The organism is Streptomyces flavotricini (assembly GCF_020639365.1).
GTDB lineage: Bacteria > Actinomycetota > Actinomycetes > Streptomycetales > Streptomycetaceae > Streptomyces > Streptomyces flavotricini.
Genome location: NZ_JAINUL010000001.1, coordinates 6057924 through 6112894 on the forward strand (window position 1 = coordinate 6057924; position 54971 = coordinate 6112894).

General features: G+C 73.2%; 56 protein-coding genes, 1 other RNA gene and 1 pseudogene (1 of these 58 only partly in view). 31 read left to right on the forward strand and 27 right to left on the reverse strand.

Annotation, left to right across the window (positions count from 1 at the left end):
• Positions 1–89 precede the first annotated feature (89 nt).
• Genes K7B10_RS27610 through K7B10_RS27620 form a run of 3 tightly spaced genes read left to right on the forward strand, consistent with a single transcriptional unit; the run spans position 90 to position 3275 of the window.
• A complete protein-coding gene (locus K7B10_RS27610) occupies positions 90–1403 on the forward strand; it encodes a glycosyltransferase family 4 protein (RefSeq protein ID WP_229340082.1) in 1314 nt (437 codons plus the stop codon).
• Between the two features lie 58 nt (positions 1404–1461).
• Positions 1462–2196, forward strand: a complete 735-nt coding sequence (locus tag K7B10_RS27615) for a class I SAM-dependent methyltransferase (protein ID WP_099892734.1) — start codon at positions 1462–1464, stop codon at positions 2194–2196.
• Entirely contained in the window at positions 2193–3275 is a 1083-nt protein-coding gene (locus K7B10_RS27620) for a prenyltransferase/squalene oxidase repeat-containing protein (RefSeq protein ID WP_229340084.1), read from the forward strand. The genes K7B10_RS27615 and K7B10_RS27620 overlap by 4 nt, the downstream gene beginning before the upstream one ends.
• A gap of 63 nt (positions 3276–3338) precedes the next feature.
• Here K7B10_RS27620 and K7B10_RS27625 read toward each other — a convergent pair whose 3' ends face one another.
• On the reverse strand, positions 3339–3641 hold the full coding sequence (locus K7B10_RS27625; RefSeq protein ID WP_063755638.1) for a hypothetical protein: 303 nt from the start codon (positions 3639–3641) through the stop codon (positions 3339–3341).
• Between the two features lie 112 nt (positions 3642–3753).
• Here K7B10_RS27625 and K7B10_RS27630 point away from each other — a divergent pair, with 112 nt between their 5' ends.
• Positions 3754–4461 carry a hypothetical protein gene (locus K7B10_RS27630; RefSeq protein ID WP_372481471.1) on the forward strand — a complete coding sequence of 236 codons (708 nt, stop codon included), beginning with the start codon at positions 3754–3756 and terminating at the stop codon, positions 4459–4461.
• 76 nt (positions 4462–4537) lie between these two features.
• Positions 4538–4948, forward strand: a complete 411-nt coding sequence (locus tag K7B10_RS27635) for a hypothetical protein (protein ID WP_229340086.1) — start codon at positions 4538–4540, stop codon at positions 4946–4948.
• A 70-nt stretch (positions 4949–5018) separates the two neighbouring features.
• Here the strand turns inward: K7B10_RS27635 and K7B10_RS27640 are convergent, their stop codons facing one another.
• The 5 genes from K7B10_RS27640 to K7B10_RS27660 all read right to left on the reverse strand — a co-directional run bounded on the left by K7B10_RS27640 (position 5019) and on the right by K7B10_RS27660 (position 11615).
• A complete protein-coding gene (locus K7B10_RS27640) occupies positions 5019–7751 on the reverse strand; it encodes a PKD domain-containing protein (RefSeq protein WP_229340088.1) in 2733 nt (910 codons plus the stop codon).
• 74 nt (positions 7752–7825) lie between these two features.
• Entirely contained in the window at positions 7826–8836 is a 1011-nt protein-coding gene (locus tag K7B10_RS27645; protein ID WP_229340090.1) for an LLM class F420-dependent oxidoreductase, read from the reverse strand.
• A 104-nt stretch (positions 8837–8940) separates the two neighbouring features.
• Positions 8941–9756, reverse strand: a complete 816-nt coding sequence (locus K7B10_RS27650) for a DUF5336 domain-containing protein (RefSeq protein WP_229340092.1) — start codon at positions 9754–9756, stop codon at positions 8941–8943.
• A gap of 136 nt (positions 9757–9892) precedes the next feature.
• The gene (locus tag K7B10_RS27655) at positions 9893–10855 is read right to left on the reverse strand and encodes an N-acetylmuramoyl-L-alanine amidase (protein ID WP_229340094.1); all 963 of its coding nucleotides are present in this window, start codon (positions 10853–10855) and stop codon (positions 9893–9895) included.
• A 112-nt stretch (positions 10856–10967) separates the two neighbouring features.
• Positions 10968–11615 carry a class I SAM-dependent methyltransferase gene (locus K7B10_RS27660; protein WP_229340096.1) on the reverse strand — a complete coding sequence of 216 codons (648 nt, stop codon included), beginning with the start codon at positions 11613–11615 and terminating at the stop codon, positions 10968–10970.
• 209 nt (positions 11616–11824) lie between these two features.
• Here K7B10_RS27660 and K7B10_RS27665 point away from each other — a divergent pair, with 209 nt between their 5' ends.
• Positions 11825–12880, forward strand: a complete 1056-nt coding sequence (locus K7B10_RS27665; RefSeq protein WP_229340097.1) for a right-handed parallel beta-helix repeat-containing protein — start codon at positions 11825–11827, stop codon at positions 12878–12880.
• Between the two features lie 6 nt (positions 12881–12886).
• On the opposite strand, the gene K7B10_RS27670 is transcribed toward K7B10_RS27665, so the two are convergent.
• On the reverse strand, positions 12887–13897 hold the full coding sequence (locus tag K7B10_RS27670; RefSeq protein ID WP_229340099.1) for a polyprenyl synthetase family protein: 1011 nt from the start codon (positions 13895–13897) through the stop codon (positions 12887–12889).
• 278 nt (positions 13898–14175) lie between these two features.
• On the opposite strand from K7B10_RS27670, the gene K7B10_RS27675 reads away from it, so the two are divergent.
• The 3 genes from K7B10_RS27675 (at position 14176) to K7B10_RS27685 (ending at position 19539) form a co-directional block, all read left to right on the forward strand.
• The gene (locus K7B10_RS27675) at positions 14176–16089 is read left to right on the forward strand and encodes a serine/threonine-protein kinase (protein WP_229340101.1); all 1914 of its coding nucleotides are present in this window, start codon (positions 14176–14178) and stop codon (positions 16087–16089) included.
• 81 nt (positions 16090–16170) lie between these two features.
• Positions 16171–18336: an acyl-CoA dehydrogenase family protein gene (locus tag K7B10_RS27680; RefSeq protein ID WP_229340103.1), complete on the forward strand. Its 2166-nt coding sequence runs from the start codon at positions 16171–16173 to the stop codon at positions 18334–18336.
• Between the two features lie 12 nt (positions 18337–18348).
• Complete coding sequence (locus K7B10_RS27685) at positions 18349–19539, forward strand: lipid-transfer protein (RefSeq protein ID WP_229340105.1); 1191 nt, start codon at positions 18349–18351, stop codon at positions 19537–19539.
• 40 nt (positions 19540–19579) lie between these two features.
• Here the strand turns inward: K7B10_RS27685 and K7B10_RS27690 are convergent, their stop codons facing one another.
• The gene (locus tag K7B10_RS27690) at positions 19580–19996 is read right to left on the reverse strand and encodes a response regulator (protein WP_229345453.1); all 417 of its coding nucleotides are present in this window, start codon (positions 19994–19996) and stop codon (positions 19580–19582) included.
• Positions 19997–20251: 255 nt separating this feature from the next.
• Here K7B10_RS27690 and chsH3 point away from each other — a divergent pair, with 255 nt between their 5' ends.
• From chsH3 to K7B10_RS27705, 3 genes are read left to right on the forward strand one after another with little or no spacing between them, the layout of a single operon-like run.
• Entirely contained in the window at positions 20252–21106 is an 855-nt protein-coding gene (gene chsH3, locus K7B10_RS27695; RefSeq protein ID WP_229340106.1) for an enoyl-CoA hydratase ChsH3, read from the forward strand.
• Between the two features lie 34 nt (positions 21107–21140).
• Complete coding sequence (locus K7B10_RS27700; RefSeq protein WP_229340108.1) at positions 21141–22220, forward strand: Zn-dependent alcohol dehydrogenase; 1080 nt, start codon at positions 21141–21143, stop codon at positions 22218–22220.
• Positions 22221–22234: 14 nt separating this feature from the next.
• Positions 22235–23176, forward strand: a complete 942-nt coding sequence (locus K7B10_RS27705) for a 3-oxoacyl-ACP reductase (RefSeq protein WP_229340110.1) — start codon at positions 22235–22237, stop codon at positions 23174–23176.
• Positions 23177–23272: 96 nt separating this feature from the next.
• Here K7B10_RS27705 and K7B10_RS27710 read toward each other — a convergent pair whose 3' ends face one another.
• From K7B10_RS27710 to K7B10_RS27720, 3 genes are all read right to left on the reverse strand, one after another.
• Positions 23273–23857: a hypothetical protein gene (locus K7B10_RS27710; RefSeq protein WP_229340112.1), complete on the reverse strand. Its 585-nt coding sequence runs from the start codon at positions 23855–23857 to the stop codon at positions 23273–23275.
• Positions 23854–24135 (reverse strand): hypothetical protein, encoded by a 282-nt coding sequence (locus tag K7B10_RS27715; RefSeq protein ID WP_229340114.1) that lies wholly within the window; start codon positions 24133–24135, stop codon positions 23854–23856. The genes K7B10_RS27710 and K7B10_RS27715 overlap by 4 nt, the downstream gene beginning before the upstream one ends.
• A 112-nt stretch (positions 24136–24247) precedes the next feature.
• Positions 24248–25309, reverse strand: a complete 1062-nt coding sequence (locus K7B10_RS27720; protein WP_229340116.1) for a hypothetical protein — start codon at positions 25307–25309, stop codon at positions 24248–24250.
• 180 nt (positions 25310–25489) lie between these two features.
• Between K7B10_RS27720 and K7B10_RS27725 the strand changes: the two genes are divergently transcribed.
• From K7B10_RS27725 to K7B10_RS27740, 4 genes are all read left to right on the forward strand, one after another.
• The gene (locus K7B10_RS27725) at positions 25490–25669 is read left to right on the forward strand and encodes a hypothetical protein (RefSeq protein WP_229340118.1); all 180 of its coding nucleotides are present in this window, start codon (positions 25490–25492) and stop codon (positions 25667–25669) included.
• An 82-nt stretch (positions 25670–25751) separates the two neighbouring features.
• On the forward strand, positions 25752–26618 hold the full coding sequence (locus K7B10_RS27730; RefSeq protein WP_229340120.1) for a Nif3-like dinuclear metal center hexameric protein: 867 nt from the start codon (positions 25752–25754) through the stop codon (positions 26616–26618).
• The gene (locus K7B10_RS27735) at positions 26615–27358 is read left to right on the forward strand and encodes a zinc ribbon domain-containing protein (protein WP_229345455.1); all 744 of its coding nucleotides are present in this window, start codon (positions 26615–26617) and stop codon (positions 27356–27358) included. Before K7B10_RS27730 ends, K7B10_RS27735 begins: the two co-directional genes overlap by 4 nt.
• Entirely contained in the window at positions 27358–28689 is a 1332-nt protein-coding gene (locus K7B10_RS27740; RefSeq protein WP_229340122.1) for a bifunctional RNase H/acid phosphatase, read from the forward strand. The genes K7B10_RS27735 and K7B10_RS27740 overlap by 1 nt, the downstream gene beginning before the upstream one ends.
• Positions 28690–28778: 89 nt before the next feature.
• Here K7B10_RS27740 and rnpB read toward each other — a convergent pair.
• Positions 28779–29180, reverse strand: an RNA gene (rnpB, locus tag K7B10_RS27745) — RNase P RNA component class A.
• A gap of 77 nt (positions 29181–29257) precedes the next feature.
• On the opposite strand from rnpB, the gene K7B10_RS27750 reads away from it, so the two are divergent.
• On the forward strand, positions 29258–29995 hold the full coding sequence (locus tag K7B10_RS27750; protein ID WP_229340124.1) for a MerR family transcriptional regulator: 738 nt from the start codon (positions 29258–29260) through the stop codon (positions 29993–29995).
• Positions 29992–30633 carry a hypothetical protein gene (locus K7B10_RS27755; RefSeq protein WP_229340126.1) on the forward strand — a complete coding sequence of 214 codons (642 nt, stop codon included), beginning with the start codon at positions 29992–29994 and terminating at the stop codon, positions 30631–30633. Before K7B10_RS27750 ends, K7B10_RS27755 begins: the two co-directional genes overlap by 4 nt.
• Before the next feature lie 147 nt (positions 30634–30780).
• On the opposite strand, the gene K7B10_RS27760 is transcribed toward K7B10_RS27755, so the two are convergent.
• Positions 30781–31716, reverse strand: coding sequence for an AraC family transcriptional regulator (locus K7B10_RS27760; RefSeq protein ID WP_229340128.1), 936 nt, complete (start codon positions 31714–31716; stop codon positions 30781–30783).
• A gap of 79 nt (positions 31717–31795) precedes the next feature.
• A complete protein-coding gene (locus K7B10_RS27765) occupies positions 31796–33241 on the reverse strand; it encodes an RNB domain-containing ribonuclease (protein WP_229340130.1) in 1446 nt (481 codons plus the stop codon).
• 102 nt (positions 33242–33343) lie between these two features.
• Between K7B10_RS27765 and yaaA the strand changes: the two genes are divergently transcribed.
• Positions 33344–34144, forward strand: a complete 801-nt coding sequence (yaaA, locus tag K7B10_RS27770; protein WP_229340132.1) for a peroxide stress protein YaaA — start codon at positions 33344–33346, stop codon at positions 34142–34144.
• Positions 34145–34226: 82 nt separating this feature from the next.
• On the opposite strand, the gene K7B10_RS27775 is transcribed toward yaaA, so the two are convergent.
• Positions 34227–34973: a bifunctional DNA primase/polymerase gene (locus K7B10_RS27775; RefSeq protein ID WP_229340134.1), complete on the reverse strand. Its 747-nt coding sequence runs from the start codon at positions 34971–34973 to the stop codon at positions 34227–34229.
• Between the two features lie 185 nt (positions 34974–35158).
• On the reverse strand, positions 35159–35788 hold the full coding sequence (locus K7B10_RS27780; RefSeq protein WP_229340136.1) for a TetR/AcrR family transcriptional regulator: 630 nt from the start codon (positions 35786–35788) through the stop codon (positions 35159–35161).
• 111 nt (positions 35789–35899) lie between these two features.
• On the opposite strand from K7B10_RS27780, the gene ddaH reads away from it, so the two are divergent.
• Positions 35900–36730: a dimethylargininase gene (ddaH, locus tag K7B10_RS27785; RefSeq protein WP_363123857.1), complete on the forward strand. Its 831-nt coding sequence runs from the start codon at positions 35900–35902 to the stop codon at positions 36728–36730.
• Positions 36731–36745: 15 nt separating this feature from the next.
• Here the strand turns inward: ddaH and K7B10_RS27790 are convergent, their stop codons facing one another.
• A complete protein-coding gene (locus K7B10_RS27790; RefSeq protein ID WP_229340139.1) occupies positions 36746–37753 on the reverse strand; it encodes a small ribosomal subunit Rsm22 family protein in 1008 nt (335 codons plus the stop codon).
• 72 nt (positions 37754–37825) lie between these two features.
• Positions 37826–39166, reverse strand: coding sequence for a multidrug effflux MFS transporter (locus K7B10_RS27795; RefSeq protein WP_229340141.1), 1341 nt, complete (start codon positions 39164–39166; stop codon positions 37826–37828).
• 108 nt (positions 39167–39274) lie between these two features.
• Here K7B10_RS27795 and K7B10_RS27800 point away from each other — a divergent pair, with 108 nt between their 5' ends.
• The 3 genes from K7B10_RS27800 (at position 39275) to K7B10_RS27810 (ending at position 41552) form a co-directional block, all read left to right on the forward strand.
• On the forward strand, positions 39275–40036 hold the full coding sequence (locus tag K7B10_RS27800) for an SDR family oxidoreductase (protein WP_229340143.1): 762 nt from the start codon (positions 39275–39277) through the stop codon (positions 40034–40036).
• A 104-nt stretch (positions 40037–40140) separates the two neighbouring features.
• Positions 40141–40998, forward strand: a complete 858-nt coding sequence (locus K7B10_RS27805; RefSeq protein ID WP_229340144.1) for a PhzF family phenazine biosynthesis protein — start codon at positions 40141–40143, stop codon at positions 40996–40998.
• Positions 40995–41552, forward strand: a complete 558-nt coding sequence (locus tag K7B10_RS27810; RefSeq protein ID WP_229340146.1) for a GNAT family N-acetyltransferase — start codon at positions 40995–40997, stop codon at positions 41550–41552. The genes K7B10_RS27805 and K7B10_RS27810 overlap by 4 nt, the downstream gene beginning before the upstream one ends.
• Positions 41553–41628: 76 nt before the next feature.
• On the opposite strand, the gene efeU is transcribed toward K7B10_RS27810, so the two are convergent.
• From efeU to K7B10_RS27830, 4 genes are all read right to left on the reverse strand, one after another.
• Complete coding sequence (efeU, locus tag K7B10_RS27815) at positions 41629–42477, reverse strand: iron uptake transporter permease EfeU (protein WP_229340148.1); 849 nt, start codon at positions 42475–42477, stop codon at positions 41629–41631.
• Positions 42478–42502: 25 nt separating this feature from the next.
• The gene (gene efeB / locus K7B10_RS27820) at positions 42503–43810 is read right to left on the reverse strand and encodes an iron uptake transporter deferrochelatase/peroxidase subunit (RefSeq protein WP_229340150.1); all 1308 of its coding nucleotides are present in this window, start codon (positions 43808–43810) and stop codon (positions 42503–42505) included.
• Between the two features lie 22 nt (positions 43811–43832).
• Positions 43833–44978, reverse strand: a complete 1146-nt coding sequence (gene efeO, locus K7B10_RS27825) for an iron uptake system protein EfeO (protein WP_229340152.1) — start codon at positions 44976–44978, stop codon at positions 43833–43835.
• A 184-nt stretch (positions 44979–45162) separates the two neighbouring features.
• The gene (locus tag K7B10_RS27830; RefSeq protein ID WP_229345457.1) at positions 45163–46053 is read right to left on the reverse strand and encodes a heme ABC transporter ATP-binding protein; all 891 of its coding nucleotides are present in this window, start codon (positions 46051–46053) and stop codon (positions 45163–45165) included.
• Between the two features lie 55 nt (positions 46054–46108).
• On the opposite strand from K7B10_RS27830, the pseudogene K7B10_RS41670 reads away from it, so the two are divergent.
• The 4 genes and pseudogenes from K7B10_RS41670 to K7B10_RS27845 all read left to right on the forward strand — a co-directional run.
• Positions 46109–46261: pseudogene (locus K7B10_RS41670) on the forward strand (HtaA domain-containing protein); the annotation flags it as partial.
• A gap of 208 nt (positions 46262–46469) precedes the next feature.
• Positions 46470–46691, forward strand: coding sequence for a hypothetical protein (locus K7B10_RS27835; protein WP_229340154.1), 222 nt, complete (start codon positions 46470–46472; stop codon positions 46689–46691).
• A 20-nt stretch (positions 46692–46711) separates the two neighbouring features.
• Positions 46712–47413, forward strand: coding sequence for a PhzF family phenazine biosynthesis protein (locus K7B10_RS27840; protein WP_229340155.1), 702 nt, complete (start codon positions 46712–46714; stop codon positions 47411–47413).
• Positions 47414–47479: 66 nt separating this feature from the next.
• Entirely contained in the window at positions 47480–47857 is a 378-nt protein-coding gene (locus K7B10_RS27845) for a hypothetical protein (RefSeq protein WP_229340157.1), read from the forward strand.
• 78 nt (positions 47858–47935) lie between these two features.
• Here K7B10_RS27845 and K7B10_RS27850 read toward each other — a convergent pair whose 3' ends face one another.
• Both K7B10_RS27850 and map read right to left on the reverse strand, forming a co-directional pair.
• Complete coding sequence (locus K7B10_RS27850; RefSeq protein ID WP_229340158.1) at positions 47936–48583, reverse strand: biliverdin-producing heme oxygenase; 648 nt, start codon at positions 48581–48583, stop codon at positions 47936–47938.
• Between the two features lie 168 nt (positions 48584–48751).
• The gene (gene map / locus K7B10_RS27855) at positions 48752–49609 is read right to left on the reverse strand and encodes a type I methionyl aminopeptidase (RefSeq protein ID WP_030156294.1); all 858 of its coding nucleotides are present in this window, start codon (positions 49607–49609) and stop codon (positions 48752–48754) included.
• Positions 49610–49681: 72 nt separating this feature from the next.
• Here map and K7B10_RS27860 point away from each other — a divergent pair, with 72 nt between their 5' ends.
• The gene (locus K7B10_RS27860) at positions 49682–49921 is read left to right on the forward strand and encodes a hypothetical protein (RefSeq protein ID WP_229345459.1); all 240 of its coding nucleotides are present in this window, start codon (positions 49682–49684) and stop codon (positions 49919–49921) included.
• A gap of 49 nt (positions 49922–49970) precedes the next feature.
• On the opposite strand, the gene K7B10_RS27865 is transcribed toward K7B10_RS27860, so the two are convergent.
• Entirely contained in the window at positions 49971–50576 is a 606-nt protein-coding gene (locus K7B10_RS27865; RefSeq protein ID WP_229340160.1) for a hypothetical protein, read from the reverse strand.
• 113 nt (positions 50577–50689) lie between these two features.
• Between K7B10_RS27865 and npdG the strand changes: the two genes are divergently transcribed.
• Positions 50690–51418: an NADPH-dependent F420 reductase gene (npdG, locus tag K7B10_RS27870; RefSeq protein ID WP_229340162.1), complete on the forward strand. Its 729-nt coding sequence runs from the start codon at positions 50690–50692 to the stop codon at positions 51416–51418.
• Between the two features lie 60 nt (positions 51419–51478).
• On the opposite strand, the gene K7B10_RS27875 is transcribed toward npdG, so the two are convergent.
• Positions 51479–53566: a TerD family protein gene (locus tag K7B10_RS27875; protein WP_229340164.1), complete on the reverse strand. Its 2088-nt coding sequence runs from the start codon at positions 53564–53566 to the stop codon at positions 51479–51481.
• Positions 53567–53796: 230 nt separating this feature from the next.
• Here K7B10_RS27875 and K7B10_RS27880 point away from each other — a divergent pair, with 230 nt between their 5' ends.
• On the forward strand, positions 53797–53991 hold the full coding sequence (locus K7B10_RS27880) for a hypothetical protein (RefSeq protein WP_229340166.1): 195 nt from the start codon (positions 53797–53799) through the stop codon (positions 53989–53991).
• A gap of 30 nt (positions 53992–54021) precedes the next feature.
• On the opposite strand, the gene K7B10_RS27885 is transcribed toward K7B10_RS27880, so the two are convergent.
• Complete coding sequence (locus K7B10_RS27885; protein ID WP_229340168.1) at positions 54022–54822, reverse strand: site-2 protease family protein; 801 nt, start codon at positions 54820–54822, stop codon at positions 54022–54024.
• On the opposite strand from K7B10_RS27885, the gene K7B10_RS27890 reads away from it, so the two are divergent.
• The coding region annotated (locus tag K7B10_RS27890) for an AfsR/SARP family transcriptional regulator (protein ID WP_229340170.1) crosses the window boundary (this coding region is incomplete at its 3' end): on the forward strand, positions 54821–54971 show 151 of its 906 nt. 755 nt of the annotated region lie beyond the right edge of the window. The genes K7B10_RS27885 and K7B10_RS27890 overlap by 2 nt on opposite strands.

Genomic DNA, 54971 nt, shown 5'->3' on the forward strand with positions numbered 1-54971 from the left:
ATGGTCTTCGACGGATCAAGTCTGAAACTTGTTCTACATTATGCGAGCGGTTACGCTCCGGCGAAAGTGCAGGGAGAAGGGGGCCGAGAGTGACCGCTGAGGCCATGGTGACAAGCCCTTTCGCGGGTTCCGCCACCGACGGCGACCGCCCGTTGCGCATCGCACTCCTCACCTATAAGGGGAACCCGTTCTGCGGCGGTCAGGGCGTCTACGTCCGGCACCTCTCGCGGGAGCTCGTGAAGCTCGGCCACAGCGTCGAGGTCATCGGCGCGCAGCCGTACCCGGTCCTCGACACCGGCGCCACGCTCACCGAGCTGCCGAGCCTGGACCTGTACCGGCACCCCGACCCGTTCCGTACGCCGAAGCGCGACGAGTACCGGGACTGGATCGACGCGCTCGAGGTCGCCACCATGTGGACCGGCGGATTCCCCGAGCCGCTGACCTTCTCGCTGCGGGCCCGGCGCCATCTCGCCGCCCGCGCCGGCGAGTTCGACGTCATCCACGACAACCAGACGCTCGGCTACGGCCTGCTCGCCGACCTCGGCGCCCCGCTCGTCACCACCATCCACCACCCCATCACCGTGGACCGGCAGCTGGACCTGGACGCCGCGCAGGACCGCAAGAAGCGGCTCTCCGTCCGCCGCTGGTACGGCTTCACGCGCATGCAGGGGCGCGTCGCCCGCCGACTGCCCTCCGTGCTCACCGTCTCCGGCTCCTCCAAGCAGGAGATCGCCGAGCACCTGGGCGTGCGCGACGAGCGCATCCACGTCGTCCACATCGGCGCCGACACCGACCTGTGGTCGCCCGACGCGTCCGTCGCCGAGGTGCCCGGACGGATCGTCACCACCTCCAGCGCCGACGTCCCGCTCAAGGGCCTCGTCCACCTCGTCGAGGCACTCGCGAAGCTGCGCACCGAGCAGCCCGACGCCCACCTCGTCGTCGTCGGCAAGCGGGCCGAGAAGGGCCCCGTCGCCCGTGCCATCGAGACGTACGGGCTCCAGGACGCGGTCCGCTTCGTCAAGGGCATCACCGACGCCGAGCTCGTCGACCTGGTGCGCAGCGCGCAGATCGCCTGCGTGCCCTCGCTGTACGAGGGCTTCTCGCTGCCCGCCGCCGAGGCCATGGCCACCGGTACCCCGCTGGTCGCCACCACCGGCGGTGCGATCCCCGAGGTCTCGGGCCCGGACGGAGAGACCTGTCTCGCGGTGCCGCCCGGAGACGCGGGTGCGCTGGCCGCCGCCCTGGGCCGGCTGCTGGGCGACGCCCAGCTGCGGGCCCGCCTCGGCGCGGCCGGACGCGAGCGGGTGCTGTCCCGGTTCACGTGGGCCAGAGCCGCCGAGGGAACCGCCGCGCTCTACCGCGCCGCCGTCGAGCAGGCAGCCCGCAGCCGCCGCGCGCGGTGACCTTCCGCCTTTTCCACACCACCCCCGTACACCCCCGCGACCGCGAAGGCAGGACCCCGTGCTGACCGTCGATTTCTCCCGGTTCCCGCTCGCCGCAGGCGACCGTGTGCTCGATCTGGGCTGCGGCGCCGGCCGGCACGCCTTCGAGTGCTACCGGCGCGGCGCCCAGGTGGTCGCAGTCGACCGCAACGGCGAGGAGATCCGCGAGGTCGCCAAGTGGTTCGCCGCCATGAAGGAGGCCGGTGAGGCCCCGGCAGGCGCCACCGCCACGGCGATGGAGGGCGACGCGCTGGCCCTGCCCTTCCCGGACGAGTCCTTCGACGTCGTCATCATCTCCGAGGTGATGGAGCACATCCCCGACGACAAGGGCGTGCTCGCCGAGATGGTCCGCGTCCTGAAGCCCGGCGGCCGCATCGCCGTCACCGTCCCGCGCTACGGTCCGGAGAAGATCTGCTGGGCGCTGAGCGACGCGTACCACGAGGTCGAGGGCGGCCACATCCGCATCTACAAGGCCGACGAGCTGCTCGGGAAGATGGAGGCCGCCGGCCTCAAGCCGTACGGCACCCACCACGCCCACGGGCTGCACTCCCCGTACTGGTGGCTCAAGTGCGCGTTCGGCGTCGACAACGACAAGGCGCTGCCGGTGAAGGCGTACCACAAGCTCCTGGTCTGGGACATCATGAAGAAGCCGCTGGCCACGCGGCTCGCGGAGCAGGCGCTCAACCCGGTCATCGGCAAGAGCTTCGTGGCGTACGCGACGAAGCCGCACCTTCCCGTCGGCGCAGCGAAGTGAGCTCGCCCGGGCGCACCGAACGCCTGGTCCTGGACGGCGTACTGACGGCCGAGGAGGCCGCCGGGACGGTGGCCGGCATCCTGGCCGCGCAGCGCTCCGACGGGGCGATACCGTGGTTCCGCGGCCACCACCTGGACCCGTGGGACCACACCGAGGCCGCGATGGCCCTGGACGTGGCGGGCGAGCACGAGGCCGCGGAGCGGGCGTACGACTGGCTGGCACGGCACCAGAACGCCGACGGCTCCTGGTACGCGGCCTACGCGGACCGGCCGGACGGGGTGGACACCGCCGCGCCGCAGGACGCGAGCCGGGAGTCCAACTTCGTCGCGTACATAGCCGTCGGCGTCTGGCACCACTACCTGGCCACCGGCGACGACCCGTTCCTGGACCGCATGTGGCCCGTCGTCCACGCGGCGACCGAGTTCGTGCTGGCGCTGCAGCAGCCGGGCGGGGAGATCGGCTGGAAGCGGGAGGCCGACGGCACGCCCGTCACGGACGCGCTGCTCACCGGCTCCTCCTCGATCCACCAGGCGCTGCGCTGCGCGCTGGCGATCGCCGAGCACCGCGAGGAGCCGCAGCCGGACTGGGAGCTGGCGGCGGGGGCCCTCGGGCACGCCATCCGGCGTCACCCCGAGCGGTTCCTGGACAAGTCCCGGTACTCGATGGACTGGTACTACCCGGTGCTGGGCGGCGCCCTCTGCGGCGCGCAGGCGAAGGCGCGGATCGAGGAGCGGTGGGACGAGTTCGTGGTCCCCGGGCTCGGTGTGCGCTGCGTCCTGCCGAACCCGTGGGTGACGGGCGGGGAGTCCTGCGAGCTCGCGCTGGCCCTGTGGGCGATGGGCGAGTCGGACCGGGCACTGGAGATACTGCGCTCGATCACGCACCTGCGCGCGGACAACGGCATGTACTGGACGGGCTACGTCTTCGAGGACAAGGCGGTGTGGCCGGTCGAGCAGACGACCTGGACGGCCGGGTCGCTGCTGCTCGCCGTGGCCGCGCTGGGCGGGGACGAGGCCACCGGGGCGGTGTTCGGGGGCCTGGGGCTGCCGTCCGGACTAGAGCCCGATTGCTGCCGGTAGGGCGGCGGGCAGGCCGCGGGCAGGCCGCCGCGGACGGGGGCCTGCCCGTGGGGGAACGGGCGGTCAGCGGCGGTAGAGGCGGCCCGCGACGAGGTGGCCGATGACGAGGTAGGCCACGGCCGCGACGCCGTAGCCGACCACCACCTGGACCCACTCCCGGTCGAAGGTGAACAGGTCGTAGGACCAGCCGGCCAGCCAGGTGGCGGCGTCGTGGACGAACTCCACGAGACCGTTGCCCCGGTTGGCGTCGAGGAAGTAGAGAAGGACCCACAAGCCGATCGTGAAGGCCATGACGTCCGCCACCGCGGCGACGACCCGGCCGGCTTGAACGCCTCCACGGGCGTGTACTCCGGTGTGTGTGCGCATGCAGCGCGTCTTGCCCCGTCCGGGTGAAGCAAACCCGAACGGGTCAGCCAAGTGGCGCAGCACGGGGGCCCGGGTGACGCTGCGGGAGACACCCACTCCCCGGAGGTCCACCGTGTCGAAACCCAGCGAGTCCATACCCACCAGCACCCGGTTCCGCCGCGCCGTCACGGCCCTGCTCGTGTCCGGCGCGCTGCTCGCGGGCGCCACCGCCTGCGGCAGCGGCTCCGCCAGTGGATCCGGCGGCGGTGAGCCCGCGCGCACGGACATCGCGATGTCCGTGGCCGCGCAACAGGAGGCGGTCGACGAGGCGCTCGCCGCGCAGGCGCTGACCGCGCAGGCGGCCGCCTGGCAGGAGACCGCCGACGAGGCGGCGGCCGCCGCCACGCCCGCGCCCACCACCTCCGCGGAGAAGCAGAAGTTCGCGAAGACGCGGTTCGTCGCCAACGCGGGGCTCGCGGCCGGGGCCACGTACCAGTGGATCATCAAGCCGTACCGTGCGGGTAAATTCAAGAAGGGTGCCAAGGGCCGTACGTTCGCCCTCGTGAAGGCGGGCCTGGCGGGCGCCTTCGCGTACAACCGGCTGAAGGCGGCCGCGGACAACGCCAAGGGCGACCCGCTGCTGTCGAAGGCGGTGGCCCCGCTGACGGCGGGCATCGAGTCCCTCAAGGGGCTGGGTTCCAAGCTGCGCAAGGGCGACGCGGGCGACGCCGACCTGAGCTCGCTCCAGGACGTCATCACCGGGGTCAAGGATGCGGGTGCGGGCGCCGGCGCCACGGTGACCGACAGGGTCCCGAGCCTGTCCCAGCTGAGCGGCGGATAGGCCTGCGGCCCCTCGTGCTCCGCGGGCCGGCCGGGCAGCGTCGCCCGGTCGGCCCGCGGGCTGTTTCAATGGGCGGATGATCGAGTTCCTGGCGCTTGCGGCCGCCGCCTGCGGTGTGGGGTGGCTCGTACGGCGCAAACACCTTCAGCGGCTCGCGGCCGGAAGCCCCGACGGGATCCCGTGCATGGCCCGGCATCCGGCCGGTACGGGCCGATGGAGGATGGGCCGGGTGTTCACCGGCCCGGACGCGGTCCGCTGGGTGCCCCGGCGCGGTGAGCCCGTACCGCTGCAGGGCGGGCGCGCGACCGGCGTACGGCCGCCGTCCGTGAAGGAGGCCGTCTCCATCAACCCCGGCTCGCGGATCGTGTCCTGCACGTACGGGAGCGCCGGGGCCGCCGGGACCATCGAGATCGCCGTCATGCCGCTGGACCTGCGGGAACTCCTGGAGGCCGTTCCCCGGGCCGAGCCGGACACGGACACCCCCTGACACGCCGGGAGCCCCGGTCACCGCGGTGTGCGCGGTGGCCGGGGCTCCGGTGTGTGTGCTGCGGGCGGGGTCAGCCCTGGGTGAAGTAGCCGAACAGGTCGGTGATCACGTGGTTGGCGCCGCCGTAGCTGTTCCAGACGGTGACGCGGCCGTCGGCCGCCGGGGTGGTGACGTGGTTGGGCACGGTCTCACCGGGGCGGGTGTTGAGGCTGCTGGCCTCGGGGCGCGTGGCGCCGTGGCCGTACACGGTGAGGAAGCCGGGGCCGGTGGTGTCGGTGGCCGTGACGTTCAGGGCCGCGCCGATCGCGTTCGCCGGGATCCCGGAGACGATGGTCGTCGCGCCGGGGGCCAGCTTTCCGGTGCTGCGGGTGTCGGCGAGGCGCTGCGGGACGACGGGCGTGAAGAGCGCCTTGCCGTCCTTGGCGTAGTAGCCGACCGCGTCCAGCACCAGGTGGGTGGAGCCGGTGTTGGTGTAGACGGTGATGGTGCCGTTCGGTCCGACGGGGACGATGGCCTGGTTGGACTTGTCCTTGCCGGGTTCGAGGTTGAGGTTCGAGGTGGCCGGGCGCTTGTCCGCCTCCGGGTAGGCGATGACGTGGGCGTTCTCGGTGGAGCCGGTGCCGGTCAGGTTGAGGGCGACGGCGGTGGCGTCGGCGGGGATGCCGTTCACTCCGGCGACCTTCACCGTACGGGCCTGGCCACCGCCCAGCGCGCCGCCCGCGGTGCGGGTGTCGAGGGCACGGGTCGGGGCGAGCGGGGTGAACCGCTGCCCGGCGTTCGGCTGGTAGTAGCCGACGAAGTCCACGATGAGCGCGGCCTTGCCGGAGTTGAGCTGCGCGGAGATCTTGCCGTCGGCGCCGATGGGCACGGTGACGGTGTTGGAGGAGGTGCCGCCCGCCTTGACGTTGACGTTCGAGGTGACCGGGCGGGGCTGGCCCGAGGGCCAGACGCTGAGGTGGGTGTCCTCGGTGGCACCGGTGACGGTCACGTTCAGGACGGCGGCGGAGGCGCCGGCCGTGTGGTGCGGGCCGGAGCTGTAGTAGTGGACCGGAACGTCGATCGGGGTGGCGGTGCCGCCCTGGACGGGGGAGCTGGTCATACGGGTGTCCAGGACGCGGGACGGGTGGACGGCGACGTAGCCGGCCGGGGTGTAGGCGACCTGCACGGTCCGCTCGGCGGTGGAGGTGGCGCCCTTGGCGTCCTGGAGGGTCACCCTCACCTTGTACGTGCCGGGCTGCTTGTAGGCGTGGCGGGTGGTGATGATCGGGTCGCTGACCTCCTTGGCACCGTCACCGTAGTCCACGTCCATCCGCACGATCGGCCACGGCATGGTGGAGCTCCGCGGGTCGACCTCGATGGCCAGCGGAGTCACGAGCTGGTTCGGGTCGCTCGCGCTCGGCAGGTACGGCTGCGCGGTGAAGGCCGTGGCCAGCGGCGAGGCCGGGGTCACCTTGATCGGCTGCTGGCGGTAGGCCTCGTTCCCCGCGGCGGTGATGGCCTTCACGCTGACCGTGCACGCGCAGGGCGACTGGTAGACGTGGTCGGCGGTGGCCTCCCTGGTGACGACCGGAGCCGTCCCGTCACCGAAGTCGTAGCGGTACGTCAGCGTGCCGGGCCAGTTGTTGTCCGCCACGGCCTTCGCCTGGACGGTGGTGCCGACCGGGGCCCAGTTCTGGGCGATCTCCAGCTGGACGTCGCGCACAGTGTCCTGCAGCTCGTGGGCGCCGCGGTCGATGAAGCCGCCGTCCTTGCCCGTGTTGGGCGCGAGCGGGTCGTCCACCACCGGGTACCCGTTGTAGTCGGTGGGCAGGACGCCGGGCGCGGCCGAGTCGCCGGAGTCGACGTTGGGGGAGCGGTCCCACGGGCCGACGTCCCAGGTGTTCGCGGTCAGGATGTCGTGCGCGCCCTGGCCGGTCGCCGCCCGGAGCGCCGCCGGGGTGGCGTGGACGACATCGGCCCACTTGTAGGGGACCACCCCGTCCGCCGGGAAGCCGGCCAGCAGGTTGTGGTCGGCGCGGGTGCCGGTCGCGGAGTCCTGGCCCACGAGGATGCCGCTGCGGGGGTCGGGGTTGACACACGACTTGGGTGCGCTGGTGTAGATCAGGTTGTTGAACGCCCCGGAACCGGTGGAGCCGCTGCGGAAGGAGACGGCCGCATCGCAGCTGAGGTAGAGGGTGTTGTTGGTGACGATGGTGCCCGGACCCCAGACCGCGTCGACCGCGGCCGTGGTGCCGCCGCGGATCTGGTTGCGGCCCAGCACGGTGCCCCGGGAGCCGCCCTCGATCCGGACGGGGGAGAGCAGGTTGCTCCTGGTCAGGCGCACGTCGACGCTTTCCGCGCCGATGACGACGGCGTCGGTCTGCGAGGCGGCGGTGATCCGGTCCAGCTCGATGTCGGTGGAACCGCTGACCTGGACCCCTCCGGTGGTGGTCAGTCCGCGCACCACCACGTGGGAGGCGCCTTGGACCTTGAGGCCCTTGACCCGGACGGGGCCGCCGGTGTTCGGCCGCATGACGATGGAGATCGGCTTGCCCGGCTCCCCGGAGCGGTCGACGGTGACGGTCTCGTCGTACGACGTATACGCGAGGACCTGCACGGTCTGGCCGGGCCGTGCGGCCTTGGCGCCCGCCGAGATCGTGCAGAACGGAGCGTCCTCGGATCCGGGTCCGGTATCGGAGCACCTGGGCGCGGAGGCGGAGTTGTTCACGTACAGCGTGGACGGGGTGTCGGCCGCGGCGGCCGGGATCCCGAGCAGGGTGACGAGGCCTGTGGTCAGCAGGACGGTCGTACGAGTGGGACGCACCAGGGGGTTCTTTCCGGCAGGAGACGAATGGCGACGATCATCATCTACTTTCGGACAGTCGCTGTCACATGTGATTAGTTGTTGAGCTCCGCGAGGACCCTCAGGGTGTGCGGGTCCGGGGCCGTCAGGAGGAGGTCGGTGACCGGGCCCTTGCGCCACAGGTCGAGGCGTTCGGCGATGCGCTCGCGCGGGCCGATGAGCGAGATCTCGTCGGCGAAGGCGTCCGGGACGGCGAGGACGGCCTCCTCCCTGCGTCCGGCGAGGAACAACTCCTGGATGCGGCGGGCCTCCTCCTCGTAGCCCATCCTGGCCATCAGGTCGGCGTGGAAGTTGCGGGCCGCGTGTCCCATGCCGCCGATGTAGAAGCCGAGCATCGCCTTGACCGGGAGCAGGCCTTCGGCGACGTCGTCGCAGACCTTCGCCCGGGCCATCGGCGCGATCATGAACCCCTCGGGGAGGTCGGCCAGCGAGGCCTGGTAGACGTCGGTGCGGGTCGGCGACCAGTAGAGGGGGAGCCAGCCGTCTGCGATGCGGGTGGTCTGGGCGATGTTCTTCGGGCCCTCCGCGCCGAGCAGGACCGGCAGGTCCGCGCGCAGCGGGTGGGTGATGGGCTTCAGCGGTTTGCCGATGCCGGTGCCGTCCTCCCCGCGGTACGGGTGCTGGTGGAAGCGGCCGTCGAGGGCGACGGGCCCTTCGCGGCGCAGCACCTGGCGGACGACGTCGACGTACTCGCGGGTGGCGGTGAGCGGGCTCGCGGGGAAGGGGCGCCCGTACCAGCCCTCGACCACCTGGGGGCCGGACAGGCCGAGGCCCAGCATCATCCGGCCGCCGGAGAGGTGGTCCAGGGTCAGGGCGTGCATGGCGGTGGCGGTGGGGGTGCGGGCGGCCATCTGGGCGATGGCGGTGCCGAGGCGGATCCGCGAGGTGTGCGCGGCGATCCAGGTGAGCGGGGTGAAGGCGTCCGAGCCCCAGGCTTCGGCGGTCCACACCGAGTCGTAGCCGAGGTTCTCGGCCTCGGCGGCGAGGTCGAGGTGGGTCCGGTCGGGGCCGCGGCCCCAGTAGCCGAGTGCGAGTCCGAGGCGCATGTACGTTCCCTCCAGCCGTATCTGACGATGCGTCAGGTGACTGTAGGGCAACGGCCCCCCGCCCGGAAGGGCGGGGGGCCGTCGGCCGTGCGCAGGGGGCGGTGTCAGCCGCGCTGGATGCCCGAGGTGTCGTTCAGGACGCCGCGGCGGCCGTCCTGTGTCTGGGCGATCAGCGTGGCCGGGCCGCGCTGGTCCACGGCCAGGTACCAGGTGCCCGGTGCGAGCTCGGCGATCGGGGTGGGGGAGCCGTCCTCCGGGAAGAGGGGGCGGGCCACCGGGACCGCGAACCAGAACGGGGTGAAGTCCGCCGCCGGGGCGGGCGCCGCCTCCTGCGGACCCGGACCCGGAGCCGGGTTCGGCTGCGGGGTGCCGCCGTACGGCGGGGCCGGCTGCGGGGTGGACCCGTACGGCTGGCCCTGCTGGGCGCCCGGGTAGCCGTACCCGGTGCCGGGCTGGGGCTGGGCCCCGTACGGCGCGGGGGTGACGGGCTTCGGCTCGGGCACCAGACCGCCGGCGAGCGCGGGGATCTTCGCGCCCGCGACGGCCACGCCCGCCAGCGCGAGGGTGGCGAGGAAGGCGATGATGCAGCCCGCGCCGAGGTCGGCGCCGCTCGGGCTGGTGATCAGGGACCAGAGGGAGGACCAGGCGGCGGCCACCGCGAGCACCGTCCCCCACGCGGCCAGCGGCAGGCCCGCGAGCTTGCGGGTCTCCGGCTGGAAGCGGGCGGCGATGAGCAGGCCGGCCGCGATGAAGCCGAGCAGGAAGATGGTGGGAAGCGCCAGACGGTAGACGTCGGTGTCCCACACGCTCGGCAGGTCGAGGCCGGTCGCGGAGTAGAAGTCGAGGAACGAGGCGATGAACAGCAGCGCCGCTGCTCCGATCACCACGCCGTCGCCTCGAGTGAGGGAGCGGATGTTCACGTCTTAGGTGTCCTTCTCGGTCTCGGTCGTCTCGTGGTGCCGCGGTCGCGCACGTGCAGGAGCGGGGCGGGCGGGACCATGGTACGGAGGTTCCCGGCAACCGAGAGGATCGGGGCGGCAGGCTGTCCCGGGGGGACTACCCGCCCAAGAAGCCGACGATGCCGTCCGCGATGCCCTGGGCGGCCTTCTGCCGCCACTCCGGACTCGTCAGCAGCGCCGCGTCCTTGGCGTCACGCATGTTGCCGCATTCGATGAACACCTTGGGCCGGGTCGAGAGATTGAGTCCGCCCAGATCGTCGCGGACGACCAAGCCGGTTCCGCTGCCGAGGTAGTTGGCGGGGGCGGAGCCGGTGGTCCGGGCGAAGTTCGAACCGATCTTCTCACCCAGCTCCCGCGAGGGGCCGACGATCTTCGCGGTGTCCGCGGCGCCGCCCTTGACCTTGGCCGGGAGGATGACGTGGTAGCCGCGGTTGCCCGAGGAAACGCCGTCCGCGTGGACCGAGACCACGGCGTCGGCGGCGGCCTCGTTGCCGATGCGGGCGCGTTCGTTGATGCAGGGGCCCCAGGCGCGGTCGGCCTCGTGGGTGAGGACCACCTTGAGGCCCTTGGCCTCCAGGACGGTGCGCAGCCGGCGCGACACGTCGAGGGTGAACTCGGCTTCCTTGTAACCGGCGTTGGTGGTGGTGCCGGTGGTGTCACATTCCTTGCGGGTGGTGCCGATGTCGACCTTCTGGTCGATCTCGGAGGTGTGCTGGAAGTTGCCGGTGTTGTGGCCGGGGTCGATGACCACGGTCTTGCCGGCGAGTGGGCCCTTGGCTTCGGGGGCGCTCGCGCTCGCTGTCGGGGTCGCTGTCGGGGTCGCGGCCGGGGTGGCGGCCTGGGTGGCCGAGGGGGCGGCGGCCGGCATCACGATCCGGGGCGGGCGGGCGTCGTCCGCCCCCGCGCCGGTGGTCACCTGGACGAGGACCCACCCCGCCAGGAGGGTCGGGGCGAGTACGGCGGCCCCGACGGCGAGGCCGGAGCGGCGCGTGAACCACCGCCGGTCCGGACTGACCGAGGAGGCGGACTCGGGGGAGGGGGGACTGTCGTCGTAGCGCACGTTCGCGATGCTAGACCGGCCGCCCGCCGTCGGCGCGGACCGTGGGCCATACGGGGGCGTGGTGCGCTTATCCGCTTATACGTGCGCCCCGGCCTGATCGGCGAGACGCTCCCTAGATCCCCGCGGCGGTGCGGCGCAGGATGCGGAGGGAGTCGGTCACCGAGACCTCCTCGAAGGCGCCGGAGGCCAGGGCGCGCAGGTAGATCCGGTACGGGGCCTGGCCGCCGTCGGCCGGGTCGGGGAACACGTCGTGGATGGCGAGCGTGCCGCCCTCGGCGACGTGCGGGGCCCAGCCCTCGTAGTCGCCGGCGGCGTGCTCGTCGGTGTGGCCGCCGTCGATGAAGACGAAGCCGAGCTTGCCGCCCCAGGCGGCCGCGACCTGCGGGGAGCGGCCCACGATCGCGATGACGTGCTCCTCCAGGCCCGCCTTGTGGAGCGTGCGGCGGAAGGTCGGGAGGGTGTCCATCAGCCCGACCTGCGGATCCACGACGCTCGGGTCGTGGTACTCCCAGCCCGGCTGCTGCTCCTCGCTGCCGCGGTGGTGGTCGACCGTGATCGCGGCCACCCCGGCCTCGCGGGCGGCGTCGGCCAGCAGGATGGTGGAGCGTCCGCAGTACGTGCCGACCTCCAGGAGCGGCAGCCCGGCCGCCGCCGCGGCGGCGGCCGCCTCGTACAGGGCGAGGCCCTCGCGTACGGGCATGAACCCCTTGGCCGCCTCGAAAGCGGCCAGGATCTCCGGCTTGGGGGTGGCGGGCGCCATGGGGTTCCTCCGGCGGTGCTGTGGTGGACTGGGCGCCCATGGTGCCTTACCGGCCGGTAGCGCACCATGCCGGGGCCGCCCTTCCGTCGCGCCGGGACGGCGGGGCCCGTCCGAGTGGCGGGCGGGGCTCCCTCCCCGGGGGGACCGGCTGCGGCGCGTCCCCCTTCCGCGCCACGGTCCGCTTATTCGATATGCGTACTTTGGCCGCCATGTCCAGACTCGGAGTCTTCGCCGCCGCGGCGGCAGCCCTGGCGACCGTGGTCGCCCTGCCCGCCGCCGAGGCCCACGCGCAGCAGTTCGTGCCGTGCACCGCCGCCGCGCTCCGGAGCGCCATCACCACGGCCGACAACGCCGCCGGGCCCGCGCACCTCTTCCTCTCGCCCGGCTGCACCTACACCCTCACGGCCCCCGACAACCCGGGCAACGGCCTGCCGCAGGTGACCGGCGACATCACCGTCGTGGGCAACGGCAGCACGATCCTTCGCCGGTCGGCGACCGGGTTCCGGATCTTCGAGGTCACCGCTCCGACAGGCAGGCTCACCCTGAACAACCTGACGATCCGCGGAGGCCGGTCGGAGAGCGGAGGCGCGGGCGGCGGCGCCATCGCCAACGCGGGCGTGCTCACCCTCAACTCCGTCACGGTGACCCGGAACGTCTCGGCGCTCTCCGGGGCCGGCGGCGGCATCATCAGCTCCGGCACGCTCAACCTCCGCAACAGCACCGTGAGCCACAACATCTCCACGGACAACGGCGGCGGCGTCTACAGCGCCGGCACCGCGAACATCTCGAACACCACCATCACCGGCAACACCGCCAAGGACACCGGCGGCGGGCTGGACGCGCGCGGCACCCTGACCCTCGGGGACAGCCGGGTGACCGACAACGCCGCCAGGCGCGACGGCGGCGGCATCAGCGCCTTCATGCTGACGGGGACCGTCACGGACACCCTCGTCCAGGGGAACGACACGGCCGAGGACAACGACGGCGGCGGTGGCATCCTCAACCGCCAGTCGAGCCTGACCCTGGAGCGGACCACGGTCTTCGCCAACCGGGTCGTCGAGACCGGGGCGACGGGCGGCGGAATCTCCAACATCTCCGGCGCCTCGCTCGTCCTGCGGAACAGCTCGGTGACCAACAACTACGCCGGCGGTGCCCCGGGCGGCATCTTCAACAACGCGAGCACCGTCTCGCTGACCGCCACCACCGTGGCGGACAACTACCCGACCAACTGCGCCCCCGGCGTGTTCGCCGGCTGCGCAGACTGATGCGTCCTACACGGCGGCCGGGGCCGGGACGAGGCGTGCGCGCAGGAGCATCCGCGACGAGTGGTCCACGAGGTGCCGCATGACCGGCAGGTGGTGCTCGTCGCCCCCGAGGACGGAAAGCAGGCGGTGGGCCTCGGCGCGGAAGGCGTCGAGGTCCGCGGCGTACCGGTCGAGCACGTCCGGCGCGAGGAGGAGGCCGCCGAGCTCCGCGCGCGCGTGCCCGCAGCGGCGTGCCGCGACGCTCCGGCCCAGGATGTCCTCCCGGGCCGCCGGTGTGGTCGCGTCGTCGAGGGCGCAGGTGAGCAGATAGGTGACCGTCCCGTTGTGGAGGTCTTCATTGCGGCCGGTCAGGATGTCTTCCTGATCGTTGAACAACTGCCACAGGATGCCGAATACGTACCCGAACTCCCGCCACAGTTCGACTCTTTCGTCACTCGCGCCGGCCAATATCGCCGCCATCGCCGTGATCATCGAGTAGGGCCCGCCGGATTTCCCGCGGTAGGTCTCGATCACCGATTTCCGGGTGGCGTGCTCTGCGGCGGCGTCGATATCGGTCAGCTGTCCCTCGGTGCCGACCGCCCAGCCCGTCGCGACCTCGGCCGTCAGCACGACCTGGATTTCGGGCGGCACGGGGAGCGAGCGGATGATCCGGATCGGCAGCACCGTGCCGCTGAGTACCGAGGCCAGCAGCGCTTCGTCCTGGCCGATGCTGTCGGGGGCCGTCGTGCCGTGCCCGTCGGCGAGGTCGTCGAGGTAGCAGGCAGAGGTCCACCAGAGCACGTGCACGGCGGCCAGCGGGGCGGCCGGTCCGGGATTTCCCGTCTCTATGGCGTGCACCATCATCGGGAGCACGGAGAGGGGATGCCGCATTTTTTGGTGCCTGAGGAGTCTGCTCACGGCGTTCCTGGCGGCGCCCGCACCCGAAGCGGGAGTGAGCGTCGAGACGGCGGCTTCCAATTCCGCCTGGATGTCCTGGGCGACGTGCCGGTGGAGATCCACGTACGTGAAGCAATTCACGGTCTTTTCCTTCCTGAAATGAATTGAGCTCGGCGTCGACGCCCCAGATTCGGTCATTTGGCGCGGAGGGATCTAGAGCGATTTCCGGACATGACCGGTTCCGGTCCGATGGCGCTCGAACCGCACCGCCCCGCCGCGCCCGCCGCCGGCCGGCTCCCCGCCGCGTGCCGGGCGGGCCGGATCCGGCCGGGCCGAAACCGCGTCCGGCTTCCCCGCCAAAGCCGCTTACCCTGAGGCCAGTTCGGCCGACCACAGGGGATGACGGGGGAACGGGCAGCATGAGCAGTGGGGTCAGTGAGGACCAGGACGACAACGTCGAAGGCGGCATAAAGCCGCTCGCGGCCACCGATCCGAGCCGGATAGGGCCGTACCTGCTGCTCGGGCGGCTCGGCGCCGGCGGCATGGGACGGGTGTACCTGGCCCGGTCCGAGGGCGGGCGGACCGTCGCGGTGAAGGTGGTGCACGAGGAGCACGTCTCGAACGCGCAGTTCCGGGCCCGCTTCCGGCGTGAGATCGATGCCGCCCGCCGCGTCGGCGAGCGGTACACCGCACCCGTCATCGACTCGGACCCCGATGCAGAGCGGCCCTGGGTCGCGACCGGATACGTGCCGGGGCTGTCGCTGGAGCAGATCGTGCGCCGGCACGGCCCCCTGCCCGTGGAGTCGGTGCACGCCCTCGCCGACGGGCTGCTGCACGCACTGAGGGACATCCACGCCGCCGGAATCGTGCACCGCGACCTCAAGCCCTCGAACGTGATGCTGACCGTCGAGGGCACGCGTGTCATCGACTTCGGCATCTCGCGGGCCCTGGAGACCTCCGTCGAGTCGCTGCTCACCAGTACGGGCATGATCGTCGGCTCTCCCGGGTTCATGTCGCCCGAGCAGGTGCGCGGGCAGCGGGCGGGGGCCAAGAGCGACGTGTTCACGCTCGGCTGCGTCCTGATGTACGCGGCCACCGGCCAACTGCCCTTCGGGGCCGGCGTCTCCAACCAGCACGCGGTGATGTTCCAGATCGTGGAGGCCGAGCCGGATCTGGAGCGGGTCGGCGACGAGGCGCTGCGGGCGCTCATCGGCCGCTGCCTGGTCAAGGGCGTCGACGAGCGGCCCGGCGTGGAGGAACTGCTGGCCGATCCGGAGCGGGTGCGCCCGGGTGCGCGCGGCGGGGCCTGGCTGCCCCCGAAGGTCGTGGCGCGCCTCGCGCAGCAGGCGGCGCGGCTGCTCGACGCGGAGGCTGTGCCACCGGAGCGGGAGACGGTGGAGGCCGGCTCGGAGCAAGCGGACCGGGCGACCCTCGGGCTGCGGCCGAAGGACGACCCCGCCGCGCCGGCGGCGGAACCGGGCGCCCCGGGCGGCACCGCGGGGAGCGAGCGGAAGCGCAAGCGGCAGTGGACCATCGCGGTACCGGCGGTCTTCGTGCTCACGATCGGCGGCGGCACGGTGGCCCTGATCCAGCCGTTCGGGGGCGACGCGTCGCCGCAGGCCTCGCACCCGGGGAGCAGCGCTCCCGTGACACCCGGGGGCGGCGGTCCGGCTTCCGGGGCGAGCGGTTCGCCGGGCGCGGGAGCGCAGAGCCCGCAGGCCCCGACGGCCTCCCCGAACCCCGACGGTTCGGTGCCGGGGGGCCAGGGCGGCGTCGCCGCGCAGGGCGGAGCTGCGGGCGGGGGCGCGCCCGGCGGCGGCTCGGGGACCCCGGGCGGCTCCTCCGGCGCGGGCGCCGGCGCGAACGCGGGCACCGGCTCGGGCCCCGCCGCCGGAGGCACCGGGACGGGCCCGGCGGGCGGCGGCACCGGCACCCCGCCGGGCGGAGGGGGCTCGCCGGGTGGCGGGGGTTCCCCGGGCGGCGGGGGTTCGTCCGGCGGTGACGCGGTTCCCGCGTACTTCGTCGGCTCCTGGGAGTACAAGGAGCAGTTCAACATCGACCAGCCGGTCACGGTGACCATCTCGCGGACCGGGGCGGTCCGGCTGATCAGCGATTCCAACATGGGCCATTGCGAGAACATGGCCAAGGTGGTGTCGGTGGCCTCCGGCGGCGCCCGGATCAACATCGGTTCGGCGGCCGTGGACAGGAGCAAGTCGAACAGCCAGTTCTGCGGGGTGCTGGACGCGTCGTTCTTCACGAAGAGCGAGCCGAGCGGGCTCCAGCACAACGTGGGGCCCGCGCACGGCGACGGCTACTACTACCAGCGGTCCTGAACCCGCGGTTGCGGCACCCCGGCGAAGGAACACCGTCATCTGACCTTCCGTCAGATTGGAACGTGTTCTAGCCTGCCCGCCATGGGCATCGGAATCACGCAAGAACAGCGGGAGTTGGCCGCGGCGGTGCGCGGCTGGGCGGCGCGCGCCGTGCCGCCCGAAGAGGTGCGCAAACTGCTCGACACCCCGCCGCGGACCGGGGTGCGGCCCGCCTACTGGGACGCGATGGCCGCGCAGGGGCTGCTGGAGCCGCACCTGGAGGGCGGCACCCTGCTCGACCTGGCCGTCGTCGTCGAGGAGGCCGCCCGGGCGGCGCTGCCCGGGGCGTTCCTGCCGAGCGCGCTGGCCTCCGTACTGCTCGACCGGGCCGGGGCGCAGCCCCTCGCGGGGCGGGTCGGCGCCGTCGCCCTCGGCCCCGGCAGCCTGACCGCGGTCGCCGTCGAGGGCGGCGGGCACCTCCTCGACGGGCTCGCGCCCCCGGTGCTCGGCGCCGGCGAGGCCGACCTCGTCCTGCTCGCCGCCGAAGCCGCGCACGGGACGTGCTGGTTCGCCGTGGACGCCGCCGCGCTGGACATCCGTACGCACGACAGCGCCGACCCGACCCGGCCCACCGCCGAGGTGCGCGCCCGCGGGGTCGCCGTCACGGCCGACCGCGCCCTCGATCTCGACGCGGCCCTCGTCCGGGACCTGGCCTGCGCGCTGTTCGCCGCCGACGCCTGCGGCACCGCCGCCTGGGCCCTGCATACCGCCGCCGAGTACGCCAAGGTCCGCGAGCAGTTCGGCCGTCCCATCGGGCGGTTCCAGGGCGTCAAGCACCTGTGCGCCGACATGCTGGTACGCCTCGAACAGGCCCGGGCCCTGGCCTGGGACGCCGCCCAGGCCGCGGACCAGCCGGCGCGGGTGCGCTCGCTCGTGGCCGCGCTCGCCGCCGGGAGCGCGCTCGACGCCGCGTACTCCTGCGCCAAGGACTGCATCCAGATCCTCGGCGGGATCGGCTTCACCTGGGAGCACGACGCCCACATCCACCTGCGCCGCGCGATCGTGGCCCGGCAGCTGCTCGGCGCCGGGGACGGGCACCGCGTACGGGCGGTACGGCTCGCGGCCGACGGCGCGCGGCGCGAGCTGCGCCTAGAACTCCCCGCCCTGGCCGAGACCTACCGGGAGCGGGCCCGGGCCGCCGTCGAGGACGCGCGCGGTCTCGATCCGGCCGCCGCCCGCCGGATCCTGGCGCCCACCGGGTACGCGGCCCCCCACCTGCCGCCCCCGTACGGGCTCGGCGCCGGACCCGTCGAACAGCTCGTCGTGCAGCAGGAGCTGGCGGCGGCCGAGGTCAAGATCGCCGACCTCGGGATCGCCACCTGGGTCGTCCCCTCGCTGCTCGCGTACGGGACGGAAGAGCAGCGCGAGGCGTACGTCGTGCCCACGCTGCGCGGGGACCTCACCTGGTGCCAGCTCTTCTCCGAGCCGGGCGCGGGCTCGGACCTGGCCTCGCTGCGGACCAGGGCGGAGCGGACGGCGGACGGCTCCTGGAAGGTCAACGGACAGAAGGTGTGGACGAGTTCCGCACACAGCGCCGACTTCGGGATCCTGCTGGCCCGGACCGACCCGGACGCCCCCAAGCACAAGGGGCTCGGCTACTTCGTGGTCGACATGCGGAGCACCCCCGGCATCGACGTGCGCCCGCTCAAGGAGATCACCGGCGAGGCCCTGTTCAACGAGGTCTGGTTCGACGACGCGGTGCTGCCCGCGGACGCCCTCGTCGGGGCGGCCGACGAGGGGTGGAAGGTCGCCCGCAACACCCTCGGCAACGAGCGGGTCCACATGGCCGACCAGATGACCTTCGACACTCCCCCTGGGCCTGACGGCAAGGGAGGTACCCCCAGCCTGGAGGCTCTGATCGCCCGCTCGTCCGAGCTCGACGGCGCGTACCGGGCGCGGATCGGGGCGCTCACCGCCGAGGCGCACGCCCTGGCCTGCATCGGGCTGCGCACCACGCTCCAGCAGGTGTCGGGTCTGGAGCCCGGAGCCGGCGCCTCCGTACGCAAGCTCGTCCAGACCCCGCACCAGCAGCGGACCGCCGAGCTCGCGCTCGAACTGCTGGGCCCGGCGGGCGCGGTGCGGGAGGGGGCGGGGGAGCGGGCGGTGCACGGGATGCTCATGTCCCGCTGCCTGACCATCGCCGGGGGCACCACGCAGGTCCAGCTCAACGTCGTCGCCGAGCGGATTCTCGGCCTTCCCAGGGACTGAGGGGCAGCAGTGATGAAGTCGTACATCGTGGGCGTCGGCATGACGAAGTTCGAGAAGCCGGAGTCGCGGGACTGGCAGTACTGGGACATGGCGAAGGAGGCCGGGACGGCGGCGCTGGCGGACGCGGGGATCTCGTACGACCAGGTGGAACAGGTCCCGGTGGGGTACTGCTTCCAGGCCTCCACGGCCGGCCAGCGCGCCGCGTACGAGCTGGGGCTGACCGGGGTCCCCGTCTACAACGTGAACAACAACTGCGCGACGGGCTCGACGGCGCTGATGATGGCGCGGCAGTTCGTGGAGGGCGGGATCGGCGACTGCGTGCTGGCGCTGGGCTTCGAGAAGATGAAGAGGGGCGCGCTGGGCGGCGGCGCCGACGGAGGGGACTTCAAGACCTCGCCGGTGGCCCGGCACTACGGGATCATGGCCGCCGGGCACGGCTTCGAGATGTCCCCGCCGACCGCGCAGATCTTCGGGAACGCGGCGCGCGAGCACATGGAGCGGTACGGGACCACCGCCGCACAGCTGGCGATGGTGGGGGCGAAGAACCACCGGCACTCGGCGGACAACCCGAACGCGCAGTTCCAGGACGTGTACACGGTGGACGAGATCCTCGGGGCCAAGCCGATCCACACGCCGCTGACGAAACTGCAGTGCTCGCCGACCTCGGACGGGGCGGCGGCCGCGGTGGTGGTGTCGGAGCGGTTCGTGGTGCGGCACGGGCTGCACGACAAGGCGGTGGAGATCGTCGCGCAGGCGATGACGACGGACACGGAGGCCTCGTTCGCCTCCGGCTCCTGCATCGACGTGGTCGGCAAGCCGATGACGCGGGCGGCGGGGCGGCAGGTGTTCTCGGCCTCCGGGCTCGGGATCGAGAACGTGGACGTGATCGAGCTGCACGACTGCTTCTCGATCAACGAGCTGCTGACGTACGAGGCGCTGGGCATGTGCGACGAGGGCGCCGGCGGCAAGCTGGTGGAGTCGGGCGCGACCACCTACGGCGGGCGGTGGGTGGTGAACCCCTCCGGGGGCCTGATCTCCAAGGGGCACCCGCTGGGCGCGACGGGTCTGGCGCAGGCGGCGGAACTGGTCTGGCAGCTGCGCGGTCAGGCCGGCGCCCGCCAGGTCCCGGGCGCCCGGACCGCCCTGGCCCACAACATCGGCCTGGGCGGCGCGGCGGTGGTGACCCTGCTGCGGCGGGGCTGACCCCTTCCGGGGCGCCGGTCGGAGCCCGCCGCCCGCCGCCCTACGCTTCGAGCGTCGGGTCCGTGACGGCCTCGCCCGTCACGGCGCGGCGGACGGCGTCGGCCAGCGCCCCGGGAGGGTCGTCGCGCAGCACCACCCCCGCCGCCCCCGCGGCGAGCGCCCCCTCGACCAGGCCCGGCCGGGCCGAACCGGCGAGCAGCAGCACCCGGCACTCCGGAGCCTCGCGGCACACCGCCGCCACCTCCGTGAGCACGTCCGGCCGGTCCGCGTCCACCAGCGCCACCGCGGGACAGGCCGTCAGCGCCGCGGCACCCACGTCCTCGCCGGGTGCGACCCGGGCGACGACGTCGAGATCCGGCTCCAGCCCGAGCAGGACAGCGAGCGCGCCGGCCGGCGTGCCCGGACCCTCCGCCAGCAGGACCCGCAGCGACCTCGTCGTACGGAAATTCCGGGGCATCTCGTCCACCCCGCCAGCCTAGGTCCCGACCTCCCCGGTCCACCGGCAACACGCCTCGGCCAAACCAGTCCTGACACGCAGTCAGGAGTCTTCCCAACTGGTGGGGCGTGCGTTATACATGCCTTCACCGGTTCTAGAACGCGTTCTAGAACCGGTCCCGCGAACGACCTCGGTGCGGCCGACGGTGCGGACGGCCGCACCGAGGTCTTCCACGCAATGCGAAACCGTAGAACCGGACAAGGAGCAGCATCCTCAATGCCGATCGATGCCGCCAGGGCCCTCGCCGCAGAACCCCGCCGGGGGGAGATCGCCTGGGACCACAAGGACATCCAGCTCTACCACCTCGGCCTCGGGGCCGGCCGCCCCGCCACCGACCCCGACGAACTGCGCTACACCCTGGAGTCCAAGCTCCACGTACTCCCCAGCTTCGCGACCGTGGCCGGCGCCGGCATGGCCATGATGGGCGGGCTCGCCGCCCCCGGGATCGAGGTCAACCTCGCGCACGTCCTGCACGGCGGCCAGTCGATCGAGCTGCACCGGCCCCTCCCGGTCAAGGGCAGCGCCACCTCCTCCGCCAAGGTCGCCGCCCTCTACGACAAGGGCAAGGCGGCGGTGATCGTGCTGCGCACGGAGGTGGCGGACGCCGACGGGCCGCTGTGGACCAGCGACGCGCAGATCTTCGTACGCGGCGAGGGCGGCTTCGGCGGCGACCGCGGCCCGTCCGTCTCGTCCGAGCTGCCCGAGCGGGCGCCCGACCGGATCGAGGAGCGGCACATCCGCGAGGAGCAGGCGCTCCTGTACCGGCTGTCCGGCGACTGGAACCCCCTGCACGCCGACCCCGAGTTCGCCAAGCTGGCCGGCTTCGACCGGCCGATCCTGCACGGCCTGTGCTCGTACGGGATGACCCTCAAGGCCGTCGTCGACACGGCGCTCGGCGGGGACGTCTCCCGGGTCCGCGCCTACCGCACGCGCTTCGCCGGGGTCGTCTTCCCGGGCGAGACCCTGCGGATCCGCATGTGGGAGGAGCCCGGGCAGGTCCGGGTCGCGGTGACCGCCGTCGAACGGGACGACGCGCCGGTCCTCGCCGACACCGTCGTCGAACACGCGTAACGCCCGACCTTCGCGACACACAAGGAGCCGCACCGTGCGCGCAGCACTGCAGAGCGAGATAGGCCAGGACAAGCTCGAAGTCGTCGACGACATGGAGACCGCTGGCTTCGGCCCCGGCAAGGTCAGGATCCGCATCCGGGCCACCGGCCTGTGCCACTCGGACCTCTCCGCGATGAGCGGCGTGCTGCCGCAGCCCGCCCCCTTCATACCCGGCCACGAGGGCTCGGGCGAGATCGTGGACGTCGGCGACGGGGTCACCACGCACGCCATCGGCGACCGGGTGCTCGTCTGCTGGCTGCCGCCGTGCGGACACTGCCCCGCCTGCAGGCGCGGCCAGGGACACCTGTGCCTGGAGTCCTTCGCGAACGTGGCCACGCCCAACTTCCGCCGCGCGGGCGGCGGGGACATATTCGGCTTCGCCGGCACCGGCACCTTCGCCGAGGAGATGGTGGTGCCCGCCGCCTGCGCCGTGCCGATCCCCGACGACCTGCCGTACGACATCGCCGCGCTGATCGGCTGCGGGGTGACCACCGGCCTGGGCGCCGCCATCAACACCGCCGAGGTGGAGGCCGGTTCCTCGGCCGCCGTCATCGGCTGCGGCGGCGTCGGCATCTCCGTCATCCAGGGCGCCAAGGTGCAGGGCGCGGCGCAGATCATCGCCGTGGACCCGGTGGCCTCCCGGCGGGAGGCGGCGCTGCGCTTCGGCGCCACCGAGGCGGTCGCACCGGAGGCCTTCGGCGACGCCAAGAACCGGATCACGGCCGGCGAGGGCTTCGACTACGTCTTCGAGGTCGTCGGCAAGTCCGCCACCACGCACACCGCCTACGAGATGACCCGGCGCGGCGGATCCGTCGTCGTGGTCGGCGCCGGCGCGCTCGACGACAACTACTCGATCAACATGTTCTCGCTGTTCTTCGACGAGAAGAAGATCCTGCCGTCGATGTACGGGGGCGGGGACGTGCTCCGCTCCTACGAGCGCACCATCGCGCTGTGGAGGGCGGGCCGGGTGGACCTGGCGGGCCTGATCACCCACCGGGTGCACCTCGGCGAGATCAACGACGCCCTCGACCAGATGCGTACGGGCGTGGCCCTGCGCACCTGCATCGAACTCTGAGAGGAATCCGGTAGATGTCACTCCCACTCGAGGGACTGTCCGCCATCGTCACCGGCGCCGGCCGCGGACTCGGCCGGGCCGAGGCGATCGAGCTCGCGCGACTGGGCGCGAGCGTGGTCGTCAACGACTTCGGCCAGAGCGGACGGGACGGCTCAGGAGAGGCCTCGGCCGCCCCGGCGGAGGAGGTGGCCGAGGAGATCCGCGCCGCGGGCGGGCAGGCGGTGGCGCACCTCGGCGACGTGGCCGACTTCGAGCAGGCGCGCGAGCTGGTGGAGCTGGCGGTCGACAGCTTCGGGAAGCTCGACGTCCTGGTCAACAACGCGGGCATCCTGCGCGACCGGATGGTCTTCTCCATGTCGGAGGAGGAATGGGACTCGGTGATCCGGGTCCACCTCAAGGGCCACTTCAACACCACCCACTTCGCCTCCGTGCACTGGCGCGAGCGCTCGAAGGCGGCGGGCGGACCGGTCTACGGCCGGATCGTCAACACCTCCTCCGAGGCCTTCCTCGGCGGCTCGGCCGGCCAGCCGAACTACGCGGCGGCCAAGGGCGGCATCGTGGGCCTGACCACCTCGACCGCCCTGGCGCTGGCCAAGTACGGGGTGACGGCCAACGCCATCTGCCCGCGCGCCCGGACCCGGATGACGGAGGACGTCTTCGCCGGCTTCCAGCTCCCGGAGGACGGCAAGCTCGACCTGCTGGCCCCCGAGCACGTCGCTCCGCTCGTCGGGTACCTGGCCTCGCCGGCCTCGGCCAAGGCCAACGGGCAGTTGTTCGTGGTCCACGGCGGCATCGTGGTCGTGATGGAACGCCCCAAGGTGGCCGCGAAGTTCGACACCGCGAAGGAGGCCTTCTCCTACGAGGAGCTGGACGGACTGCTCACCCCGCACTATGAATCCCGTCCGGCCGGCGAGACCTTCGCCGCGGCGGAGGTCCTCGGCCTCAAGCACGACTAGGCCGTGTCCTTCGGATCAGGGCACGGCCCGGGGCACGGCCAGGGGCCCGTCCGGCGGATCGGGGCCGGGCAGGCCGTCCGGAAGGAGACGAGGGTCTTAGGCCGGGGGAAGGGGCCGCTTGTAGTACCGCCACGGGAACCAGCCGGCGCCGACCGGGATCCAGCCTTCCGATTCCATCCGCCGGTGGCGCGCGATGGAGGGGAGGGTCACCCTGCAGTGCTCCCACGGGTGGCCGGACGCCTCCACCTCGTGGAAGAAGGGGCCGTAGCCGACCATGTGCCAGCCGTCGCGGCCGGCCTCGTCCAGGGCGGCCATCTCGTTGAACGCGGTCAGTCCGCTGAGGGTGCGGCGCTTCGGGGCGTCCGGTCCCTCGGCGGGCCGCGGCGGCGAGCCCGCGGTCTTGTCCGTGAAGCGCTGCTGGGCGGCCTGGCGGCTCACCCCCAGGACGCGGCCCACCGTGTCCCAGCTGTGGCCGGCGGCCCTGGCGCCCTGGACGGCCTCGCGCAGCAGTCGGCTCGCCTCCTCGGCTCCGACGCGCGAGGCGCCCACCAGGCGCAGGTATCCGTGGGGGTCGTGTTCGAGCGAGTCGGCCAGCCCCTCGGGGGCGCCGAGGACGGCCGCGGCGATCCCTTCCCGGATCCGGTCCATCTCCGCGGGGTGGAGCAGGGGTCCGTCGTTCATCGGCGCAGCCCCGCAAGCGGTTCGAGGGCGTCGAGGAGTTCCTCGTCGCGGCGCGTCCGCTCGGCTTCGGCGGCCGCCGTCCGGGCGGCCGGACCGGCCGTGCAGGCGATGAGCACGAGGCCCACGACGATCAGGGCGACGGTGGCGAAGGTGCCGAGCCGGTCGCCGAACACCACCGTCATGGCGGGCAGGCTGATGGTGAGCGGCAGGGCCGCGGCCATGGAGGGCGTGGTGGGAAAGACGACCCGGTGCCGGGCCCTCGCGTTCAAGATCGACATGCGTCAAGAAAACATTGACACGAGCGAGTTGTCAAGAATTCGTTGACACCCCTCCCTCCGGCGGGCCCGCCTGGCGGGCGCCGCGGAGCGGGCGGGGCTTCCCGGACGCCGCCTACAGCGGAGCCTGCTGGAGCGGTACGGGCCGGGGCGCGGCCGGCGGCGGATCCAGCCGGACCGGGGGCGGCGGGGACGCCGGCAGGGTCAGCCCCGTGACCCCGCAGGGGGTCTCGGCGGTCGCGTACGGGAGGTGCAGGCGGCCCTGCGGGCTCCACAGTCCGGTCCCGAGCCAGCCGTCGGGCGCGGGGAGCCGGAACACGTGCCGGTCGGCGGGGCGCCACAGGCCGATCCCGCCGCGCTCCAGCCGGAGCGCGACCCCGCAGCTCTCCGGCATCAGGGCCTGCCCCGGCTGCACCGCGAACGGGGTCCCGGCCTCCCCGCGCAGGCACTCCGGGAAGCGCACCGGGCGGGAGCTGCCCAGCACCCCCCAGCCCAGGCGCGGTTCGCCCGGGGCGTCCGAGCGGATCAGCAGCAGCCCGCTGTCGGGATCGGCCAGCAGCAGCCGGTCGTCGCTGCCCTCCGCGATCTGGAGCAGCGGGGAGACCTCGCCGCCGCGGCCCAGGTCCACCGCGACGGCCTTGGTGGTGCCGTCCAGTTCGCGGTCCAGCGCCAGCATCCGGCCGGCCCGGTCCAGCCAGACGCCGCCGGAGCACCGGCCCGGGATGCGGGCGACCTGCCCGAAGGGGCCCCCGGCCACCTGCCAGACCGTGGTCCCGGTGGCCGATGCGGCCAGCGCGAAGGCGCCGCGTCCGTCGGGGGACGGGGGCAGCAGGGAGATCCGTACCCCTTCGTCCGCGGGCTCCACCGAGCCCAGCGGGAGCTCCCCGGTCCGCGGCCCGTCCGCGGCGCCGCCCGTCGGGTACAGCAGGGCGAAGGCGTGCCGCAGCGCGACCCGCCGGTGGATCAGCACCCGCCCGTCGGCCAGCGCCAGCACCTCGCTGTCGGCCTCCTCGGGCTGGGCGAGCGGCAGCGGCACCGCGTACGGCTCGGGCCCGGCCAGGGTCCAGCGCTCCGGGTACCGGGCCTCCCCGTCCCCGGCGAGCCGGGCCGCGTACGACCCGTCCGCGGCGATGGTGAACGGGGCCGTCGTCGTGATCTCGATGGCACAGACAGTCATCCGTGCGTCACCTCCGGGGAGGAAGCTAGTTTTCGCAGTTCGGGCCGAACAACACGACCTTCCCGGCTTCACACGTACGGGTGGCCGCCCGGCGGTTCGGCTCTGTCCGCGGCGGTGATTGTGCTGTGCGACAGCGGGGCGTTCGGGGTGAGCCGGGTTGGTTGGGGTCACCTGATCTGCTTGCACCTCCTGCTTCAGGCGACCCCCGAGCGCGTCGTCGTCCTGGACGCCGGTGAACTGGACAACGTTGTCCCGCTCGGCCTCCGGAAGGACGCCCCCGGCCAGACGTGGTGCCTGGGCCTCGGCGTGACCACCGCCGACAAGGTCCTGGAGGACCTGCGCACCTTCCTCGTCCGGTAGGACGCGGCGGGCGTACGGGGTCCCGGCCGCCCGGGACCCCGTACGGACGGACCCGCTCCCGTGCGGACGGTAGCCTTGGCCTGTGCCCCGTCTCTCCGAAGTCATCGCCGCGCTGGACGCCCTCTGGCCCCCGTCGCGGGCCGAGCAGTGGGACGCCGTCGGAACCGTCTGCGGCGATCCCGACGCCGAGGTCTCGCGCGTCCTGTTCGCCGTCGACCCCGTGCAGGACATCGTCGACGAGGCCGTGAAGCTGGGCGCCGACCTGGTCGTCACCCACCACCCCCTCTATCTGCGCGGGACCACCACCGTCGAGGCCGGCACCTTCAAGGGCCGCGTCGTGCACACGCTGATCAAGAACGACATCGCGCTGCACGTCGCCCACACCAACGCGGACACCGCCGACCCCGGCGTCTCCGACGCCCTCGCCGGCGCCCTCGACCTGCGCATCACCGGCCCGCTGGTCCCCGATCCCACCGACCCCGGGGGCCGCCGGGGCCTCGGCCGGATCTGCGAGCTGGACCACCCCGAGACCCTGCGCGCCTTCGCCGCGCGCGCCGCCGCCCGGCTGCCGCGGACCGCGCAGGGCATCCGCGTCGCCGGCGACCCCGAGGCGCTGGTGCGTACCGTCGCCGTCAGCGGCGGCTCCGGCGACAGCCTCTTCGACCAGGTCCGGGCCGCCGGCGTGGACGTGTTCCTCACCGCCGACCTGCGCCACCACCCGGTGTCCGAGGCCCGCGAGCGGAGCCCGCTCGCCCTCGTCGACGCCGCGCACTGGGCCACCGAGTGGCCCTGGTGCGAGCAGGCGGCCGCGCAGCTCGACGCGATCTCCGAGCGCCACGGCTGGGGTCTGCGCACCCACGTCTCGCGCACGGTCACCGACCCGTGGACGGCGCACGCGCCGTCCGACGTTCCTTCATCTCCCTCTTCTATCTCAGGAGCCCCCAACTGAACGCCGAGCCCGCCGACCAGATCCGACTTCTCGACGTCCAGGCCCTGGACGTCCGGCTGTCTCAGCTCGCCCACAAGCGCAAGTCGCTGCCGGAGCACACCGAGGTCGACTCCCTGACCAAGGACCTGACGCAGCAGCGCGACCTGCTCGTGGCGGCCCAGACGCAGGCGAGCGACGCCGCCCGCGAGCAGACCAAGGCGGAGCAGGACGTCGACCAGGTGCGCCAGCGCGCGGCCCGCGACCAGCAGCGGCTCGACTCCGGTGCGGGCATCTCCGCCCGTGACCTGGCGAACCTGCAGAGCGAGGTCGTCTCCCTCGCCAAGCGCCAGGCCGACCTGGAGGACGTGGTCCTGGAGGTCATGGAGCGCCTGGAGGGTGCCCAGGAGCGGGTCACCGAGCTGACCGAGCGGGTCTCCGCCCTCGAAGCCAAGCTGACGGACGCCACCGCCCGCCGCGACGCGGCCACCGGCGAACTCGACGCCGAGGCCGCGAAGGTGACCAAGGACCGCGAGGTCATCGTCGCGTCGATGCCCACCGACCTGATGGCCCTGTACGAGAAGATCCGCGTCAAGCAGGGCGGCGTCGGTGCCGCCCGCCTGTACCAGCGCCGCTGCGAGGGCTGCCGCCTGGAGCTCGACATGGCCGAGGTGAACGAGATCAAGGCCGCGGCCCGCGACCAGGTCGTGCGCCACGAGAACTGCGGCCGCATCCTGGTCCGTACGGCCGACTCGGGCATCTGATGCACGGGCACGTCCGGTTCGTCGTGGAGGCGGACGGCGGCTCCCGGGGCAACCCGGGGCCCGCGGGCTACGGCGCGGTCGTCCTCGACCCGGCGACGGGCGAGACGCTGGCCGAGCGCGCGGAGTACATCGGCGTCGCGACGAACAACGTGGCCGAGTACAAGGGCCTGATCGCCGGCCTGAAGGCCGCCCGCGAGCTGTCCCCGGACGCCGTGGTGCAGGTCCGCATGGACTCCAAGCTGGTCGTCGAGCAGATGTCGGGCCGCTGGAAGATCAAGCACCCGGACATGAAGCCGCTCGCGGCGGAGGCGGCGAAGATCCTGCCGCGCGCACAGGTCACGTACGAGTGGATCCCGCGCGAGCGCAACAAGCACGCCGACCGGCTCGCCAACGAGGCGATGGACGCGGGCAAGCGCGGCGAGCAGTGGGAGCCGTCGGCCTCTTCGGCCGCCCTGGACGCCTCGGCGGCCCGCGCCCTGGCGACCCCGCCGGCCGGACCTCCGGGGGACGCGGCGAAGGGCGCCGCGGCCGTACGGGCGGCCCTCGCCACCGCGTCGGGTACGCCGGTCACCGCACCGGCACGGGGGGAGGCGGGCGCCGACACCCTGTTCACGGAGCAGGGCGCCACCGCATCGGGACGCATCCCCGCCCCGGCACCGGGCCCGGCCCAGGCCCCGTCCGCCACCCCGGGCTGGGGCCCCGACATGGGGACCCCGGCCACCTTCGTGCTGCTGCGCCACGGGGAGACGGCCCTCACCCCGCAGAAGCGCTTCTCCGGCAGCGGCGGCACCGACCCCGAGCTGTCCGGGGCCGGCCGCCGCCAGGCATCGGCGGTGGCCGAGGCCCTGGCCGCCCGCGGCACCGTCCAGACGATCGTCAGCTCCCCGCTGCGCCGCTGCCGGGAGACCGCGCAGGCCGTCGCGGACCGCCTCGGCCTCACGGTCACCGTCGAGGAGGGGCTGCGCGAGGTGGACTTCGGAGCCTGGGAGGGCCTGACGTTCGGAGAGGTGCGCGAGCGCTTCCCGGACGACCTGCAGGCCTGGCTGGACTCCCCCAAGGCGGCCCCCACGGGCGGCGGCGAGAGCTTCACGGCCGCCACCCGCCGCATCTCGGCGACCCGGGACCGGCTGCTGGCCGCACACGCGGGCCGCACGGTGCTGCTGGTCACGCACGTGACCCCGGTCAAGATCCTGGTCCGGCTCGCGCTGGGCGCCCCGCCGGAGGCGCTGTTCAAGATGGAGCTCTCCGCGGCCTCCCTCTCGGCGGTGGCCTACTACGCCGACGGCAACGCCTCGGTCCGCCTCCTGAACGACACCTCGCACCTGCGCTAGCGGGACGGCGGGCCGGCCTGGGGACGCACGGCGAAGACGACGAAGGGCCCGCCCCTGACGGGGGCGGGCCCTTCGGCTTCGTCGAGTGCAGAACAACCGGAGCTGTACGCCGGGTTCTGTCGCCCGGTGACCTCGCGGTCGCCGGGGAGACGGCCATCCATCTAGGACCGGCGTTGCCGCCGGCCTCCTGCGGTCTACCCGCGAACTCGGGCGGGCAGCCCTCGAACGTTCGCGCAGAGCCGTCCGAAAACGACTCCTCTTGACCTTGCTCCGGGTGGGGTTTACCTAGCCGCCTGGGTCACCCCAGGCGCTGGTGGTCTCTTACACCACCGTTTCACCCTTACCGAGGGCCGAAGCCCCCGGCGGTCTGTTTTCTGTGGCACTGTCCCGCGGGTCACCCCGGGTGGCCGTTAGCCACCACCCTGCCCTGTGGAGCCCGGACGTTCCTCGGCGGGATCCGGGGACCCCGACGCGGCCGTCCGCTCCGGTTGTTCTGCGAGTGACCATGCTACCCGCGCCCGGCGCCGCGCTTGACCTTGACGCAGCGGCAGGGTTTCTACTGGAGGGCATGCGGATCGGAGAGATCGCCGCGCTGGTCGGGGTCACCACCCGGGCCATCCGGCACTACCACCATGTCGGGCTGCTCCCGGAGCCGGAGCGGCGGCCCAACGGATACCGGGCGTACAGCGTGCGCGACGCCGTCCTGCTGGCGCGGGTGCGCCGGCTCACCGAGCTCGGGCTGAGCCTCGACGAGGTCCGGGACGTGCTCGCGGACGACGCGGGGCGCGAGCTGGCCGACGTACTCCAAGAGCTCGACGCCGACCTGGCCCGGCAGGAGGCCGCGATCCGGGAGCGCCGCCAGCGGCTCGCCGCGCTGCGCGCCGCACCGCCCGGGGAGGACGGGCCGCTCTCGCCCGCCCTCGCCGCGCTGCTCGCCGAGGCCCCGGAGACGGACTCGCCGACCGCCGCGCTGGACCGCGAGCACCTGACGCTGCTGGACGCGGCGGGCGTCGGCGGCGCCGAACTGTACGCGGCGCTCGGCCCGCTGGCCGCCGATCCGGCGGTCCTCGCCCTGTACGAGCGGCTCGACGAGCTCGCCGACGCCGCCGTCGACGACCCGCGCATCCCGCCGCTCGCCGCCGCCATGGTCGCGGCCGTGCCCGACGGGATCTTCGACGCGATCCCGGCCGGCGGCGGGGTGGCGGGCGAGGGGTTCAAGGAGGCGCTGCTCGCGGAGTTCGCCCCGGCGCAGGCGGAGGTCGTCCGCCGGGTCATGGAGGCGTTCACGCAGAGGGGCCGGGGATGAGCGCGGTCCGGGCGGTGTGCGAGGCGGCGCGGGCCCGCATACCCGTGCCCGTACGGAGGCTGCTGCGCCACGAGCTGCGCGCGGGCGCCTCGTTGGCGCGGTGGGCGCTGCGCCGGCCGCCGCACGGGGTGGGCGCGGGGGAGCTCGCCGCCGGGTACACGGGACCGCAGACGGCCATGATGTACGGGCTGGTGTTCGTGGCGCTGGTCGAGACGGTCGCACTGTCCTTGCTGATCCCCTGGCCGGCCGTGCACCGGGTGGTGCTCGTACTCGACGTGTACGGGGTTCTGCTGATGCTCGCGATGCACGCCGCCTGCGTGACCCGGCCGCACGTGGTCCGCCGGGACGGCTCCCTGCGGATCCGGTACGGGGCCCTGTTCGACCTCGTCGTCCCGCCGGAGGCGGTGGCCTCGGCCCGGGTGGACCGGCGCTACCCGCAGGGCCGGCTCGTCACGCTCTCCGGGGACGGGGTGCTCGACCTGATCGTCGGCAGCCAGACCACGGTGACCCTGGAGCTGACCCGGCCGCTCCCCTTCACCCGGCCCCTCGGCGCACGGGCCGAGGCCCGTACCGTCCGCTTCCACGCCGACGACCCGCGCACGCTGGTGGCCGCACTGCGGCAACCCGCACCCCCGTGACGGGCTGCCGCACTGCGTCGGGACTCTCCGGGGGGATGAGGAGCCGTGCGCCGAGCGTGGCAAGGAACAGGCGGCCGTGTCTTGTCAAAAACGGCACGCGCCGGCGGTTCCCGGCCAAGGTTCACGGGCCGCGGCCCGCACCGCCACTCACGCACGCGGCCCGGCAGCTCCCTCGTCGGGGAGCAGCAGGCTGGTGATCCTGCCCGGTACCCGGTCCAGGGCCGATCCCGGCGGCAGCCCGCCGCGCAGTGCCGCGAACCGGGCGGGCGGCAGCCCGGTCAGGGCCTTCACGTCCCGGCCGAGGTGGGCCTGGTCGTGATAGCCGCAGGCCGCGGCGACCTGCGCCGGAGCCACCCCGGCGGCCAGCAGCCGCAGGGCGTGCTGGAGCCGGAACACCCGCGCGACGCCCTTGGGGGACAGGCCGACCTGCTCGCGGAAGCGGGCGCGCAGCGTACGGGCGCTCCAGCCGGTCCCCGCGGCGGCCAGTGCCAGCGAGCCGCTGTCGGCCCACAGCCGGGACAGCGCCCCGCGCACTTCGGGCGCGGCGACCGGACCCCGCTCCAGGCGGGCGGTGAACACCGCGTCGAGCAGGTCGAAGCGCTCGGACCAGGAGCCGAGTGCCCGCAGCCGCTCCGCCAGGAACCGGCCGCCGGGCCCGAGCACCTCGGCGGGGTCCACGCGGGTCTCCCCGAAGTGCGCGACGGGGATGCCGAAGAGCCGGTAGGCGCCGAGCGGGCTCATGTTGACCTCCAGCCCGTGGACGGCGCCCGCGTGCACTCCGATCGCCCAGCCGGTGCGCGGGCCGCTGATCAGGACGCCGGCGGCGGGCCGCAGCCGCGCGGGCGGCTCCGCCCCGCCCCGGGAGACCCACAGCCCCTCGTCGAAGGGGAAGACGAGCGTGACGTGCCCGGTGGGGAGCTCCAGCCTGCGCCGGGGCGCCGTGAACCGAGTACGGAACCCGGTGTAGTTGACGATGTGCGGGCGCAGCGCGGCGGCCGGCCGGCGGCGGCGCGCGTCCGAAGACCCGGCCGGCGGCGCCGTGGCCGGTGCGCCCGGCCGTACGGACATGTCGACGGAACCCATCGCCGGCCTCCCCCGCCTGCTGCGCAGATGATGACAGGCGGCGGGCGCCCGGGGCCATAGCCGGCGGGGGGTGAACCGCTCACGCGGGCGCGAACAACACCTTCGCGCGGCCCGGGTCGGCCTCCGTCAGCCGGACCCGGATGCGGTCGCCCAGCGGCAGCCGCGCGGACGGGGATTCGACCTTGCCGACCACCGCCGGCTCCTCCAGGTGGACGGTGCCCACGAGCGGCTCGTGCTCCTTGACGTCGATCACGGTCGCCTCGAAGGTCTCGCCGACGAGGTCCTTCAGCAGGGCCGCCTCGACGAGGTCCACGCACTCCCGCTCGGCCGTGTTGGCCAGCCTGTTCCCGTCGGCCATCCGCTCCGGCAGCGTCTCCAGCGCGGCCAGCGCCCACTGCGGCGGCTCGGCCCCGGCCACCGCCGCCACGCACAGCTCGCCCGCGTACCGGTCGACGAGCCGGCGCAGCGGGGCGGTGCAGTGCGCGTACGGGGCCGCCACCGCGGCGTGCAGGAGGGGGTCCGGGGCCCGGCCGCCCGTGAACGCCGTGTAGCCCGCGCCGCGCAGCAGGGCCGTGCACTCCTGGAGGAACGCGGCGTGGGCGGGGAGGTGCGGGTCGAGGGTGCGGACGAGTTCGGCGTACGGCACGTGGTGGGGCCAGTCGATCCGCAGGGCGGCGGCGCTCCGCCGGAGCCGGCCGACGGCCCCGTCGGGGGCGCTGGGGAGGGTGCGCAGGATGCCGGCGCCGGCGGCGAGCATCAGCTCGGCGGCCGCCATGCCGGTCATCAGGGAGATCTGGGCGTTCCAGCCGTCCGCGGGGAGCGGGGCCCGGTAGGCGAGGGTGTACGAGCCGCCGCGCGCGACGATCTCCTGCTCGGGCACGTTCAGGGAGACCCCGCCGCGCTCCTGCTCCAGGGTCTCGCGGAGCCGGCCGACGTCCTGGAGGAGGGCCAGGGGTTCCTCGGCGGTCCCGGAGTCGATGGCCCGCTGCACGCCGTCGTAGTCCAGTTTGGCCCGGCTGCGGACCAGGGCGCGGCGGACCCCGGTGGTCTCCACGCGGCCGGCGGGGTCCAGGTCGAACCGCCACAGCAGCGCCGGGCAGGTCTGGCCGGGCAGCAGGCTGGCCGCATCCTCGGAGAGGACGGACGGATGGAGGGGGACCTTGCCGTCGGGGAAGTAGAGGGTGGTGACGCGGCGGTGGGCCTCGGCGTCGAGGGCGCCGCCGGGGGTGACGAAGGCGGCGACGTCGGCGATGGCGTAGTGCACGCGGTACCCGTTGCCGCCGGCGCGCTTCGCCAGGTGCATGGCCTGGTCCAGATCGCGGGAGGCGGGCGGGTCGATGGTGAACAGGGGGAGGTCGGTGGCGTCGACGGCGGGGAGCCGCGGGGCGCGGGCCGCCCGCTCGGCCTCGGCGAGCACCGGAGCCGGGAACTCCGCGGGCACGTCCAGCTCCGTCCTCAGGTCACGCAGCGCGGCCCGCAGGGCAGCCCCGTCTGCGCCGGTCATGTGCATATGACGGCGTGGCATGGGTCGAGCGTATTGCGGGTGGCGGCCGGGGGCGCGGCGAGAGCCTTACCCTGGCTCGGGGGCCGCACCCCCTGCGCCGTGTCGTACCGAAGGAGAACCACCGTGCTCGTGCTGCTGCCGCCGTCCGAGGGAAAGGCCGCCGGCGGCTCCGGCGCGCCCCTGGAGCCGCAGGCGCTGTCGCTGCCGGGACTGGCCGGGGCGCGGGCGGCCGTGCTGGAGGAACTCGTCGAGCTGTGCGCGGGGGACGAGCTGAAGGCCCGCGAGGTGCTCGGTCTGAGCGAGGGGCTGCGCGGCGAGGTGGCGAAGAACGCCGCCCTGCGCTCCGCGGTGGCCCGGCCGGCGGGGGAGATCTACACCGGCGTGCTGTACGACGCGCTGGGCCTGGCCGATCTGCCGGCGGCGGCGCGGAAGCGGGCGGACCGCTCGCTGATGGTGTTCTCGGGGCTGTGGGGCGCGGTCCGGGTGACCGACCGGATCCCCTCGTACCGCTGCTCCATGGGCGTGAAGCTGCCGGGGCTGGGCGCGCTGGGGGCGTACTGGCGGGAGCCGATGGCGGCGGTCATGCCGGAGGCGGCGGGGGAGGGCCTGGTGCTGGACCTGCGGTCCTCGGCCTACGCGTCGGCGTGGAAACCGAAGGGCGAGGTGGCGGGGCGCACGGCCACGGTGCGGGTGCTGCACTCGCAGATCGTGGACGGGGCGGAGAAGCGGTCGGTGGTGAGCCACTTCAACAAGGCCACGAAGGGGCGGCTGGTACGGGACCTGCTCGTCGCCGGAGCCGCCCCCGCGACCCCGGCCGAACTGGTCACGGCGCTGCGCGACCTGGGCTACGTCGTCGAGGCCGAGGCCCCCGCCAAGCCGGCCGGGACCTGGTCCCTCGACGTGGTCGTCACCCAGATCCACTGACGGCCGCCGCCCCGGGGCCGACCCGGAGGGGGCGTGCCGGATGGCGCTGCGCGGGGGGCGAACCCCGCGCAGCGGACACCCCCTAGCGGCTCAGGGGCCAGGCCGCCGAGGGGGTCTGGTCGGCCGTGACCGCGTACGCGGCGCAGGCGTCCGTCAGGGCCGCGAGGAGGGTGAGCGGGTCCGGGAGGGGGTGTTCCGTGCCGCGGATCCAGGTCACCGCCAGGTCACCGGGGAGGGCGGCCGGGGGGACCAGGACGTAGCTGCCGCGGCAGTGCCAGCGCAGGCCCGGGTGCTCGTCCATCGTCTCGGGGTGGCAGTCCAGCTCGCAGGGCCACCACTCGTCCTCGTCCTCGGGGGTGCCGCGCGTCGCGGTGAAGAAGAGCATCCGGGCCTGGTCGCCCGTGCCGCCCGATTCCGCGACCGGGCCGACCTCCACGCCCGCCGCCAGCAGGCGGCCCAGCGCGCTCGCCCCGGCTTCGAGAGGGACGTCCAGTACGTCGTGGACCATGCCGGTCGCGGTGATGAAGTTCGCCTGCGGCTGGTTGCGCGCCCAGCGCTCGATCTGTGCGGAGTCGGTCGTCGACTGCGTCTGCCAGGCGAAGGAGAGGGGGTGGCGTGCGGGGGTGGGACAGCCGATCCGGTCGCACGAACACCGGTAGCCGGCGGGATGGGCGGCGGGGGCGAGCGGCAGGCCCGCGGCGGCCGCGGACAGCAGGAGCGCCTCGCGTACGTGCTCGGGATCTTCGGGGGAGGGTTTGGGCCGCCGGCGCAGCCACTGGGAAATCCTGCTCTGCTCGCCGCGTTTGACGCGGCCGGACTCAGACCCCATCTATCCCCTCACCTCACCGTTTCCCCGGCAGACCCTCACATGGTCCCACCATCCTGCGGTCCGGGTGACCGCACTGCCCCACCGGGGGGTGGGGGACGGGTGCACGGGGAGCGCACGACAGCAGGCGGAATACCGTCACATACCAGTGAAATTCGGCCAATTATCCTTGGTCGGTCACCGCCCCGTCAGCCCTCGGTGACCTTCGACACCCCACCGAGCACCCGGTCCACCAGCTCGTCCGCGAACGCGTGCGTCAGTGGGGCCGTTCCCATCAGCCAGCGGTACGTCAGAGGCCCCACCAGCATCTCCACCGTCAGGGGCAGGTCCACGTCCGGCGCGAGCCCGCCGGCCTCCCGGGCCGCCCGCAACCGCTCCTCGTACAGGGCCAGCTGCGGCTTCAGCAGCTGCTCGGTGAAGCGGGCGCTCAGGTCGGGGTCGGTCGCCCCGGCGGCGGTCAGGGCGCGCATGGGCGCCTCGTACTTCTCGTCGTTGAACTGGTCGACCGTCGCCCGCAGCACCAGTTTGAGGTCCGCCGCGAGGTCCCCGGTGTCCGGGAAGCCGGTCCAGCCGCCCTCGGTCTTCGCGTCATCGGCGAGCGCGAGCGAGGCGTCCAGCAGGACCGCCGCCTTCGACGGCCACCAGCGGTAGATCGTCTGCTTGCCGACGCCCGCCCGGGCGGCGATGGCCTCGATGGTCAGCTTGTTGTAGCCGACCTCCGCGACCAGCGTGAGCGACGCGTCGAGGATGGCCCGCCGGGAGCGGTCGTTGCGGCGGGCCGGGTCGGGGGCCTTCGCGTCAGGTGATCTGCTGCTCATTCGGACAAATTATCAACGCGAGACGTCTCGTCTTTGTGTCATTCCGTAAACCACCCAATCAGTTCACTGCGCGGTTTCCCTTGAGGAGAGACGATTCTCTCGACAACTCTCGTGAGCCGTGAGGAGCCTTCTTTGCGCAGAGTCGCCACACCCCGGCGCTACTTGATGTGCCCACCCGCACACTTCAAGGTCACGTACTCCATCAATCCGTGGATGGACCCCACGAAACCGGTGGACCTGCCCCTCGCACACGCCCAGTGGGAAGACCTCCGGGACCGCTACCGCTCGCTCGGCCACACCGTCGAGACGCTCGTACCGGACCCCGAGCTGCCCGACATGGTCTTCGCCGCGAACGGCGCCCTCGTCGTCGACGGCCGGGTGCTCGGCGCCCGGTTCGCCTACCCCGAGCGCGCCGCCGAGGCGGAGATCCACCTCGACTGGTTCCGGTCCCACGGCTTCGAGCACGTCCACGAGCCGTCCCACGTCAACGAGGGCGAGGGCGATTTCGCCGTCACCGCCACCTACATCCTGGCCGGCCGGGGCTTCCGCTCCAGTCCGCTCTCGCACGACGAGGCCCAGGAGTTCTTCGGCCGCCCGGTCATCGGCCTCGACCTGGTGGACCCGCGCTACTACCACCTGGACACGGCGCTCTGCGTGCTCGACGGCGACGAGATCATGTACTACCCGCCCGCGTTCTCGCCCGGCAGCCGGGCCGTGCTCGGGCGGCTCTTCCCGGACGCGCTGATCGCGGGCGAGGAGGACGCCGCGGCCCTCGGCCTGAACGCGGTCTCGGACGGCCGCAACGTGCTGCTCCCGCAGGCGGCGACCGGGCTGTTCGAGCCGCTGCGGGAGCGGGGCTTCGAACCGGTCCCGATGGACCTGGGCGAGCTGCTCAAGGGCGGCGGCAGCGTGAAGTGCTGCACCCAGGAGCTGCGGATGTAACCCCCCGCCGCGCGGTCACGGGGTGGCCGGCGGCCACTCCCGGCCCCAGTCGGCGTCCCGCGCCGCCTTGTAGAGGTCACCGTGGCGCTTGGTCACGGTGGCCCGGGTCAGTCCCTCCCCCTGCGGACCGCACAGGTCCAGCAGGACGAGCCCCTTCCGGATCTGCGGCCTCCGCGTGATCCGGGAGGGGACCGGCTCCACCGGGAAGCGGGTCGCGGCCACGTAGCTGAACTTCTCGTCCTCGTACGGGAGGGACCCGCCCTTGACCTTCCGGTGCAGCGAGGACCGGCTGACCCGCGCCGAGAAGTGGCACCAGTCCTGGCCGACCTCGATCGGGCAGGTGCCGTCGTGCGGGCAGGGGGCGGCGACCTGCAGCCCCGCCGCGATCAGCTGGTCGCGGGCCTCGCGGATGCGCAGGTAGCCCTCGGGCGTGCCCGGCTCGACCAGCACCACGGCCTGCCCGGCGCGGGCCGCCTCGGCGACCACGGCCCGGCGGGCCTCCGGCGTCAGCTCGCCGAGTACGTACGACACCGTCACGAGGTCCGCCTCGGGCAGGGCCAGTCCGGCCCCGATGACGGCCCGGCGCCATTCGGCCGCGCGCAGCGCCTGCGAGGGGGAGGCCGCCGCGAGCTCCTTGCCGAGGGCCAGTGCCGGCTCCGCCCAGTCCAGGACCGTGGTGCCGCGCGGGCCGTCCCAGGTGGCGTCCACCGCCCAGGTCGCCGCGCCCGTGCCGCCGCCCACGTCCACGTGGGAGCCCGGGGACCACCGCGGGGCGGCCTCGGCGAGGGCGTCCAGGGCGGAGCGTACGGCCTCGAAGGTGGCCGGCATCCGGTACGCCGCGTACGCCGCCACGTCGGAGCGGTCGCGCAGGACCGGCGAGTCGGTCGGGGTCCGGCCGCGGTAGCTGGCGATGAGCCGGTCGACGGCGGCCGTGGCCTGCTTCGGCGGGAGCCCGTCGAGCAGTCCGCCCAGCGCGGTGCGCAGGGATTCGGCGGAGGTGGGCACGGAGGCGGAGGCGTTCACCAGCGAAGTTTACGGCGCCCGCGGGGTCCGGGACGCCGCCATGGGGTGTCGTCGACGTCCCGGAAGCCCGGCTCAGACGGCGGAGTCCCGGTTCTGCCAGGGCCGGCACATGGCGGCGAAGCAGGCCACCGCCAGCAGCGAGCACACCAGCTGGACCAGCGCCATCGGCACCGCCGTGTCCTCGCCCGCGATGCCGACCAGCGGCGAGGCGATCGCCCCGACCAGGAAGGAGGAGGTACCCAGCAGGGCCGAGGCCGAGCCGGCCGCGTGCGGGGTGCGCATCAGGGCCAGCGCGTTGGTGTTCGGCAGGACCAGGCCCATCGCCGACATCAGAACGAACAGCGCCGACGCGATCGGGACCAGTCCGACCTCCCCGAACACCCCGGTGGACATCAGCAGCAGGGAGACCGAGGCCGCCGTGATGACCGCGAGCCCGAAGCCCAGCACCTTGTCCAGCCGGACCCGGCCGACCAGCAGCTTGCCGTTGACCTGCCCGGCGGCGATCAGGCCGACGGAGTTGAGGCCGAACAGCAGGCTGAAGGCCTGCGGCGAAGCCCCGTAGATCTCCTGCACCACGAACGGCGAGGCCGAGATGTACGAGAACAGCGTGGCGAAGGCGAAGCCGCCGGCCAGCGTGTACCCGGCGAAGGCACGGTCGGCGAGCAGCCCGCGCATGGTCCGCAGCGCGGAGCCCACGCCGCCGGTCTGCCGCTGCCCGGGCGGCAGGGTCTCCCCGAGGCTGCGCCAGACGACGAGGGTGAGCACGGCGCCGACGCCGGTGAGGACGACGAACACCCCCCGCCAGTCGGCGAAGCGCAGGATCTGCCCGCCGATGAGCGGGGCGATGATCGGGGCCACGCCGGAGATCAGCATCAGGGTGGAGAAGAACCGGGCCATCTCGACGCCGTCGTACAGGTCGCGTACGACGGCCCGTGCGATGACGATCGCGGCGGACCCGGCCAGGCCCTGGAGCAGCCGGAAGCCGATCAGCAGCTCGGCGGTCGGCGCGAGGGCGCAGATCGCGGTGGCGAGGACGTAGACGACCATGCCGATCAGCAGGGGCTTGCGGCGGCCCCACTTGTCGCTCATCGGGCCGATGACGAGCTGGCCCAGTGCCATGCCGGCGAGGCAGGCGGTGAGGGTGAGCTGGATGGTGGCGGCAGGGCTGTGCAGGGCGCCGGTGACCTGCGGCAGCGCCGGCAGGTACATGTCCATGGACAGTGGCGGGAGAGCGCTGAGCCCCCCGAGTATGAAGGTGACGAGCAGTCCGGTACGGCGGGCGGCCGTGAGCGGGGCGGAAGGGGCCCCCGGCGGTATGGCGACGGTCTTCGGCGCGGAAGCGGTCTGCGGTGCGGAGGGCGTTTCGGGCGGCGGCTCGTGCGAGGGGGCCGCCGCGGGGCCTCTCTCCGACATGCGGAACTCCAGTCTTTTCGTCGTCTTTTCACACCCCCGACCGGCCCATGCTCTCAGCTATCGGAACGTCCGTGGACCGATGCGGCATGTGACGTACCCTGCGGCCCCATGAGCGCAAGTGGGAAGAAGATCGCCGTCGTCACCGGTGCGGGCTCCGGCATCGGCCGCTCCGTCGCCCTCGCCCTGGCCGCCGCCGGCTGGTCGGTGGCCGTGGCGGGCCGCAGGACCGAACCGCTGGAGGAGACCGCGAAGGCGGCCGGGACCGACGCGGACGTGCTGTGCGTACGGGCGGACGTGAGCGATCCGGACGACGTGGCCGCGCTGTTCGCCGCGGTACGGGAGCGGTACGGGCGCCTCGACCTCCTCTTCAACAACGCCGGGACCTTCGGCCCGGGCGGGGTCCCGCTGGAGGACATCACCTACGAGGCCTGGCGCCAGGTGGTGGACGTCAACCTGACCGGGGCCTTCCTGTGCGCGCAGGCGGCCTTCCGGCAGATGAAGGCGCAGGACCCGCAGGGCGGCCGGATCGTCAACAACGGCTCGATCTCCGCGCACGTGCCGCGGCCGAACTCGATCGCCTACACCGCGACCAAGCACGCGATGACGGGCCTGACGAAGTCCCTCTCGCTGGACGGGCGGCCGTACCGGATCGCCTGCGGGCAGATCGACATCGGCAACGCGGCCACCGAGATGACCGAGCGGATGCAGACCGGGATCCTCCAGGCGAACGGGCAACTGGCGGTGGAGCCGGTGATGGACGCCGCGGACGTCGCGCGCACGGTGCTGCACATGGCGGAGCTGCCGCTGGAGGCGAACGTGCAGTTCGCGACGGTGATGGCGACGGCGATGCCGTACATCGGGCGCGGCTGATCCCCCCTGACGGGGCCGGCCGGGGCAGGGGGCAGGCCGGGAGCGGTGGGGACCGGTAGGGGCCGGTCGGGAATGCGGGCGTGGGGCCGGGAGTTGGGACGATCATGACTGAGGTGCTGCGTTACACCGCCTTCTCTGACGACCCGGCCGGGGGCAACCCCGCCGGGGTCGTTCTCGACGCCAGCGGACTGGACGAGGCCGGCATGCTCCGGATCGCCGCCGCTCTGGGCTACAGCGAGACGGCCTTCCTGACCGCCCCGCCCGAGGGCCTCGGCGCTCCGGAGGGCCGGTCCTTCACCGTGCGGTACTTCAGCCCCAAGGCCGAGGTGTCCTTCTGCGGTCACGCCACCGTGGCCACCGCCGTGGCGCTGGCGGAGCGGATCGGTCCGGGCGAGCTGGTGTTCGCCACCCCGGCCGGTACCGTGCCCGTCTCCGTCACCGTGGCGGACGGGGGCCTGCGGGCCGTACTGACCAGCGTCGAGCCGTACGTCGAGGACGTCGCCCCGGCCGACCTCGCCGAGGCACTGGCCGCGCTGGACTGGCCGGAGGCCGATCTGGACCCGGAAATCCCGCCCCGGATCGCCTACGCCGGAGCCCGCCACCTGGTGCTCGGCGCCGCCACCCGGGCACGGCTCGCGGACCTCGCGTACGACTTCCCCCGGCTGGAGGCGCTGATGCGGCGCCTGGACCTGACCACGGTCCAGCTGGTGCACCGTACGGGCCCGGCGCTGTTCGACGTACGGGACCCCTTCCCGGTCGGCGGCGTCGTCGAGGACCCCGCGACCGGGGCCGCCGCGGCCGCCTTCGGCGCGTACGCGCGCGAGCTCGGCCTCGTTCCGGCGGCCGCCGTGCTCACGCTCCACCAGGGCCGGGACATGGGACGCCCGGGAGTCCTGACGGTGGAACTGCGCCCGGGCGATGCCCGGATCCGGGTGGGCGGCAGCGCGGTCCGCATCGGATGAGGGTGCGGACGTACGCGGAAGCCGAGCTGCCGCCGGACCTCGCGGCGCAGGTCGCCGATCTGGAGGCACAGGCCTGGCCCGGCGCCACGCCCGGGCACGATCCGGCGCTGGCCCCGCGGGTGATGGTGCTCGTGGACGAGGAGGGCGCGGTGGCCGCCTCCCTCGCGCTGCTGTTCAAGCCGGTCCGGCACGGCGGGCGGACGTACCGGGCAGCGGGGCTGAGCGCCGTCGTGACCCGGGACACCGCGCGGGGGCGCGGGTACGGCGGGCGGCTGGTGGCGGCGGCCCGTACGGCCCTGGCCGCCGATCCGGCCGTGGACCTCGTCCTGTTCAGCTGCGACCGGCCGCTCGTCCCCTTCTACGAGGCGGCCGGCTTCACCCGGCTGCCCGGGACCGTACTGGTCGGCGGGACGCCCGGGCAGCCGCTGGCCACGGACGCGCCCGGATTCGCCAAGGAGGTCCTGGCCGACTTCCCCGGAGCGGACACCGGGGCCGCCGCGTTCGCGGGTGCGCGGATCGCCCTGTACCCGGGGCTCGTCGACCGGCTGTGGTGACCCGGACCCGGACGCGCGGAAGGGGCCCGGATCGAGATGGTCCGGGCCCCTTCCGCATGCCGTGCGAGCCGCAGCCCTACGAGCCGCTCCCGGTCCGCGCGGGCGCGGTCGGCGCCGGCGCCTTCGTACGGGCGAACACCCCGAAGAACAGCAGCAGCGTCGGGACCAGGTAGGCCACCCACACGCCGACCTGGAGCCAGGTCGGGTCCGGCTGGAAGTTGAACGTGCCCTTCAGCAGGGTCCCGTACCAGCTGTCCGGGGGGACGGCCGTGGTGATGTCGAAGGCCTTGTGCATCAGGCCCGGCAGGAACTCGGCCTCCTGGAGGTCGTGCACCCCGTACGCGAGCACGCCCGCGGCGACCACGACCAGCATGCCGCCGGTCCACGTGAAGAACTTGGACAGGTTGATCTTCAGCGCGCCGCGGTAGAACAGCCAGCCCAGCAGGATCGACGATCCGATGCCGAGCAGCACGCCCACCAGCGGACCCGCGCCGTCGCCGGCCGCGTGCACCGACCGCCACACGAACAGCGAGGTCTCCAGGCCCTCCCGGCCGACGGCCAGGAACGCCGTGGTCACCAGGGCGCCCGTACCCATCGCGAGGGCCGCGTCGAGCTTGTCCTGCAGCTCGGCCTTCATGTGCCGCGCCGTGCGCTTCATCCAGAAGACCATCCACGTCACCAGGCCCACCGAGACGATCGACAGGCTGCCGCCGATCGCCTCCTGCGCCTGGAAGGTCAGCTCCGAGGTGCCGAACTCGAGCCCCGCGCCGAAGGCCAGGCTGAGCGCGGCCGCGAGGCCGACGCCGAGCCACAGCGGACCCAGCTTGTCCTTGTTCCCGGTCTTCACCAGGTACGCGATGAGGATGCAGACGACCAGGCTGGCCTCCAGCCCCTCGCGCAGGCCGATCAGATAGTTGCTGAACACGTCGGTTCCTTTCGAGTCCGCGGAACTACGCGAACAGCGCCCGGCCCCACCAGTCGTCCTTGTCGCGGACGCCCGGCGGGATGGCGAAGAGGGCCGAGCTCACGTGCTGGATGTACTCGTTGAGCCCGTCGTTCTTGGAGAGGTTGCGCTGGATCGGGATGAAGCCCTTGCGGACGTCGCGCTGGTAGGCGAGGAAGAACAGGCCCGCGTCGAGGCGGCCCAGCCCGTCCGATCCGTCGGTGAAGGAGTAGCCGCGGCGCAGGATCGTGGCACCGCTGTTGGTGTCCGGGTGCGCGAGACGCACGTGCGCCCCGGGCTTCATCGCCTTCAGGAACGGCTCGTCGCGCTCCTTCGACTTGCCGACCGGCGCGCCCTCGCCCTTGTCCCGGCCGAAGATGTCCTCCTGCTCCTGGAGCGGCGTACGGTCCCAGGTCTCGATGTGCATGCGGATCCGGCGGGCGACCAGGTACGAGCCGCCGGCCATCCACGCCGAGCCGTCCTTGGCCTCGTCCCCGACCCAGACGAACTTGTCGAGGGCGGCCGCGTCGGTGCCGGCGATGTTCCGGGTGCCGTCCTTGAAGCCCATCATGTTGCGCGGGGTCTGCTCGTCCGGGGTGGTGGACGAGGTCTTTCCGAAGCCGAGCTGCGACCAGCGCACCGCGACCTTGCCGAAGCCGATGCGGGCGAGCTGGCGGATCGCGTGCACCGCGACCTGCGGGTCGTCCGCGCAGGCCTGCACGCACAGGTCGCCGCCGCTCTTGGCGGGGTCGAGGTTGTCGCCGGGGAACTGTTCCAGGTCGACCAGGGCCTCGGGGCGCCTGCCCTCCAGGCCGAACCGGTCCTTGGCGAAGAGCGAGGCGCCGAAGCCGACGGTCAGCGTCAGCCGGGACGGCTTGAGGCCGAGGGCCTCGCCGGTGTCGTCCGGCGGGGCCTCGGGGAGGCCGCCGACGGCGCCCTCGCCGACGGGCAGCCCGGCGGTCATCCGCTCGGCCGCCCGCGTCCAGTCCTTCAGGAGCTGGACGAGCTCGGCGCGGTCCTTCGTCTTGACGTCGAACGCGGCGAAGTGCAGCCGGTCCTGGACGGCGGAGGCGATGCCCGCCTGGTGGGTGCCGTGGAAGGGCACCGAGGAGCCGCTGAGCGCGGCCGGGACGGGATCGCCGTCGCCGGTCAGCGCGGCGACGGTGCCGCCCGCCGCGGCGGCGCCGAGCGCGAGCCCGGCACCGCCCCAGCCGAGTACGGACCGGCGCGACGGCCCGCCCGCGGTGGCCGCGGCGGATTCGGCCGGCCCGGCGGCCTCGGTGCCCGAGCCGGTGGTGCTGATGTCGTCAGACATGGTCCGTACCCCTGATCACGCGTTACTTGGCGACGGTCGCGGCGAGCTTGGACAGCGGCTCGCCGAGGGCGCTGACAGCGTCCGAGAGCTCCTTGCGCTGGTCCTGGCCGACCGTGTCGTAGGCCGTGAAGTCGTAGCCGTTCTTGTCGGCGCGGTACTTGTCGAGCAGCGTGTTCATCGCGGCGAACTGCTTGTCCAGCTCGGCGGAGAGGGCCGGGTCGTTCTTGGCGGCGACCGGCTTCAGCAGCTCGTACGCCTTCTGGGCGCCCTCGACGTTGGCCTTGAAGTCGACCAGGTCGGTGTGGCTGTAGCGCTCTTCCTCACCGGTGACCTTGCCGCTGGCGACCTCGTCCAGCAGCTCCTTGGCGCCGTTGGCCATCGAGGTGGGGGTGATCTCCGCCTGGCCGACCTTCTTCTGCCAGTCGGTGAGGTCGGTCATCAGCTGGTCGGCGAGCTTCTTCTCGTCGTCGCCGATCTTCTTGTCGGCGAAGAGCGCCTTCTCCAGGCGGTGCCAGCCGGTCCAGTCCTTGGCCGGGTCCTGGCCGGCCTCCAGGCCGTCCTCGCGGACGTCGACCTTCGGGTCGATGTCGCCGAAGGACTCGGCGACCGGCTCGGTGCGCTCCCAGCCGATGCGGGACGCGGCGTACGCCTTCTTGGCGGCCTCCAGGTCACCGGCCTTGACCGCGTCCGCGAAGGCCTGCGCCTTGGGGAGGGTCTCGTCGGCCTGTGCCTGCACGTACTTGCGGTACTCGGCGACCGCGGCGTCCAGCTCGGGGCTGCGCTTCGCGGCGGCGCCGCCGGTGGCCTTGACCTTCTGGCGGATGCCGTCGCCCTTCATGCCGGGCTTGCAGGCGAACTCGTAGTCGCCGGCCTTGATCTCGGCGGTGATGGTCGCCTTGGTGCCGGGGCCGATGTTCTCCCGCTCGGCGACGATCCGGTCGTCCGGGAAGAGGACGTACAGCTCGGTGACCTTGGAGCCCTTGTTCTCTACCTCGATGGAGACCTTGCCGGCCGGGAACTCGGTCTTGGACAGCTCGCAGGCGGTGTCGGAAGCCGCGACCTTGATCGTGCCGTCGCCGCCGGCGCTCTTCTCGGCGCAGCCGGTGACGGCCGTGAGCGCGGCCACGGCGGCGACCGCGGTGAGGACGGTGAGGCGGGCGGGACGCATGCGGGCTCCTGGCTGTCTGGCGTTCGGCAGAGGGCTGCCCCCCCCGAGGGGGTGGTCGGTGAGGCGGACCTAACTTAACCGAGGCTTACCTGACTCGTGCTCGCGCGTCCAGTGATTCAGCGCACACGCCGGGCCGCCGGACACGGGGCCGTCACGGGACTTCCAGCTCCGACCCATGGGAGGGTCAAGCGGAGGTCAAGCCGGCGTGGCCGTTCCGCATGGCGGAACGGCCGTCGGCCCGCACCGAGGAACGCTCGCCGTCCCGTACGGGGACTGCAAGCGGAACCCCGGTGCGCGGATGGGGCAGCACTTCCACCGGCTGGCGGTGGACCAGGCTCAGCAGCCCGCCCCCGAACACCTCGGCCGGCGGCCCGTCCACCGCGATCCGCCCCTCGTGCAGTACGGCGGCCCGGTCGGCGTACGCGGCGGCCAGGCCGAGGTCGTGCAGGACGACGACGACCGCGTCCCCGGCCGCGGCCCGCTCCCGGCAGATCCGCAGCACCAGTTCCTGGTGGCGCAGGTCCAGGGCCGCGGTGGGTTCGTCGAGCAGCAGCAGCGGGGCCCGCTGGGCCAGTACGCGCGCCAGCGCGACCCGGGCCCGTTCACCGCCGGAGAGCGCCGAGAAGGGGCGGGCGGCGAAGCCGGCCACCTCCGTGGCGGCCATCGCGGCGGCCACCGCCTCCACGTCGGAGTCGGCGAGCGGGGTGCCGGCCCAGGGGGCACGGCCCATCCGCACGACGTCCGCGACCGGGAAAGGGAAGGACATCTGCGTCGACTGGGGGAGTACGGACCGGCGCAGGGCCAGCTCCGGCGCCGCCCAGTCGCCCTCCGGCCGCCCGTCGATCCGTACGAGCCCCTCGGCGGCGGGCAGATCGGCCGACAGAGCGGCCAGCAGCGTGGACTTGCCGGCTCCGTTCGGGCCGACCAGGGCCAGCACCTCGCCGGCCCGGGCGCTCAGGTCGACCCCGGCCAGCACCTCGCGCTCGCCGAGCCGGACGCGCAGGCCGACCGCCTCGGCGAAGGCGGCGCCGGGGGCCGGCCGGGCGGGGATGCCGCGCCTGCCGTGAACGGTCACCCCGGCGGACGGGGCCGTCGCGAGCGGCGACACCTTCGCCTTCTCCCTCGGCAAGGGCGAGCTCGACGTCAAGAAGCAGAAGCTGAGTGCCGCCTTCGCGGGCAACCTGCGCTTCCAGCGCGCCGACCACGGCGTCGACATGACCTTCGCCGACGTGCGGGTCAACGCCGAGGGCAAGAAGGGCACCCTGGTCCTGGACGTGAAGTCGCCCACCGCCACCAAGGTGAACGTCCCGTTCGCCACGCTCGACCTGTCGAAGGCCGAGTACCGCCTCGGGCGGCCTGCTCACGCTGAACGCCGTCCCGGCCGCTTTCACGGCCGAGGGCGCGGCCGCCATCGGCGCCCCGAGCGCGGACTACGCCGAGGGCAAGCCGACCGACCCCGTCACGCTCTCGGTCTCCGTCGACAAGGACGTGGTGATCCCCACCACGGCGCCCACCACCACGCCCACGTCCACCACCGGCGGGGCGGGTGGCACGGGCGGCACCGTGGGCGGTGGCGGCAGCGTCGGCGGCAACCTCGCCAGCACCGGCGCCGAAGTCCCGGCCGGAGCCCTGCTCGCCACCTCCGGCGCGGTCGTCGCGGCCGGTGCCGGAGCCGTCTTCCTCGCCCGCAGGCGGCGCGCGGCGCAGATCTGAACCGTGTTTCAATTTCCCGCGTGAACGATCTCGATGTGCTCAAGGTCTTCTGCGCGGGCGACGGACGGCACGGCAACCTGCTCGGCGTCGTCCGCGACGGCCGGACCTGCCCCGACGACGCGTCGCGGCAGGCGCTGGCCGCCGAACTCGGCTACAGCGAGACGGTGTTCGTCGACGACCCCGAGCGCGGGGTCGTCGACATCCGCACCCCCGGCACGCGGATGTCCTTCGCCGGCCATCCGCTGGTCGGGGTCGCCTGGCTGCTGGACATCGAGGAGCTCCAGCCGCCGGCCGGCTCCGTATGGGCCCGTGACGACGGGGAGTTCACCTGGATCACGGCCCTCCCCGAGTGGGTCGAGGGCAAGCGCACCGAGCAGTACGCCAGCCCGGCCGAGGTCGACGCGCTGCCCGCGCCACCGCCCGGCGAGGGCTGGCTGTACGCCTGGGCCTGGGAGGACGAGACGGCGGGCCGCATCCGGGCCCGCGGCTTCCCTCGCCGCCCCGACGGGGTCATCGCCGAGGACGAGGCCACCGGATCGGCCGCGATCCTGCTGACCGCCGAGCTGAACCGGGCCCTGAACATCACCCAGGGCGCGGGCTCCCAGATCCTCACCGCGCCCGGACCGGACGGCACCGTCGAGATCGGCGGCCGCGTCCGCTTCGCGAAGCTCCCGCCGCCGCGCACCGAGCACGCGCGCACCGAACGGGCGCGAACCGAGTAGGTACCCAGGCCCGATTGAGTACCTCCGCGCTGGGGGCACGATGGGCCGCCGCGGTTCCATGGCCGCATGAACACGCCATCGAGCGCAGGCTGGCAGCAGCAGCAGCAGCCGCAACAGCCGCAGACGCACGTGCACCCGCACCCCGGCGAGACGCAGCCGTGGCTGCTGGTCCCGGCGCTCTTCACGGCGCTGACGCTGGTGGCCGCAGGCCTCGGCTACGCGTCCTCGTCCCTGCCGCGCTGCCCGCTCTGGTTCTTGCTCCCGTACCTGCTCCCGCTGGGTCTGACGGCCCTCGCCTGGCGGCGGCCCCGGACCCCGGCGCAGCGTACGAACCGCATCGTGGCGGGCAGCATCGGCGCCGGACTCGCCCTCTTCTGCGCCAAGGCCGTCGAGACCGTGCTCATGTTCCTCGGCCTGGCCCTCTGGCTGATCCACGGTGACTGACGGCGGAACGGCGACGTCACCCCCGGCACCGAGCGGCGCCGGGGGTGACGTGCCGTCCGCGGACGCGTCGAGGGCGGGTCAGGCGCTCAGCGGGAACTCCGCGCCCAGCTCCCGGAAGACCGCGCCGTTGAAGTCGAAGGCGCGCTTGCACTCGTCGATGATGCGCTGCTTTTCCAGGTCGTCCGCGGCGATCGCGTCCAGCAGCTCGCGGTAGGTTCGCTTGAAGGCCGCGGGGTTGGAGATGCCGGCGAAGACGTAGAACCGCACGCCGTCGCCCTTGCGGGTGAAGCCCCAGGTCCGCTCCGCCTTGTCGCGGATGATCTGGCCGCCCGAGAGGTCGCCCAGGTAGCGGGTGTAGTGGTGGGCGACGTACCCGCCGGGCCAGGTGGCCGCGCACTCGGCCACACGGTCCGCGTAGGACTCGGTCGCCGGCAGCGCGACCAGCGTCTCGCGCCAGGACGGGCCGCGCAGGTGCGCCAGGTCGCGCTCGATCTCCGCCACGCGCATCAGCTCGGGCTGTATGAACGGTCCCGCCACCGGGTCGTCCTTCAGGGACTCGGCCGCGTCCTCCAGGGCCCGGTACACGAACCACAGCTGCTCGGTGTAGCGCGTGTAGGCGTCCACCCCGAGCCGGCCGCCGAGCAGGTCGCTCATGAAGGTCGAGGTCTCCGCCTCGGTGTGCTGCTCGTGCGACGCGACACGGATGACCGTAGAGAAGGCGTCCAAGACAATCCTCCGAAGACGGGACGAGGAATAACGGGCCCGGTGGGCGTGACGGCACCGCCGCCACGCCCGATCCTCGCGCTTAGGGTTACCTAAGTCAATGTCTTCCCGACGCCTTGTCGGTAAAACTCCTCCGGAGAACTTTTGGGAGGAGCTTTTCCCGGTGGGCCGCTACGGAAGGGTGAGGATCTCGGCGCCCGTGTCCGTCACGACCAGTGTGTGCTCGAACTGCGCGGTGCGCTTGCGGTCCTTCGTGACGACCGTCCAGCCGTCCGCCCACATGTCGTACTCGTGCGTGCCCAGGGTCAGCATCGGCTCGATCGTGAAGGTCATCCCGGGCTCGATGACGGTCGTGGCGTGCGGGCTGTCGTAGTGCGGGATGATCAGGCCGGAGTGGAAGGACGAATTGATGCCGTGCCCGGTGAAGTCCCGGACCACGCCGTAGCCGAAGCGCTTCGCGTACGACTCGATGACCCGGCCGATCACGTTGATCTGGCGGCCCGGCTTGACGGCCTTGACGGCGCGGTTCAGGGCCTCGCGGGTGCGCTCCACCAGCAGCCGCGACTCCTCGTCCACCTCCCCGCACAGGTACGTGGCGTTGTTGTCGCCGTGCACGCCGCCGATGAACGCGGTCACGTCGAGGTTCACGATGTCGCCGTCGCGCAGGACGGTGGAGTCGGGGATGCCGTGGCAGATGACCTCGTTCACCGAGGAGCACAGGGACTTCGGGAAGCCCCGGTAGCCCAGCGTCGACGGGTAGGCGCCGTGGTCGCACATGTACTCGTGCGCGACCCGGTCCAGCTCGTCGGTGGTCACCCCCGGGGCGATCAGCTTGGCGGCCTCTTCCATCGCCTGGGCGGCGATCCGGCCGGCGATGCGCATGGCCTCGATGGTCGCGGCGGACTGCACCTCCGGTCCGGTGTACGGAGTGGGCGCGGGCTTGCCCACGTACTCGGGCCGGCGGATGTTTCCGGGGACGGAACGGGCGGGAGAGAGCTCGCCTGGTACGAGCAGCGACTGGCCAGACATGCAAGCGAGTGTATCCAGCGGGGATGGGGCAGCATGGCGGCAGAGAGTGGTATCGAGAGGAGCCCGAAGACGATGGCCCTGTTCAAGAAGCGTCAGGTGGGCAAACCCGGCGAGTGGTACTACTGCCTGGTCCACCACAAGGTCGAGGAAGGCCCGGAGTGCCCGGCGAAGGACCGGTTCGGTCCCTACGCCACGCCCGAGGAGGCGAACCACGCCATGGAGACGGCGCAGGAGCGCAACCTCGAATGGCAGAACGACCCCAAGTGGAACGACAAGTCCCGCGAAGAGGGCGAGGGCACGAGCGCGCCGTAGGAATGTGAGGGCGCGGGGGCGCAGGGCTTCGGGCTCCGTGCCCCGCGGGCTACCAGCGGCTGGGCGGCGGTGCGGTCAGCTGGTCGGCCAGCCGCGCCAGCCGGTCCCGCAGCCGCCGCGGCCCGCGCCGCACCGGCAGGCCGTTCTCCCCGGCCGCCGCGCCGACCAGGTGCTGCACCGTGTCCAGGTCCGGTTCGCCGGCGCCCTCCCGTACGGACAGGGCGTCGTGCGCGAGCGCGCCGAGATCAGGATCCCCGCCGTGCAGCGACAGTACGGTCGCCCCCGCGCGCCGGGCGTCGTGCACCCGCTCCAGCAGCCCCGCCCCGGGCCGGTCCGGGGCCACCACCAGCAGCGTGTGCCCGCGCCGGGCCGCCTCCAGCCTGCCCAGCCCCACCGACAGGTGCGGCGGCTGCCCGGGCCGCACCCGGTGCCGTACGAGGGTGGGCGCCAGCTCCGGCAGCCCGGACCAGGCGGCCTCGTCCACCAGGTGCGCCGCCAGATGCCAGGGCTCGTACCGCTCGGTCCCCACCAGCAGCAGGTTCCCGCTGGCCGGCACGACCGAGTGCCGCAGCGATCCGGCGAAGCGGCGCGCGTCGCCGGGCCACTGCGTACCGGCGAGCACCTCGCGCAGCAGCGCGACCCTGACGGCGTCCATGCCGGCATCCTGCCGCAGGAAAGGGACCCGCGGGTGGACTTCGCCCCGCTTCGCCCGATGGTGGTGGCGCATGTCCGTTCGCCTCTCGGGATCACGGCATTACCCTCGCCCCCATGACCTCCACAGACAGCACGCAGAATCCGCCCGCCCCGGCAGCGGCGAAGGCGCCGGCCAAGGACCCGTGGGACCTGCCGGACGTCTCCGGCCTCGTCGTCGGCGTCCTCGGCGGCACCGGCGACCAGGGCCGGGGCCTGGCCTACCGGCTCGCCCGGGCCGGCCAGAAGGTGATCATCGGCTCCCGCGCCGCCGACCGCGCGCAGAGCGCCGCCGACGAACTGGGCCTCGGGGTGGAGGGCGCGGACAACGCCGAGTGCGCGCGCCGCAGCGACATCGTGATCATCGCGGTGCCGTGGGAGGGCCACGCCAAGACCCTCGAAGCCCTGCGCGAGGACCTCGTGGGCAAGCTCGTGATCGACTGCGTCAACCCGCTGGGCTTCGACAAGCAGGGCGCGTACGCGCTGCGCGTCGAAGAGGGCAGTGCGGCCCAGCAGGCCGCCGCCCTGCTCCCCGACTCCCGCGTGACGGCGGCCTTCCACCACCTCTCGGCGGTCCTGCTCCAGGACGAGTCGGTCGAGGAGATCGACACCGACGTGATGGTCCTCGGCGAAGTACGCGCCGACACCGACATCGTCCAGGCCCTGGCCGCCCGCATCCCGGGCATGCGCGGCGTCTTCGCGGGCCGCCTGCGCAACGCCCACCAGGTCGAGTCCCTGGTGGCCAACCTCATCTCCACCAACCGCCGCTACAAGGCCCACACGGGCCTGCGCGTCACGGACGTCTGATCCCGCCCCCCCTGCGCCCGGCGGAGGCCGGGCGCAGGGGGCAGGGCGCCGGGGGCCGCGTCAGCCCCGGCGGCCGGCGCGCGCCTCGACCGGGCCCAGATGCGCCACGACCCCCTGGTGGAAGCGGGACACGGCCTCGTCGACGCTGCGGATGAAGCCGGACTCCGCATTGCCGCGGGTGCTGCCCATGCCCTTGATCAGCGACAAACGGAACCCGGTGGGGGCCGCCCCGCCCTTGGGCAGCAGATCACCCGGCTCGGGGCGCAGCCGCTCCAGCGTGCCGCGCGGTCCGTTCCCGGCCTCGACGAGGGTCTCCACGTGCAGGTCCGCCGGGGCCTCGGCCAGCAGCCGGACCAGCCGCTTCACCGTGGTCAGCGGGTACGAGCCCTCCGGCGCCGGCACGTCCACGCAGGTGCGGACCTTGCCCGTGCGCAGATCGGCGGTGACCGCGATGACACTGCTCGTCCCGTCGATGCGCAGCTCCGCGGTGAGCCGCCCGTCCAGGCACAGCCTCTCGGCCGCGGCCGCACGGCGCGCCCGCTGGTCGCTGCCGCGCCGGACGCGCTGCACCGGGAGCGCCTTCTGCCCGAGCTCCCCGCCCAGGCGCAGGCAGACCTGGCGGATCAGCCGCTCCCAGCTCTCGACGACCTCGACGGCACGCGGGTCGTCGGAGGCGAGGGTCTCGTCCTCGATCCCCTTGCGCACGGGCACCCAGGCGGCGCCCATGTTCTGGAACCCGTGGCAGCCCGACTGGTCGTGCCGCAGGTATTCCAGCAGCTCCTGGAGCAGCCAGGCGTGCGCGGCGTTGCCCACGCCCTCGTGGTGGATCAGCATCTGGGCCTGGTGGGCCACCTCGGCCCAGGACAGGTGCCAGAGGCTGACCTTGTGCTTGCGCCGTCCGTCGATCTTGACGTCCACCATGGGCGCGCCTTCGAGGGCCACGTCGTTGGAGAGCGTGATCACGGCCTCGTAGCCGCGGCGGGCGGCGATGTCCATGTACTCCTGCACCTGCTCCGGCTTGAGCGGGTTGCCGTTCGTCTTCGTCTCCAGCAGGGCCGTCCAGAGCTTCCCGGCGCGTTCGACCCGGATCACGCCGTCCGGGCGGCGCGGGGTGTCGCCGTGGGGGAGGGACACCTCGGTGAAGGTCTGCATCCGTCCGGCGGGGGCGCCGAAGGCGGCGGTGAGGCGGCGGCCGAACTCCGGGACCTGCGCCATCACGGACAGCAGCACGGAGGTGGCGCGCACCTCCCGCTCCTTGTCGCTCTTCAGCGTCGGCACGGGGAACAGCCGGGCCGGGCGCCAGGAGTCGTTCTCGGCGAGCGAGCTCTTGGCCGCCCTGGGAAGGGTGACCTTCTTCTTGGTCGTGGTCGTACGGGGGCCCCGGCCGCGGGTCTGGGCGGGCACGGCGACGGGCTCGGCCGGTGCCGGTGCCGGTGCCGGTGCCGAGGCCGGAATCGGAGCCGGAGCCGGGGCCGAGGCCGGAATCGGAGCCGGGGCGACCGGCTCGGGCTCCGCGTCGGGCGCCTTGTCCATGGCTACGACGGCGGAGGCATCGGTGTCGGCGCCGTCCCCCGCCGCACCAGGCTCCCCGGCCTCCTCCGCCTCCTCGTTCACGGCGATGCCGAAATCGGTGGCCAGCCCGGCCAGTCCGGTCTCGTAGCCCTGCCCGACCGCGCGGAACTTCCACTCCTCGCCGCGCCGGTACAGCTCACCGAAGATGAACGCGGTCTCCACGCCCGCGTCGTGGATGGAGAACCCGACCAGCGGTTCCCCGGACCGGTCCGCGACCGTCATCCGCAGGTCGTCGAGGTCGCCGAACCGGGCGCCACCGTACTGGCTGGCCGCCACCACGATCCGCTCGACCCCCTCGGGCACGGCGGTCAGGTCCACCCCGATCCGGTCCTCGTCCCCGTTCCCGGTCGGCGTCTTCCCCAGCAGCTGCACGCTTCCGTCGGCGGCGGCCGGGTTGTTGTAGAAGTAGAAGTCGTCCTCGCTGCGGACCTTGCCGTTCGCGTCCACGAGGAGCACCGAGACGTCGGCGTCGCCGGCCCCCGACGCACTGCTCCAGCTCAGGCTCACCACCACGGCCCCGGCGTCCTCGCTGAGGGCCGTCAGGCTGACATTGGCGCCCTTTGAGATCTCCTGCATGTCCATCCCCCCAGTCGCCCGGCTCCGGCCGTGGCGGACCGTGCAGGCCGGACTGTCGCTCTTCCGTACCCGGCGACCGTAGCGGCGCGCCGCGCGGAAGATCGGAAAACGCCGGAAGAGGGCGGAAGCGGAATGCGGGGCGCGAGGGACGCCTTTACGGGAGCACCACGGGGCATGGGGGACACTGGTGGGGCTCTACCCCGTTCCGTGTCGCCGAGGAGCTGTTCCCCATGCCCCGCCTTGCCGTGTTCGCCATCGTCGTCTGCGTCCTGTCCGTGGCCGCGGCCGTGGTCGCCTTCGTGGAGGGCAGTTTCCTGGGGATCATCTGGGTGCTGCTGGCCGGCCTCACGTCGAACATGGCCTGGTTCTACCTGCGCAAGGCGAAGGCCGAGAAGGCCGCCGCCGGCTCCCCGCGCACGTCCTAGAGACGGCGCAGGTTCCGGTCGGGGGCGGGCTCAGCCCTGCGGGGCCGCGCAGAAGCCGTTCGTGTCCTGCCAGAAGCGGTAGAGGTCACGGCCGCAGAAGGTCTCCAGATCGGACACGCCCAGCGTGGACAGCAGGTTGCGCACCACGTCGAAGAAGTACCCGTTGACCTCCGGGATCCACAGCAGAGCGAAGACGGCGATCAGCCCGAACGGCGCCAGCGGCGCGACCTCGCGGCGGATCCGGTACGAGAGCCAGGGCTCGATGATCCCGTAGCCGTCCAGGCCCGGAACCGGCAGGAAGTTCAAGATCGCCGCCGAGACCTGGAGCAGCGCGAGGAAGGCGAGCGCGAAGCGGAACGCCATCGGGACCCCGTCGAGGGCGTTCAGCCAGAACGGCGCCGTGCAGACGACGGCGAAGGCCACGTTGGTCAGCGGGCCCGCCGCGGAGATGAGGCTGTGCTTCCAGCGGCCCTGGATCCGGTCCCGCTCGATGTAGACCGCGCCGCCCGGGAGGCCGAGGCCGCCCATGATCACGAAGATCACGGGGAGGACGATGCTCAGCAGCGCGTGCGTGTACTTCAGCGGGTTCAGCGTCAGGTAGCCCTTGGCCCCGACCGAGAGGTCGCCGCTGTGCAGGGCGGTGCGGGCGTGCGCGTACTCGTGCAGGCAGAGGGAGACGATCCAGGCCGAGGTGACGAAGAGGAACACGGCGAGCCCGGTGCTCGTCGAGTACCCCGTCCACACGGCCCAGCCGGTGACCGCCATGACGGCGAAGATGCCGAGGAATACGGAACTGATCTGCCGCTCACCGCGGCCGCCCTGATGACCCATGCGGCGAAACCTACCCCGGGCACGGGGCCAAAAGGAGTACGGGGCCGGGGCCCGGGCCAGCGACAATGGGCCGGTGCGTTACGCGATTCTCGGCATTGCCCAGGCCAGCCGCGACGACGGGAGCCCCGTCGCCGTCGGCGGAGCGCGCC

What these genes read in the sequence shown, in the direction of transcription:
- K7B10_RS27865 (WP_229340160.1), bottom strand. Translation starts at nt 50,576, where the DNA reads ATGGACGCCGTCAGGGTCGCGCTGCTGCGCGAGGTGCTCGCCGGTACG.
- K7B10_RS27705 (WP_229340110.1), top strand. Translation starts at nt 22,235, where the DNA reads ATGTCACTCCCACTCGAGGGACTGTCCGCCATCGTCACCGGCGCCGGC.
- K7B10_RS27875 (WP_229340164.1), bottom strand. Translation starts at nt 53,566, where the DNA reads ATGCAGGAGATCTCAAAGGGCGCCAATGTCAGCCTGACGGCCCTCAGC.
- K7B10_RS27690 (WP_229345453.1), bottom strand. Translation starts at nt 19,996, where the DNA reads ATGCCCCGGAATTTCCGTACGACGAGGTCGCTGCGGGTCCTGCTGGCG.
- K7B10_RS27860 (WP_229345459.1), top strand. Translation starts at nt 49,682, where the DNA reads ATGGCCCTGTTCAAGAAGCGTCAGGTGGGCAAACCCGGCGAGTGGTAC.
- K7B10_RS27740 (WP_229340122.1), top strand. Translation starts at nt 27,358, where the DNA reads ATGCACGGGCACGTCCGGTTCGTCGTGGAGGCGGACGGCGGCTCCCGG.
- K7B10_RS27710 (WP_229340112.1), bottom strand. Translation starts at nt 23,857, where the DNA reads ATGAACGACGGACCCCTGCTCCACCCCGCGGAGATGGACCGGATCCGG.
- K7B10_RS27800 (WP_229340143.1), top strand. Translation starts at nt 39,275, where the DNA reads ATGAGCGCAAGTGGGAAGAAGATCGCCGTCGTCACCGGTGCGGGCTCC.
- K7B10_RS27675 (WP_229340101.1), top strand. Translation starts at nt 14,176, where the DNA reads ATGAGCAGTGGGGTCAGTGAGGACCAGGACGACAACGTCGAAGGCGGC.
- K7B10_RS27885 (WP_229340168.1), bottom strand. Translation starts at nt 54,822, where the DNA reads ATGGGTCATCAGGGCGGCCGCGGTGAGCGGCAGATCAGTTCCGTATTC.
- K7B10_RS27680 (WP_229340103.1), top strand. Translation starts at nt 16,171, where the DNA reads ATGGGCATCGGAATCACGCAAGAACAGCGGGAGTTGGCCGCGGCGGTG.
- K7B10_RS27795 (WP_229340141.1), bottom strand. Translation starts at nt 39,166, where the DNA reads ATGTCGGAGAGAGGCCCCGCGGCGGCCCCCTCGCACGAGCCGCCGCCC.
- npdG (WP_229340162.1), top strand. Translation starts at nt 50,690, where the DNA reads ATGACCTCCACAGACAGCACGCAGAATCCGCCCGCCCCGGCAGCGGCG.
- chsH3 (WP_229340106.1), top strand. Translation starts at nt 20,252, where the DNA reads ATGCCGATCGATGCCGCCAGGGCCCTCGCCGCAGAACCCCGCCGGGGG.
- map (WP_030156294.1), bottom strand. Translation starts at nt 49,609, where the DNA reads ATGTCTGGCCAGTCGCTGCTCGTACCAGGCGAGCTCTCTCCCGCCCGT.
- efeB (WP_229340150.1), bottom strand. Translation starts at nt 43,810, where the DNA reads ATGTCTGACGACATCAGCACCACCGGCTCGGGCACCGAGGCCGCCGGG.
- K7B10_RS27755 (WP_229340126.1), top strand. Translation starts at nt 29,992, where the DNA reads ATGAGCGCGGTCCGGGCGGTGTGCGAGGCGGCGCGGGCCCGCATACCC.
- K7B10_RS27805 (WP_229340144.1), top strand. Translation starts at nt 40,141, where the DNA reads ATGACTGAGGTGCTGCGTTACACCGCCTTCTCTGACGACCCGGCCGGG.
- K7B10_RS27660 (WP_229340096.1), bottom strand. Translation starts at nt 11,615, where the DNA reads ATGGCGCCCGCCACCCCCAAGCCGGAGATCCTGGCCGCTTTCGAGGCG.
- K7B10_RS27810 (WP_229340146.1), top strand. Translation starts at nt 40,995, where the DNA reads ATGAGGGTGCGGACGTACGCGGAAGCCGAGCTGCCGCCGGACCTCGCG.
- K7B10_RS27880 (WP_229340166.1), top strand. Translation starts at nt 53,797, where the DNA reads ATGCCCCGCCTTGCCGTGTTCGCCATCGTCGTCTGCGTCCTGTCCGTG.
- K7B10_RS27760 (WP_229340128.1), bottom strand. Translation starts at nt 31,716, where the DNA reads ATGGGTTCCGTCGACATGTCCGTACGGCCGGGCGCACCGGCCACGGCG.
- efeO (WP_229340152.1), bottom strand. Translation starts at nt 44,978, where the DNA reads ATGCGTCCCGCCCGCCTCACCGTCCTCACCGCGGTCGCCGCCGTGGCC.
- K7B10_RS27780 (WP_229340136.1), bottom strand. Translation starts at nt 35,788, where the DNA reads ATGAGCAGCAGATCACCTGACGCGAAGGCCCCCGACCCGGCCCGCCGC.
- K7B10_RS27635 (WP_229340086.1), top strand. Translation starts at nt 4,538, where the DNA reads ATGATCGAGTTCCTGGCGCTTGCGGCCGCCGCCTGCGGTGTGGGGTGG.
- K7B10_RS27685 (WP_229340105.1), top strand. Translation starts at nt 18,349, where the DNA reads ATGAAGTCGTACATCGTGGGCGTCGGCATGACGAAGTTCGAGAAGCCG.
- K7B10_RS27715 (WP_229340114.1), bottom strand. Translation starts at nt 24,135, where the DNA reads ATGTCGATCTTGAACGCGAGGGCCCGGCACCGGGTCGTCTTTCCCACC.
- K7B10_RS27645 (WP_229340090.1), bottom strand. Translation starts at nt 8,836, where the DNA reads ATGCGCCTCGGACTCGCACTCGGCTACTGGGGCCGCGGCCCCGACCGG.
- K7B10_RS27765 (WP_229340130.1), bottom strand. Translation starts at nt 33,241, where the DNA reads ATGCCACGCCGTCATATGCACATGACCGGCGCAGACGGGGCTGCCCTG.
- K7B10_RS27665 (WP_229340097.1), top strand. Translation starts at nt 11,825, where the DNA reads ATGTCCAGACTCGGAGTCTTCGCCGCCGCGGCGGCAGCCCTGGCGACC.
- K7B10_RS27775 (WP_229340134.1), bottom strand. Translation starts at nt 34,973, where the DNA reads ATGGGGTCTGAGTCCGGCCGCGTCAAACGCGGCGAGCAGAGCAGGATT.
- K7B10_RS27625 (WP_063755638.1), bottom strand. Translation starts at nt 3,641, where the DNA reads ATGCGCACACACACCGGAGTACACGCCCGTGGAGGCGTTCAAGCCGGC.
- K7B10_RS27720 (WP_229340116.1), bottom strand. Translation starts at nt 25,309, where the DNA reads ATGACTGTCTGTGCCATCGAGATCACGACGACGGCCCCGTTCACCATC.
- K7B10_RS27845 (WP_229340157.1), top strand. Translation starts at nt 47,480, where the DNA reads ATGAACACGCCATCGAGCGCAGGCTGGCAGCAGCAGCAGCAGCCGCAA.
- K7B10_RS27750 (WP_229340124.1), top strand. Translation starts at nt 29,258, where the DNA reads ATGCGGATCGGAGAGATCGCCGCGCTGGTCGGGGTCACCACCCGGGCC.